Origin of the sequence: Microbulbifer celer (assembly GCF_020991125.1) — a bacterium.
GTDB classification, from domain to species: Bacteria; Pseudomonadota; Gammaproteobacteria; order Pseudomonadales; family Cellvibrionaceae; genus Microbulbifer; species Microbulbifer celer.
Genome location: NZ_CP087715.1, coordinates 4273034 through 4330704, shown reverse-complemented (window position 1 = coordinate 4330704; position 57671 = coordinate 4273034). Strand labels below are relative to the sequence as shown.

Here is a 57671-nt window from a genome sequence, read left to right as displayed (position 1 = left end):
GCCCAGTATAATGCCGTCTCCTAATCCTCTACCTCTGCTGCCCTGCCTCGCAGATCGCACCTTCGGTCTAATCCATGCGCATTATCCACGTCGACAATCACCAACAACGCAAATACGGCCACCTGCGGGTCAGTTGGGCGCTGAAGCTGTATACCGGCCTGGTGCGTGCCGGCCACAATGTGCTGGCCTTCAGCGATCGCGACGTGGCCGCGTTTGAAGCGCCGCTGGGAATCCGCGAGCTGGGGGGTAAAAAAACCAATCAGCGCCTGTTGCAAACCTGCGAAGCGTTCGACCCGGACATGCTGATCTTCGGCCACTGCGACCTGATCGAAAATGCAACCTTCGCCGAGATCCGCCGTCGCCATCCGCAGATCATCCTCGCCGCCTGCAACAACGATCCGCTGTTCGTCCCCCGCAACGCCGCCAATATCAAGAAGCGCTGCGAGATCGCCGACGCCATGTTTGTCTCCACCGGCGCAAACGATTTACAGGAATTTACCGGCAGCCGCGCACGGCTGTGGCATATGCCCAACCCGGTAGATCCGGCGGTCGAGACCGCCGATGTGAGCGCCCTGGCCGCGGATGATCCGCAGCTGGAAACCGACCTGCTGTTCTGCAGCAAATCCCAGCAGCACACCGAGCGCGGCCAGCTGGTAGAACAATTGCAGTCACAACTACCGGCAGACTTCCGCTTCCATACCCCCGGCATGCGGGACCAGCCCACCCTGTGGGGGCGCACCTACGAGCGCAAACTGGCCGCGAGCAAAATGGGCCTGAACCTCAACCGTCAGGAAGGCTATCAATGGTATTCGTCTGCGCGGATTGCGCAGATGGCGGGCAACGGCCTGCTGGTATTCACCCACGCCGCCGCGCGCTTTGACGATTTTATGCCCGCGGAAACCCTGGCCTATTTCGACAGCGACGACAGCCTCGCCCGCCAGATTCAGACCTTTCACCACGACGACGCCATGCGCCGTCACTGGGCGGGCAGATGCCGTGCGTTTTTCCACCGCGAGATCAACAATACCCTGTACGCCCAGTACATTGTGGAGGCGGCCAGCGGCCAGTCATTCAGCCACGACTATGTGTGGCATCGCTGAGGGCTGACGCTGATGGGTTCAATCTCTCGGACAAATCCATTGCCACATGCCCGTATCAATTGCGTACTATAGTGGTCCGAAAGTCAGTGGCCCGTAAATTTTTATCGCACCGGTTGAATCAAGAGCCGGGTGAAACACGAACTCCGTTAGAGACAGAGAAAAAGCATGAATGTCACCGTATTCGGCACCGGTTATGTAGGGCTGGTACAGGCCGCGGTACTGGCAGAGGCCGGCCACCGGGTAGCCTGTATTGATATCGACGAGCACAAGATCGAGCGCCTGAGACAGGGACATATCCCGATTTTCGAGCCGGGGCTGGAGCCACTGGTCAAGCGTAATAACGAGTCCGGCAACCTGACCTTCTCCACCAATGCCCCCGAAGGCATCGCCCACGGCGAGCTGATCTTTATCGCCGTCGGCACCCCACCGGACGAAGATGGCTCCGCGGACCTGCGCTACGTACTCACCGTGGCCCGCACCATCGCCGAGCACATGGATGACAAAAAGTACATCATCAACAAGTCGACAGTACCGGTAGGCACCGCGGATAAGGTACGCGAAGAAGTGACCCGTGCCCTCGCTGCGCGGGATGCCCTGCACCTGGAATTCGATGTGATTTCCAATCCGGAATTCCTCAAGGAAGGTTCCGCCGTGGCGGACTGCATGAAGCCCGATCGCATCATCATCGGTACTTCAGAAAATGCTTCCGAGCAGAAGATGCGCCAGCTGTACGCACCGTTTAATCGCAATCACGACAAGGTGATCGTGATGGATGTGCGCAGTGCGGAGCTGGCCAAGTACGCCGCCAACTGTATGCTCGCCACCAAGATCAGCTTTATGAACGAAATGTCGGTAATTGCCGATAAAGTGGGCGCGGATATCGAATCCGTGCGCCAGGGTATCGGCTCCGACCCGCGTATCGGCTACCACTTTATTTATCCCGGCATCGGCTACGGTGGCTCCTGTTTCCCGAAAGACGTGCAGGCCTTGAAAACCACAGCTGCGCAGTTGGGACTGGAACCGGAGATCCTGAACGCGGTGGAGAGCCGCAACCACAGCCAGAAACATTACCTGCTGGACAAAATTGTCCACCGCTACGGCCCGGACCTTTCCGGCAAGACGTTTGCCCTCTGGGGTTTGGCGTTCAAACCGAATACGGACGACATGCGCGAGGCACCGAGCCGGGTGCTGATGGAAAACCTGTGGCAGATGGGTGCCAAGGTACGCGCGTTTGATCCGGAAGCGATGCAGGAGTGCGAGCGCATTTACGGCAACCGTGACGACCTGCAACTCTGTGGTACCCGCGACAGTGCGCTGTCTGGTGCGGATGCACTGATCGTTGCGACCGAGTGGCAGCAGTTCAAGACCCTGGATTTCGAGATGGTGCGCAGTAACCTGAAAGACCCGCTGGTATTCGATGGCCGCAATCTCTACCACCCGCTGGATATGGCGGAAGCAGGATTTGAATACTACTGCGTGGGCCGCCCACAACAGGCACCAACCAAAGCTTCCTGATAGGCAAGCCCACTAAATTGCAAACCCATTAAAAAGGGCGACTGCCTTTCGGTAGTCGCCCTTTTTATTTGTGTGAAAACCGGAATCAGGCAGAAGCTGCCCGGACATCCTCGCAGTTTTCCCGCACGTCGCTCAGCCAACCCAAATGCGCCTGGCTCTTGCCCTGCACCACATCGAAGTACAGCTGCTGCAAACGCTTGGTGATGGGGCCGCGGCGGCCCGCGCCGATGGTGCGGCCGTCGAGCATGCGAATCGGCAATACTTCCGCGGCTGTGCCGGTGAAGAAGGCTTCGTCGGCAATATACACCTCGTCGCGGGTGATACGCTTCTCCACCACCTTGTAACCACACTCGTTAGCCAACTGAATCACCGAGGCGCGGGTGATACCGTCGAGACAGGAAGTGAGTTCCGGGGTGTAGATCACACCGTCGCTGACCAGGAAGAAGTTCTCGCCACTGCCCTCGGCCACATAGCCTTCCGGATCCAGCAGCAACGCTTCTTCACAACCGTTGCGGATGGCTTCCTGCAACGCCAGCATGGAGTTGATGTAGTTGCCGTTGGCCTTCGCCTTGCACATGGAGATGTTCACATGGTGGCGGGTGTAGGACGAGGTGTTGACCTTGATCCCCAGCTCTCGGGCTTCCGGGGACATGTAGCTGGGCCATTCCCAAGCGGCGACGATCACGTGGGCCTGCAGGGCGTCGGCGCGCAGGCCCATGCCTTCGGATCCGTAAAATACCATCGGCCGCAGGTAGGCTTCTTCCAGGCCATTCTCACGTACCACCAGGCGCTGCGCTTCATTGAGCTGCTCCTGATCAAATGGCATGGGCATGTTCATGATCTTGGCGGAACGGAACAGGCGACGGGTATGTTCGTTCAGGCGGAAGATGCTGGTGCCACCATCGGCTGTTTGATAAGCGCGTACGCCTTCGAATACGCCCATTCCGTAGTGCAGGGTGTGGGTAAGCACGTGGACCCGCGCATCGCGCCAGGGAACCAACTCACCATCAAACCAGATAACGCCGTCTCTATCGGCAAAAGACATGGGTAACTCCTACAAGAAATCTATTAACGCCTGTAGGAGCATGCCTGGGGAGGGAGGTCGAGCCCGAAGGAAAGCGCGAGGATCGATTCAGTTCGCCAGCAGGCTGGCTCCTACAGCACAGAGCCAGGTGAAAAACAGTTTAGCGGGCAGCGGAACGTCAATGGGGCAACCATCACCCGTGGTGGCGGTTCAGCCCAGAATCTGCTGCCAAGTTGTTTCAACGGTCTTTCTTTCCGCTTCGAATTGGTCACCGGATACAACCCCCGGCTGCTGTTGTAATGCCAGGCGATGACCTTCTGATCGGTAGGCTTTGTAGGCGTCGATCAAATGCGCGGCTTGGTGGGCCGGCATCAGGCCTGCCTCGGTGAGGCTTTCAAGAATGCGGATATTGTCGGTGTACCGCAGGATTGAAGGAGCGCGATGCGCCCAGGCCAATACAGCATATTGAACCATAAATTCGATATCGACAATACCGCCCGGGCCCTGCTTGAGATCGAATTGTCGATCATTGCTCTTATCGAGGTGCGCACGCATCTTATTGCGCATCGCAACCACATCTTCACGCAATTTCTGCTCGTCGCGCTCGGCCCCCAACAACTTGTTCCGCAAGGATTCGAACGCCGATCCGAGACGCTCACTGCCCGCGACGGGGCGGGTGCGCACCAGCGCCTGGTGTTCCCAGGTCCAGGCACTTTCGCGCTGGTACTTTTCAAAGGCGGTAAGAGACGTCACCAGCAGCCCGGAATTTCCCGAAGGGCGCAGGCGTGTATCCACTTCGTACAAAGGTCCGCTCAACGTGCGCGTCTGCAGAATATGAATCAGGCGCTGGGCTAGGCGGGTGTAAAAACTCAGGTTGTCGATGGCGCGCTCGCCGTCGGTGGTCTGCTGGGGTTCCGCATCGTGCACGAAAACAATATCCAGATCGGAACCGTGCCCCAACTCCAGCCCCCCCAGCTTGCCGTAGGCGACGATGGAGAAGCGCATGTCTTCCACACTCGCGCCTTTCGGTGTGCCGTGCTTCTGCGTGACCTGTTGCCAGGCCAGGGTTAGTGACTGTTGCAGAATGGCTTCCGCGAGCCAGGTAAGGGAGTCGCTCACCTTCATCAGCGGCAGGGCCCCGGTCACCTCCTGAGCGGCGGTGCGCAGGCTCTGCCCCTGCTTGAAATGTCGCAGGGCCTCCATCTGGGCTTCCAGATCTTCCGGGTCCACTCGCAGCATTTCCTCACGCAGTTCGTCGGCGATGTCCCGGGCGGTAGACGGCTGCAGCAGACGGCGCTGGTCGAGCATTTCGTCCAGCAGGATCGGATGGCGCGCCAGTTGTTCGGCGATCCAGGGCGACGCGCTGCACAGGCGCAGCAGTTGATTCAATACCGGTGGATTTTCATTGATCAGCACCAGGTAGGCACTGCGACGCAGGATGGCGCGCAGCAGCGGCATCACCCGCTCCAGCGCCAGTGAAGGCTCACTCACCTCGGAAGCGGCCGCCAGCAGCAGCGGCATGGTCTGATCCAGGCGCTGACGACCGGCCACCGGCAGCGCAGTGACAATGCGATCGCCGTGCAACTCGGTGAGCAATTCGAGCGCCTTGGCGGCGGGCTGGAAACCCGCATTGTGCAGATGCTCCAGCCAGTTATCGCGATCTTCCACCATCTCGCAACCGGCCCAGAGCATTTCCCAAGTGTCGCTGACGGTAATCTCACCACTCTCTTCCGGCGGCGCGATCACCTCGTCGAATTCCCGCTCGATAAAACCGCGGGCTTTTACCAGCGCATCCTCCAACTGATTCCAGCTTTCATAACCCAGAGCAAAGGCCAGTTGTTCCCGCCGCTCCGGTTCCGGCGGCAGGGTCTGGGTCTGCTGATCGCGCTCCGCCTGCAGGCCGTGCTCAACGCGGCGCAGCAGCAGGTAGGCGTCACCCAGCTGGTCGGTACTTCCCGCGGGCAGATGTCCGCCTTCCTCCAGCAGCGGCAATACTTTCAGAATATTGCGCACCCGCAGGTCCGGCTCGCGCCCGCCGCGGATCAACTGAAACGCCTGGGCGATAAACTCCACCTCGCGGATACCGCCGCGCCCCAGCTTGATATTGTCGATCAGCCCCCGCGCACGCACCTGGCGCTGGATCAGGGTTTTCATTTCCCGCAGCGATTCGATCACACTGAAATCGATATAGCGACGGTAGGTAAACGGGCGCAGCATCTCCATCAACTCTTCCGAAGCCGCGGCCGCCCCCTCGCCGGAGGCGGCCACCGGGCGCGCCTTGATCATCGCATAGCGCTCCCACTCGCGGCCCTGGGTCTGGTAGTAATCTTCCAGCGCCGCATAGTGGCTCACCAGCGGACCGCTGTCGCCGTAGGGGCGCAGACGCATATCCACGCGGAACACAAAACCGTCCGCGGTAACCGCGTCCAGAGACTTGATCAGCCGCTGCCCCAGGCGCTGGAAATACGCCTGGTTCTCCAGGGATTTTTTACCTTCATACTGGTCCCCATCGGATTGTCCCGGCTCGGGGTAGGCGAAAATCAGATCGATATCGGAAGACAGGTTCAGCTCCCGCGCGCCCAGCTTGCCCATCCCCAGCACCACCATCGGCTGGATATGCCCCTCGCTACTGCGCGGCTCCCCATGGCGCTCCACCATTTTCGCCCGGTGCCAGTCCAGCGCGGACTGAATACAGACTTCCGCCAGCTCGGTAAGCCGCGCACAGGCGGTAGGAATATCCCACTGGCCGGCAAAGTCCCGCCAGATCACCTCCGCATTCACGCGGTTGCGCAAAACCCGCAGCGCCTGCTCCAATTGCTCCTCGGTGGCAAAATTCCCGATATCCGGTACTGCCAGCCCGCAGTCATCATGCGCCAGTAACCCGGCCAGCAACGTCGGATAACGACTGCACTGGCGCACAAAAAACGCCGAGCCCACAAACGCCCGCGCCAGAATCCGGGCGCGCCGCTCATCATCCAGTTGCGACGCCACCGGAGCCACCACATCCACCCCCACCGCATCACACCAGTCATTCCAGCGCTGGGCGAGCAGAGGCTGGTGCTGTTCAGGGCAGTGTTCCATCCAGGACATTGGCGACTCCATAAGCAATTGTGCGACGAAAACAGTTTAAAGAACGCGGAAGCCAAGTGTACACCGGCAGTCGCGTGCATCCTCATCCCGAAATCCCCCACCCCTTGAACTTTCCCCCCACGGCCCTATCTAAGCGACGATAACCACCAGCGGATCTTTCGTCTGAAATTTGTTTTGATTGCGGCCCGGACCGCCTTACAAGCAATGATTATTTCGACTGATTACTCAACCCATTCTCAACACCCCCAGGCCGCGGCTTCCTGCCGTCGCTCCATTCGACGCGTTCCAATCTACCTGCCCATCTCGCGTCCACCGCCAACTCAATAGCGTTTCTTTAAGCGAGAGTACAAAGCGAAGGGACCGATGCCGGGTGCCGCCTTTTGAGACCTTCGAAAACAGGGATGTTTTCGCAGAGCCCCCATGGATGGGTTCACGGCGTGTCTCAAAAGGCGGCACCCGGTAGCGGACCCACCACCGGAACCAATCAAGAAGTCCAACCACCCCCTGAAAACCAAACCAAAAGGAGGACAAGGTGCTGGAAGTCACCCACCTCAGCCGTTGTTACGGCGACTTCAAAGCCGTCAACGGCGTCAGTTTTACCATCGGCAACGGCGAAATTGTTGGCCTGCTCGGCCACAACGGCGCCGGCAAAACCACCATCATGAAAATGCTTTCCGGCTACCTGGAACCGGACACCGGCAGCGTACAGATTGATGGACTCGACATGGCCAAACAGCCCAAAACCCTGCAGCGGCAACTGGGCTACCTGCCGGAAAACCTCCCCGTGTATGGCGAAATGCGCGTCGCCGACTACCTCGACTACGCCGCTTGCCTTAAAGGCCTGGACGGTCGCGAAAAGATCGACGAAATCCGCCGCGCCATTAAAGCCACCGAACTCGCCGACAAACTCCACGCCCGTATCCACACCCTATCCCGGGGCTACAAACAACGGGTTGGTGTCGCCCAGGCCATACTCGGACGACCCCGTCTGCTGATTCTGGACGAGCCCACCAACGGCCTCGATCCCACCCAGACCCGGCAGATGCGTGCACTGATCAAAGACATCGCCCGCGAAGCCACCGTCATCCTCTCCACCCACATCATGCAGGAAGTCGAAGCCCTGTGTGACCGGGTGCTGATCATCCACCGTGGACAGCTCGCGGTGGATGAAAAACTCGACAACCTCCGCCGGGCCAACAGCATCATGCTGGAAACCTCCGCCACCGATGCCCGCGAAGTACTGGGCCGCCTCGGCCAGGAAGAAGGTATCGAGCAGATAGAACCGCTCAAGCCCGCGGGCACATTCCGCATTGCACTGGGCGAGGGCACCAATCAGCGCAGCACCTGCGCAGTTATCGCCCGCACCCTGATCGAAGCCGGCGGTGAAATCTACCGTCTGCAACCGGAGCAGCGCGACCTGGAAAGCCTGTTCCGCCAGGTCAATGAAACCAACCCAACTGCACAACAAAAACAACAGGAGGCACTGGAAGATGCGGCCTGACATCAACGTTCAAATCAGCGGCAAACAGCGGATCCAGCGCGTGGCCGGCAAAGAACTCACCCTGTTTTTTGCCGCGCCGGTGGCCTACCTGTTCCTCGCCACCTTCGCGGCCATCAGTCTGTTTGTATTTTTCTGGGGCGAGGCATTTTTCGCCCGCAATATCGCCGACGTGCGCCCGCTGTTCGAGTGGATGCCGCTGCTGCTGGTTTTCCTGTGCAGCGCGCTCACCATGCGCCTGTGGAGCGACGAGCGCGCCAAGGGGACACTGGAACACATCCTCACCCAGCCCGTGCCCCTGTGGCAGTTTGTGGTGGGCAAGTTCCTCGCCTGTCTGGCACTGCTCGGCATTGCGCTCGCCATCACCCTGCCGCTGCCGATCACCGTTGCACTGATCGGCGACCTGGACTGGGGGCCGGTATGGGCGGGTTACCTCGCCACTTTTTTTCTGGGGGCGGCCTATATCAGTATCGGCCTGTTCGTATCCGCCCGCTCCGGCAACCAGATCGTCAGCCTGATTCTCGCCTCGGCGCTGTGCGGAGCGTTTTACCTGATCGGCAGCCCGCTGCTCACCGACTTCTTCGGCAACCACACCGGTGAATGGCTGCGCAGCCTCAGCACCGGCGCGCGCTTTGATGCCATCACCCGCGGCGTGCTCGACCTGCCGGATCTGTATTACTACCTGAGCCTGTGCGCAGTCTTCCTGTCACTGAACACGCTGGTGCTGGAGCGCGAACGCTGGGCCGCCGGCGGCGACCGCCAACACCGCCAGCGCTGGCAGACAGTGACCGCTCTGCTGGTGGTCAATGCACTGGGGGCAAACCTGTGGCTCGGACAACTGAAGAGCCTGCGCGCGGATGTGACCGAGGGCAATCTGTACTCCATTTCTCCCGCCACCGAACAGTACCTGAATCAACTCCGGGAACCGCTGCTGATCCGCGGTTATTTCAGTGGCAAAACCCACCCGCTGCTGGCCCCGCTGGTTCCGCAGATGCGCGACCTGTTGCAGGAATACGAAGTGGCGGGTAATGGCCGGGTGCGGGTGGAAATCATCGATCCCACACAGGAGCCGGAACTGGAGGAGGAAGCCAACCGCAAATACGGCATCGCCCCGGTGCCATTCCAGGTGGCGGACCGCTATCAGGCCTCCATCGTCAGCTCCTACTTTGATGTGCTGGTGCAGTACGGCGATGAATATGAGGTGCTGGGCTTTCGCGACCTGATCGAAATCAATGCAGAGCGCGAAACCGATGTCGATGTGCAGTTGCGCAACCCGGAATATGACCTCACTCGCGCAGTGAAAAAAGTGCTGCAGAGCTACCAGAGCGAGGGCAACCTGTTCGACACGGTACAGGGACAGCTGGCATTCACCGCCTATGTCTCCGCCGACGACCAGTTACCGGAACAACTGGCCGCGTTCAAACAGACGATCCGCGAATCGGTGGAAAACATGCAGGCAGACGCCGGTGAACGCCTGAGTGTGGACTTTGTCGACCCACAGGCAGACGGCGGCCAGGTGGCCCGGCAGATCGCCGAGGACTACGGTTTCCAGCCCATGGCCGCGAGCCTGATCGGTCGCCCGTTCTATTTTTACCTGACGCTGGCTCGGGATGACCAGATCGTGCAAATCCCCCTGGACGACCTCAGCGCGGACACCTTCGAGCGCAATCTGCAAGCGGGCATCAAGCGTTTTGCCAGCGGCTTCACCAAGACCGTGGCACTGGTAACCCCGGCGGACGACTTCAATCAGGGCATGGGCGGCGGCCCTCGCTTCAGCCAGCTGGAATCCTTATTGGGAGCCGAGCTGAACGTGGAGCGCGAAGACCTGAGTGACGGTCGCGTCTCCGGCAACGCAGATATCCTGATGCTGCTGGCACCGCGCGACCTCGGCGAGAAAGCCCTCTATGCCGTCGACCAGTTCCTCATGCAGGGGGGTACCGTGATCGCCGCCACCTCCCCCTACAGCGCCAACCTGTCCAACCGCAGCCTGAGCCTGAACCGGGTCAACAGCGGCCTGAAACAGTGGCTCGCTCACATGGGCCTCGAGATCGACGACCAGCTGGTGCTGGACCCGCAGAACAGCGCCTTCCCGGTACCGGTGACCCGCAATGTGGGCGGCTTCCAGCTACAGGAACTGCGCATGCTCGATTACCCGTACTTTATCGACGTGCGCGGCGAGGGCCTGAACGCCGACAACCCCATCACCGGCAACCTGCCCCAGGCCACCCTGAGCTGGGCCTCGCCGATCCGTGTGGATGAGGAAAAGTCCGCGCAGCGCACCGTCACCCCGCTGCTGCGCAGTTCTGGAGATTCCTGGCTGTCGGGCAACACCAGTGTGATGCCGCGCTACGTGGACGGACAGGTCAGCGCCTTTACCCCGGAGGGCGAGCGCAACTCGCAGCTGCTGGGTGTGATCAGCGCCGGGCGCTTCGACTCCTACTTCGCCGACAAACCCTCGCCGCTGGCCCAACAACCAGAAGCGCAGCCGCCAGAAGGCACAGAGCATAATGAGAAAGGCGCCAGTGAAGCTGACACACTGGACAACCTGCCCAGCCAGATCAGCCGCTCGCCGGAATCCGCGCGCATCATCCTGTTCGCCTCCAACGACTTCCTGCGCGATCAGGTGGTGCGTATGAGCGGTGCCGCCGCCGGCGGTGACTACCTCAACACCCTGCAACTGGCGGCCAATAGCGTGGACTGGTCCGTGGAGGACGCGGGCCTGCTCGGCATCCGTGCGCGCGGCCACTTCAACCGCACCCTGCCGCCCATGGAGCAAGACAGCCGCCTGTTCTGGGAATCCCTGAACTATATCGCCGCACTGCTGGCGCTGGGCATCGTCGCCCTGATCCAGCACCTGCGCAATCGCGCCCGTCAGCAACGCTACCAACAACTGCTGGCCGGCTGAGGAGGAATTCGAGCATGAAAAAACTGCAAATGACATTGAGCGGCGTGCTGGCGCTGCAGCTGGTACTGGCCGCGGGCCTGTTCTGGCAATCCACGTCCCGACAACAGGCGCAGGCACAACCGACCCAACTGGTGCAGACGCAAGCCGATGCGTTGCAGCGGCTGGAAATCGCCGGTGACGACAACCGCGTCACCCTGCAAAAAATCGACGGCCAGTGGCAGCTGCCGGAACTGCACCAACTCCCGGTCAACAGCGACAAGCTTGCGTCCCTGCTGGACAAACTGACCAACCTGCAAAGCAACTGGCCGGTGGCTACGAGCAACAGCGCCCGCGAGCGCTTCGAGGTGGCGGAGGATAAATTCCGCAAACACCTGAAGCTGTTTGCTGGCGAAGACAACGAACCGACACTGGAGCTTTACCTGGGCACCTCCCCGGGCTTTCGTAAGGTGCACGTACGCCGCGCGGATGACGACGCCATTTACGCGGTGGAGCTGAACAGCTTTGACCTGCCGAGCGAAGCGGACACCTGGCTGGATAAATCCCTGCTGGCGGCGGGCGATATCCAGCGTATTCAGGGGCCGGACTACCAGCTCGAAAAGGGGGATGACGGCTGGATCTTTACTGCAGATGACTCGGACGAATCCCCCGCGGTGGATCCCGGCAAAGCCCGTGAACTGGCCACCGCTCTGGAGAAACTACGCATCACCAAAGCGGTTGACGAAGCCCCGCAGGCAGAAGAAACCGAAATTGTGGTGCATACCGATACAGGTGAACGGCGCTACCACTTCGCCAACGCGGACGACAAATACTATGTACGCCGCGACGACCGCAATCAGTTCTTTGAGATCAGCCGATATGATTTCGACCGGGTGATGGATAAACGTTACCAGGATCTGGTGCTGGTTGAACGGGATGAGGAGGAGCAGACCGCGGAGGATGACTCCAGTATGACGCAGAAGGAAGACGCAAAAAGCTGAAGACTTCAGCCAAAAGAAAAACCGCGCAATGCGCGGTTTTTCTTTTGGCCATTCAAGGAAAAGTTTTATCCCTTAGGGAAAAACAATTTCCCCTCCTCCATCTTGATCACTTTCCCGATGGGCGGGAAGACATTTTTCGCCAGGTTCGGGGCGAGTGAAAGGCACGACCAGAGTGGGAGACTCCACTCTCACCACAAGCGGCTGGTATTTGCTGAAGGAAATATTCTTTTCCTCCGCCACCCTTGCATTCCTTTTTATTGTTTCCGTTTGCCACTACTTGCAACTACCAGTGGCCATTTATAATGACGGTGCGCCACCAGACAGATTTTGCAAGGGTACCCTGCTAATACCCTATAAAAGGGTACTCCACTAAAACGCAATATCCGGCGGCGGCGCCACCCGCAATACTTCCTGCACCGTGGTGATACCGGCAGCCACTTTTCTCGCCCCGGATAAACGCAGGCTGTTCATGCCCTCACGCATGCCCTGGCGGCGCACCTGTTGCAGGTCGCAGTCGTGAGTAACCAGCGACTGCACCCCTTCGCTAAACGGCAGTATCTCGTATATACCCTGGCGCCCGCGGTAACCGGTATTGCGGCAATCGAGACAGCCTTCCGGCTGATACACCACTTCCGGCTTGGGCGCTTTCCACGGTTTTACCAGCGCCTGCCAGTCTTCATCGCTGACCTCCGCCTTGCGCTTGCAGCTGGGGCAGAGGGTGCGCACCAGGCGCTGGGCCATCACGCCCAGCACCGTGGACTTCAATAGATAGTGCGGCAACCCGAGGTCCAGCAGACGGGTTACCGCCGTGGGCGCGTCGTTGGTGTGCAGGGTGGAGATAACGAGGTGACCGGTGAGCGCCGCCTGTACCGCCATCTGTGCGGTTTCCAGATCGCGGATCTCCCCCACCATGATGATGTCCGGGTCCTGACGCATCAGGGTGCGGATACCCGCGGCGAAATCCAGGCCGATACTGTGGTGCACCTGAGTCTGGTTGAAGCTGTCTTCCACCATCTCGATGGGATCTTCGACAGTGGATACATTCACTTCCGTGGTGGCGAGCTGCTTGAGGGCCGTGTAAAGGGTGGTGGTTTTACCGGAGCCGGTGGGGCCGGTCACCAACACGATGCCGTTGGGGCGAGACAGCATGGTCTGCCAGCGGTGGAGATCTTCACCGCCCAGGCCCAGGTCGTGATAGGAGCGCGCCAGCACTTCCGGGTCGAAGATCCGCATCACCAGCTTTTCCCCGAACGCCGTGGGCAGTGTGGATAAGCGCAGCTCCACCTCACTGCCATCCGGGCGCTTGGTCTTGATACGCCCATCCTGGGGCTTGCGCTTTTCCGCCACGTTCATCCGCCCGAGGATCTTCAGGCGACTGGTGATGGCGGCGTTGACCTGGTCCGGCAGTTCGTGAATCGGGTGCAGTACACCGTCGATGCGGAAGCGGATACGGCCGATACCGCGGCGCGGCTCGATGTGGATATCACTGGCGCGCTGGTCAAACGCATGCTGCAGCAGCCAGTCGACAATATTGACGATATGCTGGTCGTTGGCCTCGGGATCCTTGAGGCTGCCGAGCTCCAGTAGCTGCTCGAAGTTACCGGCACCGGAGCTGCCCTTGAGGCCGCTGGCGCCGGAAATGGAGTTGGCGAGGGAGTAGAATTCGGTAACATAACGGCGGATGTCGGCTGGATCCGCCACTACCCGCTGCACGGTACGGCCACTGGTGTGCTCCAGTTGCTCCTCCCACCCGCTGGTGTAAGGCTGAGCGGTGGCTACCAGCAGCGTTTCCCGATTCGCCTCCACGCACAGGATCTGGTGGCGCTTCGCGAACTGGAAGCTCATCACCTCCGTCACCTCCGCCACATTAATCTTCAGCGGATCGATGTGGTAAATCCCGTGTGCAGAGGTATCCGCCAGCCACTGGGTCAGCGTGGCGGCGTCCAGCAGTTTGCCGGGCTGGTGCTGGTTTTCCAGTTCGCAGCTGGCAATATAGCTGAGAGGGTGCATCTGCGCCTGTTCGGCGGTGCGCGGGGTGCCAATCAGACGATTGGCGTCCGGACGGCTGATATACCCCCGGCTCACCAGGTCTTCCAGCAGCCCCGGCAAATCCAGGATCCTGTCCGCCGCTCCTGTCACAGCCATACAATTGCACCCGTCTACGCTTAGTGTGAAGGCGCATTGTAGCTCTTATAACGACGGCCTACAGTGCGCGGGGTAGACAGAATGACATGGAAACCAAACCGTCACTGTGACCTGCGCACAGGTTGGGGTACCATGCCGCCCAATTTGGCCGCCCGGGCGGCGTTTCACTTAATTTCAGTCAGGATCGGAAAAGGAACAGACCATGCCCCTGTCCAATATCGCCAACCTGTTCGGCCGTTCACCAATCAAGCCGATCAAGGAGCACATGGCGACCGCCCACGAGGCGTCCGCGGATCTGGTGCCCTTCTTTGAGGCCCTTATGAAGGGCGACTTCGACGCCGCGGGCGAGATTCAACTGCGCATTTCCGCCAGCGAGAACCGCGCCGATGACATCAAGAAAGACCTGCGCCTGCATCTGCCGGACAGCCTGTTCATGCCGGTCTCCCGCACCGACCTGCTGGAACTGCTGCACGTCCAGGACAAGGTAGCCAACAAGGCTCAGGATATCGCCGGTCTCGCCACCGGCCGGAAGATGCAGATCCCCGAATCCATGCACGGCATGATGGCCACCTTTGTGGAAAGCGCCGTGGCGGCCTCCGCCCAGGCACTGAAGGCCATCAACGAGCTGGACGAACTGCTGGAGTCCGGCTTTGCCGGGCGCGAGGTGGACATCACCCGCCGCATGACCGAAGAGCTGGACGACCTCGAGCGTAAATCCGACAAACTCGAAGTCGAAGTACGCGCCGCACTGTTCAAACTAGAAAAAGACCTGCCGCCGGTAGACGTGATTTTTCTCTACCGGATTATCGAGTGGGTCGGCGACCTGGCAGATGAGGCCCACGGCGTGGGCAACCGATTGCAGCTGCTGCTGGCGCGTTAACGGGGGAGAGAAAACGTGGATATCATTGCTCAGTACGGCCATATCTTTTTGATCCTGGCCTGTGTATTCGGCTTTTTTATGGCCTGGGGCGTCGGTGCCAACGACGTTGCCAACGCCATGGGGACCTCCGTCGGCTCCCGCGCACTTACCATCAAACAGGCGATCATCATCGCCATGATTTTCGAGTTTGCCGGTGCCTACCTCGCTGGCGGTGAGGTCACCGCCACCATCCGCAAGGGCATCATTTCCTCGGATATTTTCAACGACCAGCCCGAGTTGCTGGTCTACGGTATGCTCTCGGCACTGTTGGCGGCCGGCACCTGGCTGCTGATCGCCAGCATCCTGGGCTGGCCGGTATCCACCACCCATTCCATCGTCGGCGCCATCGTCGGTTTTTCTGCGGTCGGCATCTCACCGGACGCCGTGGCCTGGGGCAAAGTGGGCAGCATCGTTGCCAGCTGGGTGGTCTCGCCGGTACTGGCGGGCACCATCTCCTTTATGCTGTTCCGCAGTGTGCAACGCCTGATCCTCAACACTGAAGATCCTTTCGGCAATGCCAAGCGCTACATTCCTTTCTACATGTTTGCCGTAGGCTGGATGATCGCCATGGTTACCCTCACCAAGGGGCTGAAGCATGTATTGAAGGATGCGGATATCTCCCTGTCTTTCTGGCAGGACGCCCTCATCGCGGGTGTCGCCGGGCTGATCGTGATGGGCATCGGTGTGATGATGCTGAAACGTATCAAGCGGGATCCGGAACGCGAGCGCGACAACCGCTTTGCCAACGTAGAGCGGGTGTTCGCCATCCTGATGGTATTTACCGCCTGTGCCATGGCCTTCGCTCACGGCTCCAACGACGTGGCCAATGCCGTCGGCCCGCTCGCAGCGGTAGTCAATACCGTGCAGATGGGCGCAGTGACCGCCAAGGCCTCCATGCCGCCGTGGATTCTGTTGCTCGGGGGTGCCGGTATCGTAGTCGGTCTCGCCACCTACGGCTTCAAGGTAATGGCCACCATTGGCAGAAAGATCACCGAACTGACCCCGAGCCGTGGCTTCGCCGCCGAGCTGGGTGCCGCCGCCACCGTGGTACTCGCGTCCGGTACCGGCCTGCCCATCTCCACCACCCACACCCTGGTGGGGGCGGTGCTGGGTGTGGGCCTGGCCCGCGGCATCGGCGCCCTGAACCTGCGCATGATCACCACCATCGCCGCCTCCTGGGTCGTTACCCTGCCCGCCGGCGCCGGCATCGCGATCATCTTTTTCTTCTTCTTCAAGGGCGTCTTCGGTTGGTAGAAAAAGGGCTGGTAACCTGGCCATAGTAAAAACCGGCCACAACTGATAAAAAGGGGAGCTTCCGAGCTCCCCTTTTTTTTTTGGCAATGGAGAAGGACATTCCCATGCAACTGCCTATCTATCAAGCCGACGCCTTTACCTCCGAACTGTTCCAAGGTAACCCCGCCGCTTACGTCCCCCTGACCCATTGGCTGGACGACCAGCTGATGCAACAGATCGCCGCCGAGAACAACCTCGCCGAGACCGCCTTCACCGTCCCCGTCGGCAACGGCTTCGAGCTGCGCTGGTTCACTCCGGGCGAAGAAGTCCCCCTGTGCGGCCATGCGACCCTGGTCACCGCACACCTGCTGTGGACCGAGTTGGGGTTCACCGACCCGGAAATCCACTTCTTCACTCGCAGCGGCGAACTGATCGTGCGTCAGGAAGGTGATCTGCTGTCTCTGGACTTTCCCGCAAAGCAGACCCGCGAAATCCCGCTCGATGACAGCTATACCGCCGCCCTCGGCGCCAGGCCACTCAAGCTGCTGGAAGTGGCCGGTTCCAACGACCAGTTACTGGTGGAATTCGCCACTGCCGAAGACATCGCCAGCCTCACCCCGGATATGCGCGCTGTGGCCGCGCTGCCCTACAAAGGCCTGATCTGCACCGCCCCCGGTAACGACTGCGATTTCGTCAGCCGCTTTTTCGCCCCCGCCATCGGTATCGACGAAGACCCTGTCACCGGCTCCGCGCATACATTGCTGGTGCCGTTCTGGGCAGAGAAACTGGACCGGACTGCGTTGCAGGCGAAGCAGATTTCGTCCCGCGGTGGCGAGCTGGACTGCGAGCTGAATGGTGAGCGGGTGATTATGCGTGGGCGGGCGGTGACTTATTTACGTGGACAGATAAGCCTTTGACCCAACGGTTAAATCAACGTGCGTCAATCTCCGAGAAGGTGGCGATGCCGGGTGCGAACTTGTGAGACCTTCTAAAACAGGGATGTTTTAGAAGAGCCCCCATGGGCCGAAGGCGCCGCGATGGAGCGGCCGGACTGGGTTCACGGCGTGTCTCACAAGTTCGCACCCGGTAGCGTCACCGCCACCATAGCCGCGACAGGGCTTCTTTGAGAGCTACCAATAGTGATAGTGCAACCGTTCATTCTTCCGCGGCCCGTGGATCTGCCAGATCAGCTCCAGTTGATCCTTGTGTAACAGCAACTCCGCGGTGTAAATATCGTCGCCACAGTGATGCGCGGCCACCTCGCGAAAACCGTGTTCGGTCACCGGCGCCAGGGCAAACAACAGCACCGGCTCTTCACGGCGCAGGTGTTCCAGGCGAATGGCATTGTCATCCCGGCTCCAGCGATAGCGGTTCTGCAACTGGATTTTGTGGCCGTCACCATCGGTATATTCCGCCTGCTCGGAAAATATCAGGTTACCCTCATCCGAAGTCACCGCCACCTCACCACGGCCGTGACCGCGCCAGTTGGTTCTTGAACCGGGCCCGTTGCTGGCACTGAAACTGAACGCCGTGATTTTTCCGAGCCTCGCCCACAGCTGCGCAAGCGCCGTCTGAAAAGCCTTATCATTATCTAAATCAGCCGACATTCATCCAGACTCCAAACCTTATGACACTGTTGATACTGGTCACCCTCCTGTGGGCCTTCTCTTTCAGCCTGATCGGCGTTTACCTGGCCGGACAGGTGGACAGTTATTTTTCCGTTCTCACCCGCGTACTGCTCGCCGCCGCGGTATTCCTGCCCCTGATCAACTGGCGCACCCCACCGCGCACAGCACTGTCGTTGATGGTCATCGGCGCCGTACAACTGGGGGCCATGTACCTGTTTTACTACCAGTCATTCCTGCTATTGAGCGTACCGGAAGTACTGCTGTTCACCATCTTCACACCGGTGTATATCACCCTGATCGACGACCTGCTAAAGCGACATTTTTCCTGGTGGAATCTCCTGGTCGCCGCCATTGCGGTATTCGGTGCCGCAGTTATTCGCTGGGATGAACTGAGTGGCGGCTACTGGCGCGGTTTTCTGGTCGTCCAGGGCGCCAACCTCTGTTTCGCCAGCGGACAGGTGGCCTACAGGCAGTTTATGCAATCTGCCGGTTATCGCGAGCACCCATTGCCCCAGCGACAGGTATTTGGCTGGTTCTTTGTTGGCGCCAGTCTCGTCGTCTCAATCGCCTGGCTGGCATTGGGCCAGGCAGACTATCCGAAAACACCCATCCAATGGGGTATTCTGCTGTGGTTGGGTGCGGTGGCCTCCGGTCTCGGCTATTTTCTCTGGAACAAGGGCGCCACCCAGGTTTCCGCCGGCACTCTTGCGGCAATGAACAATGCCCTGATTCCTGCGGGCCTGCTGGTGAATCTGTTAATCTGGAATCGCGACGCCCACCTGCCGCGGCTGCTCGCCGGTGGCCTGCTTATCGTCGCCGCGGTTGCCCTCAGCGAATGGCACACTCGACAACGACAGCAGCAACACAGACGGAATTGAAACCAGCGACATAAGGACAGCGCCATGAATGCCCGCACCCTGCCCGACCTGCAAAGCCAGCTGAAACAGCTGGTGGCCAGCCCCAGCGTCAGCGCCACCAACCCCGCGCTGGATATGGGCAACCGCGGCGTGATCGATCTGCTCGCAGCCTGGCTGGAAACCCTCGGCTTCAGTATCGAGATCATGCCTATCGAGGGGCAGCCCAATAAAGCCAACCTGATCGCCACGCTCTCCGGTAGCGGCAGCGGCGCCGGTGGTCTGGTTCTGGCCGGGCACACCGACACGGTGCCCTACGACGATAACCGCTGGCAATCGGATCCATTCAAGCTCGACGAACGGGACAACCGTCTGTACGGGCTCGGCAGTACCGATATGAAAGGCTTTTTCCCGCTGGCGATCGAGGCGGCAAAGAGTTTTGCAGAGAAACCACTGCAGCAACCGCTGATCATTCTCGCCACCGCCGACGAGGAAACCTCCATGTCCGGCGCCCGCGCACTGGTCAAAGCGGGTCTGCCGAAAGCCCGCTACGCGATTATCGGTGAGCCCACCGGTCTCAAGCCCATCCGTATGCATAAGGGGATGATGATGGAGCGCCTGCGCATTACCGGCCAGGCGGGGCACTCGTCGAATCCCGCTTACGGTGCCAGCGCCCTGGAAGCGATGCACACCGCGATGGGCGAAATCCTCAAGCTGCGCGGCGAGTGGCAGAGCCGCTTTCGCAATCCGGGCTTTGCGGTGGAAGTGCCCACGCTCAATTTTGGCTGTATTCACGGCGGCGATAATCCCAACCGTATCTGCGGCCACACTGAATTACAGTTCGACCTGCGCCCGCTACCGGGTATGGCCATGGACGAGCTGCGCGGTGAGTTGCACCAGCGACTTAACAGTGTGGTTGGTGGAGACAAGATCAAGCTGGAGATGGATTCGCTGATCGGTGGCGTGGAGGCATTTGAAGAACCGGCGCAATCGGAGCTGGTGCAGGCGGCGGAAAAATTGACCGGGCACAGTGCGGAAAGCGTGGCCTTTGCCACCGAGGCACCGTTTCTGCAGAAGCTCGGGATGCAGACCATTGTCCTCGGCCCCGGCGATATCGATCAGGCCCACCAGCCGGATGAATATCTCGGGCTGGAGCGGATTGACCCGATGGTGGAAACCCTGCGGGGGATGATTGGGCGGTTCTGCCTGTAGCGGTACCTGTTTTAAGCTTCGGTGGCGGCACCGCTACCGGGTACGCTTTCGCGAGACACGCCGTAAACCCATCCATGGGGGCTCGGCTGCGGCCGTCCTGGCCGCAGACGGTCTCGCGAAAGCGTACCCGGTATCGATGCCTGCGCCCGAAGTTTTGCAGATCTATCAGAACTCCTAATCAGTAGTCCAAATAAATCCCGCAGAAAATGCGTTATATTGTACCCTCAACCAATTTAATTGCCGAACTGAAAACATCGTGAACACAGAAAACACCACCCTAAACTGGTTCCGTAACGCCGCGCCCTATATCAATGATCTGCGCGGGCGAACCCTGGTGGTTGCGATTCCGGGCGAAGGCTTAGGGCACGAGAACTTTCGCAATCTGGTGCACGATCTGACGCTGCTGATCAGCCTGGGAGTTAGGCTGGTGCTGGTGCACGGCGCCCGCGCGCAGGTAAATTGCACCCTGGAGAAAAACGGTGTCCACAGCCGCTTCCAGGGCAATACCCGGGTAACCGATCGCGAAACCCTCGAGGTCATCAAAGAGACAGTGGGCAAACTGCGTTTCGAGATCGAGGCGGCATTTTCCCAGGGACTCCCGGATTCCCCCATGGCCCGCGCGGCGCTCAAGGTAGTTTCCGGCAATTTCGTTACCGCACGCCCGGTAGGCGTGATTGACGGTACCGATATGGGCTGGACCGGCAAGGTACGGCGTATGGAGGTCGCCGCCATAAGCCGCGCGCTGGATGAAGGGTCACTGGTACTGATCTCTCCGCTGGGCACTTCCCTCACCGGTGAGCTGTTCAACCTGAACTACCTCGACCTGGCAGCGGAAGCGGCACAGAGCCTGAAGGCAGAGAAGCTGATTGTGTTCCGCGATACACCACAGCTCATTGTGGATGGCGCCCCGGTTTACGATCTCAGTATCCATCAGGCGGAAGATGCGCAGGAGTCCGTGGATAGTGAAACCCTCGCCTGTGCGATCAATGCCTGTAACGCCGGTATTCAGCGCGTACACCTGCTGAGTTACGCCGATAACGGGGCCCTGCTGCAGGAGCTGCTGAGCCGCGAGGGCGCCGGCACCATGATCTACCGCGACAGCTACGAGGTGGTGAGGCGCGCGCGGATCACCGATGTGGGCGGAATACTGGGGCTGATAAGACCGCTGGAGAAGCAGGGGATTCTGGTGCGCCGCTCACGGGAAAAGCTCGAGGCGGAAATCGACCATTTCACCCTGGTGGAAGTGGACGGCACGCCAGTAGCCTGTGCTGCGCTGTATCCGATTCTCGACAATCAGGGCGATACCGTCGCCGCAGAAATCGCCTGTGTGGCGATCCATCCGGAGTTCCGCGGTGGTGGCCGCGGCGCCAAGCTGTTGCAGCACCTGGAGCGGCAGGCGCGGGCGCTGGAGCTGCCGGAAATCTATGTGCTCACGACCCAGACCGAGCACTGGTTTATCGAGCGCGGCTTTACCCAGGTAGATGCCAGCGATCTGCCTGCTGCGCGCAAGTCGCTGTACAACATCCAGCGCAACTCCCGGGTGCTGCGCAAACCCCTGTAAACGCCCCTGCCCGTATTGTTCAATTTGTTGTTTCGCGCAATATAATTGCTTTTAAATCCGGAACAGGACGGATAACCCTTTCGCTGGAAACAGCCAGACTCCACAGCCGCGCAAACTTTCTTGCACTTTGTTAATCTGTCAGGCTTCCGGGGTACTACCCCGGCCTGTGTTCATCAATCTGTGATATTCGTAAAGAGCCACTATGCCTCAGTACCGTTCCCGCACCTCCACCGCCGGCCGCAATATGGCCGGCGCCCGCGCCCTGTGGCGCGCCACCGGCATGAAGGATGACGATTTCCACAAGCCCATCATTGCCGTAGCCAACTCCTTCACCCAGTTCGTACCCGGGCATGTGCACCTGAAAGATATGGGACAGCTGGTGGCACGGGAGATCGAAAAGGCCGGTGGCGTCGCCAAGGAATTCAACACCATTGCGGTGGACGACGGTATCGCCATGGGCCACGATGGCATGCTCTACAGCCTGCCCAGCCGCGAGATCATCGCCGACTCCGTCGAGTACATGGTTAATGCCCACTGCGCCGACGCCCTGGTGTGTATTTCCAACTGCGACAAGATCACCCCCGGAATGCTGATGGCGGCCCTGCGCCTGAACATCCCGGTCATCTTCGTATCCGGTGGGCCCATGGAGGCCGGGAAAACCAAGCTCGCCGATCACAAGCTGGACCTGGTGGACGCGATGGTCATCGCCGCCACCGACGACGCTTCCGATGAAAAGGTGGCCGAGTACGAACGCTCAGCCTGCCCCACCTGTGGCTCCTGTTCCGGTATGTTCACCGCCAACTCCATGAACTGCCTGACCGAAGCGCTGGGACTGTCCCTGCCGGGCAATGGCACCATGCTCGCCACCCATGCCGATCGCGAAGAGCTGTTCCTGCGCGCCGGCCGCGAGATTGTCACTCTGGCCAAACGCTATTACGAAGACGACGACGAAGCCGCATTGCCGCGCAATATCGCCAATCGCGCCGCCTTCAGCAATGCCATGGCGCTGGATATCGCCATGGGCGGTTCCACCAACACCATCCTGCACCTGCTCGCTGCGGCCCAGGAAGGGGAGGTGGATTTCAACCTGGCGGATATCGACCGCCTGTCGAGAAAGATTCCACAACTGTGCAAGGTGGCACCCAACACCCAGAAATACCACATCGAGGATGTCCACCGCGCCGGCGGTGTGATGGCAATTCTGGGGGAACTGGAAGCTGCCGGCCTGCTGGACGCCAGCCTGCCCACAGTGCACAGCAGCTCCTTCAAGGAAGCCCTGGAGCAATGGGATATCCGCCGCACCGATGATCCGGCGGTACACAAGTTTTTCCGCGCCGGCCCCGCGGGTATCCCCACCCAGACCGCCTTCAGCCAGGACTGCCGCTGGAACAATCTCGACGGCGACCGCGAGAACGGCTGCATCCGCTCGGTGGAGCATGCGTTCTCCGCCGAAGGCGGACTCGCGGTGTTGTTCGGCAACCTGGCACCGGATGGCTGTGTGGTGAAAACCTCCGGCGTTGAGGAGGAGTTGTGGAAGTTCGAGGGCCCGGCGCACATTGTCGAAAGCCAGGAAGATGCGGTCGCCAATATCCTCGAAGGTCGGGTCAAGGAAGGCGAGGCAGTGATCGTTCGTTATGAAGGCCCCAAGGGCGGGCCGGGAATGCAGGAAATGCTGTACCCCACCAGCTACCTGAAGTCCAAGGGGCTGGGTAAGTCCTGCGCGCTGATCACCGATGGCCGCTTCTCCGGTGGTACCTCCGGGCTCTCCATCGGCCACGTTTCGCCAGAGGCCGCCAGCGGCGGCAATATCGGGCTGGTTCAGGACGGCGACCTGGTGCGTATCGATATTCCCAACCGCCTGATCGAAGTGGATATTCCGGAAGCGGAACTGCATCGCCGCCGCGAGGCCATGAACAATAAAGGCGACGCAGGCTGGAAACCGGCCAAAGCCCGCCCGCGCAAAGTAAGCCGCGCGCTCAAGGCCTATGCATTACTGGCCACCAGCGCGGATAAAGGTGCGATACGGGAAATCGATTGAATTCGACGCTAAAAGTTGATTGAGAACAGAAAAGAGCGGGCAAATGCCCGCTCTTTTCGTTGTTGCCCCCGGTAATTTATTCCGCCATTTTGAACACTATCCGGTTGCGCACCCCGCGCTTTTCCACCGGCCGTCCTTCGGACAGTGGTGGACGGTATTTGAAGCGCTCTACCGCTCTCAGGGCCTCGCGATCGAATACCGTGGTGGGCTCCCCATCATTCTTGTAACCACCTACCACGTTGGCATCGCGCACCCCGCCACTGGGGGTAATGGTGAACTCCACCACCACATAACCCTCGATACCACGGGACAGCGCACGACGCGGATAACGCGGTGCAGGTTTATAGATCGGCAGCGGATCGGCACTGATGATGCTCGGATCCAGACCGGTGTCATCTACTACGGGCGGTGTGATGCCAGTGGGAATCTCTCCCGGAGTCACCCGGGACTCGACTCTGACCGGCTGCAAAGCGGGAGGAATTTCCTGAGGTTTAACCGGTGGTAGCGACTCCTGCACCGTCGGCGTCAGATCCGGGAGATGGATTGGCGCCACTTTTGGCGGTAGCTCTTCAGGTGGCGCCCGGTAGTCGGTGGCAATCAGTTGCGTCATGCCGAGTAGCAGAAGCCCGGTAATGCCAAACGCAAAGGCACCACTGCGGGCCAGCGCCAGCGGGCGAGACGAGATAAAGATAGGGGGGGTGGAGTTCAGCGGATAAGCCTGTTCCATAACACCTCTCCTTTTTATTTTCAGGTGTTTATCGAGCACACGGCGAACCGTGCGGTTGGAAAAGCTGATCAGCTACTTTCAATAATTAGTTGATTTTGGCGTATTTGCAAATAAGTCTTATTTATTTTCAGAATTAGCCGATGCGTATCGGCGGCTCGACCACGCGGAACAGCGCCAAAAAAAAGGCCGCACAGTGTGCGGCCTTTCGAATCCGGAGAAATGCTGAATCACATTGCCAGCTGTTCTGCGCGGTTCTTCTCGTTTTCCACAAAGGAGATCCACTGACGGGCAAACTTCTCGGAACGTTTGTCTTTCAGGGCTTTCTTCAGGTAATCCAACGAGGTGTCGTACTTTTTCAGGTTGGCGTTGGCCATCCCCAGCACGATGTAGAGCTGATCCGGACGTTTGATATCGCCCTTCTGCAGCGCCTTAGAGCCCATGCTGACGGCTTTCTCGTTCTTGTCCAGATCCAGGTAGATACCGGCCAGACGAGAGTAGAGATCACCTTTGTCAGACATACTGGCAGCGGCTTCCAACTCGGGAATAGATTTCTGCAGCTCTTGAGCCATCTGGTACGCCTGAGCCAGGCTTTCCAGATTCTTAGAGGTGCGTTCAATCTTCTTCTCTTTGATGCCCTTGTCGATCACCTTGGCGCCCTTGTAAGGCATCTCAGCACCCATAAAGAGATAGGCCATGTTCAACAGCTCTTTCTCTTTCTGCAGAGCACCGGCAACGTACGCAGCTTCCATCATGTGAAGCATATCGTCTTCGCGCTTCAGCTCACCGTACATACCTGCCAGCTGCTTGTAGTATTCCCCTTTCGGATAATACTTCACCAGCTTCTCGAGTACCTTGGCTACATTTTTGTAGTCGTTATCCTCGTAGTAGAAGTAGCGTTGCAGCTGGAACCAGTTTTCCTTCGGCGTCTTGCCTTCCTGCTCGTACATGTTGATGGCCTTGGTAATATCGGCCATCGCCTTTCCGGACTCTCCTACCTGGTGGTAGGCCTGAGCCCGCAGGGCGTACTTGTCGGCAGTAACGTCGTCAGACAGTGCGAACCACTTGTTCAGGTACACCAGCGCCTGCTTGTAGTCTTCCTGAACGAAGTACAGCTGAGCAATGGTCAACAGGGTACCGACTTCCAGTGCTACCGGCAGGTTTTCCTGCCCTTGCGCCAGCACCTGTTTGTAGTAATTGATCGCCTGCGGGTACCGCTCCATGCTGTAATTCACGAAGCCATAGAAGTAGTACATCTGCGCGGTTTCATACGCGTTCAGCTTGTCTTTACCCGCTTCCATTTCCCGCAGTGCGGCCAACGCTTCCTGCCAGTTACCGGCATCGGCCGCTTCCTGTGCTTTACCCAGGTGCTTGAATGCACTTTCGCGCATGGAAGGTGCTTTGCGGGTTTTCTCTTCGCTCTGTGCATTGGCTTGGGCAAATGACGCGGATACGCCAACTGCCTCAAGCACACTCACACTTACCGCCGGGGCCAGCACCAGGGGCAGCGCCACGGACGTGCGCAGGACGAACTTGGATAAACCTTTCGTCACGGTCGTCATGTTCATATGCGTCCCCTATATTAGTTGGCCATATTGAAGCTGATCTTGGTTTTTACACCAGGCACTTCAATCGGCTCGCCATCAACAACCCGCGGCTTGTACTTGTACTTCAGGGCCGACTTCACCGCAGCGCGGTTGAAGATGGAAGTGGGGTTGCCATCTTTGGTGAAGGCTTCCACAACCTGCGGGTCCCGTACAGAACCGTTCTTGGTCACCGTGTATTCCACGATTACCCAGCCCTCGATACCACGCTGCAGTGCGCGACGGGGATACTGAGGCTGCACTTTTACGATCGGTAGATAGTCACCTTCGGAGGCAAAGCCACCGATACCACCGACGTTCAGGTCAGCGTTCGCTCGCGGCGCAGCCATATTGATTTCGCCATCTACATCAGGCTCATCAAATTCCGGCTCCGGCATATCGGGCGGCGGCTGCTCGGGTTCCTCGGGTTTGTCCGGCTTCCTGGTATCGTATTGCGTTTCGATCTCCTGCTCAGGCATGACCACGTCAGCAACCTTGAGAGGCTCCTCTTCTTCGGGAGCACCCAGGTTCGCTTCGATCAGCGCATGCATGGTGAAGATCAGGGCAAAAGTCGTGGCTACCGCCAGCGCACCCGCCCCTAATAGTCTTACCGGGTTCATAGCAGTTAACTCTTCTCTGTAGCGACGGACACTTTCTCGATACCGACTCTCCTGGCCGCATCTGCGATCAGGGCAACCTTCTCGATACTCGCCTCTTTATCCGGCTGAATTACCAACCACCCTTTCGGGTTTTCGGCACGAAGACGTTCCAGGGTATTTCTCACCTGACGGTCTTCCACTTTCTCTTTGGCAATCCAGATCTCGTCGTTGTTGTTGACCGCTACCAGAATAGAGGTGGTCTTGAGTTCAGACTGTGTCGCTTCCGGCTTCAGTACATCGACACCCGGCTCCTTGATAAAGGTCGCGGTGACGATGAAGAAGATCAGCATGATGAACACCACGTCCAGCATGGGCGTGAGGTCAATCGCTTGCCCTTCTTCTTCCGCCGTAGTCTTTTTCTTGCTCATAGCAACTCTCTCTAGCGAAATGCTCTTAGCGAGATTTGGCCTTGTGAAGCCCCGCTACTCTCAGTGAGCAACCTCGGATAACGGGAACTTCTTCAATTGGCTAAACCTTCTCGGCAAACAGCAAGCTGATTGCCTTTTCTGTGGTGCCGTCAGTGATCCATCGTCAGATGGTCTTCCAGCAGCTGGGTTTCACGCTCGGCAGTACGGGTGACATAGGTGTTGGCAAATACGCCCGAAAGCGCAGTCACCATACCCGCCATAGTCGGGATGGTTGCCATGGATACACCACTGGCCATCTGTTTGGCATCACCACCGCCGGTGATTGCGAGCACTTCAAACACGTTGATCATGCCCCATACGGTACCCAGCAGGCCGAACAACGGCGCGAGGGCAACGCAGGTCTGGATCATGTCCATATTGCTCTGAACCTTCTCGGATACCCGGGAAATCATCGCATAACGGATCTGGTGTGCATTCCAGGATTTGCGCTCCGGGCGCGCCTCCCAGGCGTCCACGGCGCCCTGAACATCACGCTTCAGGCCGCCCTTGAAGTAAAACACCCGCTCGAAAATCAGCGTCCACATGAAGAAGGTCAGGCCGGCGATCAGAAGTAGTACTGGCCCGCCCGACGCCATAAAGGCGTTGACGGCGGCCCATGCGTCATTTAATGCGTGCATGTTGCCGCCTCCTCTTATTTACGCTCAGCGTTTTCTGCAACGATACCGGCACTCTGTTCGTCCAGGATGTGCAGGATGCGCTTGGCGCGGCCATTAACCACGGTGTGCAGCAGAACAGTCGGAATCGCAACACACAGACCCAGAACGGTGGTCACCAGTGCAGAGGAGATACCGCCGGCCATAGCCTTGGGATCGCCCGCGCCGAAGATGGTGATGGCCTGGAAGGTGATGATCATACCGGTCACGGTACCCAGCAGACCCAGCAGCGGTGCCACCATGGCGATGATCTTCAGCAGGTTCAGACCGGACTCGATGGCCGGACGCTCTTTCAGCACCGCTTCTTCCATCTTCAGTTCCAGAGTCTCTCCGTCAACACCTTTGTTCTCTTCCGCTACGGACAGAACACGACCCAGCGGGTTGTTGGTGTTCGGGGTAGAAGAACGCAGCTGGGAGTTGACCTTGGCATTCACACCAGACAGCACGATCAGGCGCCAGATAGCCAGCAGTACCGCGAACACACCCACCGCAGTGATGATGTAGCCCACGATTTTGCCCTGATGCCAGCGCTCTACGATGCTCGGGCTCGCGATCATGGCTTTCAGGTAAGAACCACCGGTAGGACCAGTCGGGTCAACACCGAATGCGGTGAAGCCACTGGTAGCCGCCTGCAGGTCGGCCGCCATGCTCTGGTACTTACCATCCGGCTGACGGATCAGCTCGGCCATTTTGTGGTTGTCGTTCATTTCCAGGTACTTACCGTTGGAAACGATGTTGAAGTTACCTACACGAACCACTTCCTGCTCGGCCTGTTCGCCGTCGGGCAGGATGACGGTGCTGTTGAACTTCACAACTTTACCGGCTTCAACGGTCTCACGCTGCAGCTCGTACCACAGACGCTCGATTTCCTGGATGGTCGGCAGTTTGGTCTGGGAGTTCATTTTATCGATCAGCTGATCGAGGAACTCAGCGCGACCCGGGTACTGAGCGGAAACCAGAGAAGTGTCCAGGTTCGCACGCAGGTCACCAGCGGTAGAGGTCATGTGGCCGAACAGTTCGTTCAGGGAGCCCATGCGCTCATCCAACTGCTGACGCTTCTGTTGAACCAGCAGCTCCTGCTCTTCGTACTTTTTCTCCAGTGCCGCGGAACGGGCTTCTTCAGAAGCACGGGTGTTCTCGGCCTGGCTCAGCAGGGAGGCCTGATTGGATTTCTGACGACGGAATTCTGCTTCGCGCTTTTTGTGCTCGGCAGATTCAGCGATCTTGGACTGCTGAACCATTTTCAGCAGCTGATCCAGAGAGGTAGCTTTCTCGTCCTGGGCGACAGCGGAAACGCTGATCAGGCCAGCAGCTGCTACGGCTAATACGCGTTTGGCGATGGTTTTCATTGCGCTGCCTCCGGAGCCGGGATCGGCATAGTCATGATGTCGGTGGTGGCCTGTTTCTTGGCGATTTTCAGGCCCTGCATGATGGCGCGACGGTATTCACCGCCATCGACTTCAACCCAGGCTTTCTGGTCTTTGTCGTAAGCCAGGGAGATCTTGGAGTCGGTGGTCTGTGCGACCAGGGCGATACGGCCGATCTGCAGTACGTTGACTTCGCGGTCCTGACCGTTCACGTTCAGGGTGTCGGAGTAACTGTCAATCTTGCGCGCGTATTCCGCTTCGAAGTTGTACAGTTCCAGAACCTGACGGAATTTCTCCGCAACGGTTACGTCGGAACGGTCCATGGTGCTCTTAACACCTTCGAGGTTTTCTTTGCGCTCGGCCAGTTTGAACGGCATATCCAGTTCGATGAACTGCTCCAGGCCATCCAGCATGCGCAGGATCAGCGGTTGAATCTGACGCTCGATCACGGTTACGCCATCAATAGACTCATCGAGGTCCTTGATCACAGCCAGCTGGTTAGCCAGCTGCTTTTCGAGCTGACGGTTGTAGACGCGCAGGCCGTCGATTTCCTTATTGACCACTTTGAACTGCTGGAGCAGATCGGTGGTCTCTTGGGCAATCTTGTCGATGCGCTTTTGAGATGCAGTTGCAGCAGTCGTTTTCTGCTCGCCAACCTTGAGAACGGTATCCAGTGTATCCGCAGTGGCTACGCTACCGTACAGTGCGCCGGCAGACAGCGCAGTGGTCAGCGCCACAGCCATGAATCGCTTGGTTTTCATTAGACCCCCCAGTGGGTTCAATATTTCACAACATGGTCGCGATGGTTTAGCTGCCACAACGCGGTAGTTTTTGGTTTGAAGACAGCTAAGAGCCGCACATTGTAAACAGCCGAATTGATTATTCAAATGCGGAATGTCCGCGCCGGACACCCTGAGTAGCACGGTAACACCGAGGTAACACCTTCGGGTTGCATGCACACATTTGCGGCGTCCAACGCTGTGCAACTAATGATCAAATCTACCTGAAAGAGTAAATTTTGGTCAATTTGTTTTTAAAAAAACCTGTCGTACTGAACTAAGCAGTAGTTGTATTCATCCTTTTCCGAGGCCGGGTAACAGTCCCGACTCACCTCTTTCCAGCTTTCATCCAGCGCCGGGAAGTGGGCATCCCCGTCGACCTCAGCCTCAACTTCGGTCACATACAAGCGCCGTGCCAGGGGCATGGCCTGGCGGTAGATCTGCGCCCCACCGATCACCATAATTTCATCAGCCCCCTCCTTTTTGGCCACTTCGGCCGCAAGTTCCAGGGCCTGATCCAGGGAGGTCACGGCATCCACTCCGTCGGCCTGCCACGCAGGGTTGCGGGTTATCACGATATTGCGCCGCCCCGGCAGGGGGCGCCCGATGGACTCAAAGGTCTTACGCCCCATGACGATGGGCTTGCCCAGGGTGGTGCGCTTGAAGAACTGCAGATCGCCAGAGATCTTCCATGGCAGGGTATTCTCGCGCCCGATGGCGCCATTGCGGGCGGCGGCGACGATCATCGCCACCGGAATCTGTTCCGCCACCATCAGACCGCCACCGGTGCCGGGATATGCGGATGCGCTTCGTAACCCTGCAGATCGAAGTCTTCAAAGCGGAACTCGAACAGGTCCGTCACCTCGGGATTGAGGCGCATCTGCGGCAGCGGGTGGGGCTCGCGGGACAGTTGCAGCTCTACCTGCTCAGAGTGGTTGGAATACAGGTGGGCATCGCCGAAGGTATGCACGAAATCGCCGGGCTCCAGACCGCACACCTGGGCAATCATCAGGGTCAACAGGCTGTAAGAAGCGATATTGAACGGCACCCCGAGAAAGATATCCGCACTGCGCTGGTACAACTGGCAGGACAGCTTGCCGTCTGCCACATAGAACTGGAACAAGGCGTGACAGGGCGCCAGGGCCATTTTACCGGCGCGGGCGTTGTCCGATGGGGAGCCCCCCTCATCCGGCAGGTCCGCCGGGTTCCAGGCACTGACGATCAGGCGCCGGGAATCCGGGCGGGTTTTGATCTGCTGAACCAACTCGCTGATCTGATCAATATGGCGGCCGTCCGGCGTTGGCCACGAGCGCCACTGATAACCGTACACCGGCCCCAGATCACCGTCCTCGCTGGCCCACTCGTCCCAGATCCGCACACCGTGCTCCTTGAGGTAGGCAATGTTGGTATCGCCCTTCAGGAACCACAGCAGCTCGTGAATGATGGAGCGCAAATGACACTTCTTGGTGGTTACCAGCGGAAACCCCTGCGCCAGATCAAAGCGCATCTGGTAGCCGAACACGCTGCGGGTGCCGGTACCGGTGCGGTCGCTTTTGAGGGTGCCGTTGTCGCGCACATGGCGCATTAGATCGAGATACTGCTTCATTATTTACTGGCGCCCTTCGCCGATTTCAGGTCTTCAACTTGTTCACTGCGCCCTTCCGGCAGCGGTTGCGTGCGATAGCTCCAGATCAGGAGAGCCAGGCCGGCGGCAATCATCGGCAGGCTCAGCAGCTGGCCACGGGTCATCCAGCCGAAGAGATCGAAGCCGATGTGGCCGTCTGGCTCGCGCACAAATTCCACCAGGAAGCGGAAAATGCCATACAGCATCACAAACAGGCCGCCGACCGCCAGACGCGGGCGCGGTTTGCTGGAAAAGAGCCACAGCACCACAAACAGTACCAGCCCCTCCAGAAACGCCTGGTACAGCTGCGATGGATGCCGCACCAGCAGTTCCGGATCCTTGGGGAACACCATGCCCCAGGGCACATCGGTCTGACGGCCCCACAGCTCTTGCCCGATAAAGTTGCCAATTCGACCCAGGCCGAGACCAATAGGCACCAGCGGAGCGACAAAATCGATCAGGGCCGGGAAGGTGGTGCCAATACGACGCGCATAGATGGCCGCTGCCAGCATCACGCCAATCAGGCCACCATGGAAACTCATACCGCCTTCCCACACCTTGAACAGACTGAGGGGGTGGGCAACCAGCTCGGGGAAGTTATAAAAGAACATGTATCCGAGGCGTCCGCCCACGACCACACCAATGGCGCAGAACAGAATCAGATCCTCAACCTCGGACTTGATCACCGGTGACCAGGGCCTGGCGGCCCGACGCATGGCGAGCCACCAGGCGGCGACGAAGCCCGCCAGATACATAAGCCCATACCAGTGGATCTTGAGCGGCCCGATGGCCAGCGCAACAGGGTCGATTTCAGGGTAAGTCAGCATGCTGGAACCGCGGTTATAAAAAGTGCGGTTATTATGGTGGCAAATCTCCCACCTTTTAACCCCCGCTGCTCACCAAATTTGAACAGCGGGAACAGACACCAAGACGAGATTGCCATGTGCCTGCTGCTGTTTGCCTACCGCCAGCACCCTCGCTACCCGCTGATACTGCTGGCCAACCGCGATGAGTTTTACCAGCGCCCCACCGCGCCGGCAGACCTCTGGCACACACCGCCCATCGTAGCCGGACGCGACCTCGAGGCCGGCGGCACCTGGCTTGGTGCAACGGACGGCGGGCGCCTGGCGGCGGTGACCAATGTGCGCGAACCCGGCGTGCCCACGCCACCGGCGGCGGCATCCCGCGGCGATATCCCCACGAAGTTTCTCGCAGCAGACAACGCCCCCCTGCGCTTTGCAGAGACCCTCGCCGGGGAGCGCTACCGCGGTTTTAACGCCATGCTGTACGATCCAGCGGCCCCCGAATCGCTGATCTGCGCGGGCAATCGCCACCGGCCGTTTGCCATGACCTCCGGCGTACACGGTATTTCCAATGGTGCCGCCGATGCACCCTGGCCCAAGGTCACCCGCGGTCGCGAAAGCCTGGCGCAACTGGTTCAGTCACTCCCCCACAATGCGCCACCAGAGTGGCTACTGGCCCCTTCCCTCGCACTGCTTCAGGACACCGCCGTCGCCGAAGACAGCGCGCTGCCCGATACCGGCGTTGGCCTGGAAATGGAACGCGCCCTGGCGCCCATTTTCGTGCGAATCCCCGCGGGTAATCTCCGCGAAGGTTCCAGCGGTTACGGTACCCGTGCCAGTACCCTGGTCCTGAGTGATCGGGAAGGCCGTGTGTATTTCTGGGAACAGAGCTACCGGGAAGGTCAGCCCCTCGGCAGCCCCAGACACTTCACTATTCCCTCCACTACAGCCTCCGTCACGCCCCGCGCGCCGTCGTAACCGGAACCAGTCAGATCCCGGGCTCCCCCGCTCTCCGGATATAGAGCAGACGCCGTAAGGTGAAATGAAACTGACGCCAAGCAAATTCCGGATTTGTTGCCATACTTAATTTCACAGGCAGGCGCATGTTGAGTTTCGCGCTAATCGGACACTCACATCCGCCTCAAATAAAGGAAGGTCGCGCGGGATGCTCGACTCAGGTGCGCCGTCGACGGGTTACCCGTCGGTCACAGCAGGATAGGGGCACCTAAAGTTGGGAAGGTATGAACGATCGGGCCCCGGCTTCCGCACTGTAAACCGGCGCCCTGCTGTATCGCTGAGGTACCATGTCTTATTTCATTCCAGAGCGTCACAAACGCAAGTCGCCATTGCCCATGCTGATACTGGGCAGTCTCTGTCTGTTTGCCCTGTATTACGCTTTCATGGCTAACCAGAAGACCGTTCCGGTGCTTCCGGAAAATGCCGTTCGCCCCCATCTGGTCAACTGGCTGGAGGAGAACCCGGACGCCTGGCCGGCACAGGACCCGATCTTCAATCCGGCGGCCGTGCGTCGGATCTACCGCCGCACCGACTACCGCCTGTTGTGGTTTGACAACTACAGTCTCAGCGACACCGCCAACGACCTGCTCAAGCAGCTCACTGCATCCAGCTCGGGCAATCCCAGCAGCCTGGTGGATTATCGCTATCACCTGGGCTATTTCGACCGCACCCTGCGCGATACACCGCAACGGCTGCAAATGGCCGCTGTTCTGGACGTGCTGCTTACCGATGCATTTATTTCCTACGCCCAGGACACCCAGCTGGACAAGCTGAACCCGGACAGCCGCAAGTACCATCCCCGCCCCCGCCGCAAGGACATCACCCCGGTAAATACCACCGAGGGCGGTTTCCAGATGGCCAGCACCCGATTCTATGCGCGCGCGGAGGACAGCGGCCGCAAATACTTCCGCGGTTACAATCGTGGTAGCGAAAAACGCGACGGCCGTTCCGTAGACCGCTCCACTTACTACACCCAGCGCGGGCAGTCCCAGCGCCGCTCGCGTCCAACTACCTATTCCGGTAGCACCCGATACGGTACCAGCCACTCTGCTCGCTACTCGACGCGCAGCTATCCGCGCACATACGGCTCCTCGATGCCGCGCTATCGCAATTTGTCCGACGGGCCGACCGCAATGCCGCCCGCCAGTGGCGAGGGCATTTGGCTCGAGGAAAACACACCCTTTGGCGGCGACGCCCAAGCCCTGCGCCAGCAGCTGGCCCGCTACCGCGATATGGCCGCTACCGGTCGCTGGCGCCCGCTACCGGCGGGACCGGCCATGACCATCGGTGCCAAGCACCCCCACGTGGCCATCCTGCGCAATATGCTCGCGGTATACGGTGACTACTACAGCTACGGCAATGATCCCAACAGCAACAAGTTCGACCAGCGGTTACACGATGCCGTGGTCCGGTTCCAGGTGCGTCACGGCCTCAAACCGGATGGCATTGTCGGCCGCCAGACCCGCCAGCGCCTGAACCTGTCGCCCACCGCCCGCGCCCATATTATCGAGACCAATATCCGTCGCCGGGAGAAGCTGCCCGCCAACCTGGGGGACAACTTCATCCAGGTAAACGTGCCCGGGTACAAACTCAATTATGTGCGCAATAACCGCATCAAGCTGTCCATGAACGTGGTGGTGGGCAAGAAGATCCACCAGACACCGGAGATGACCACGCGGGTGTCCCGTGTGGTCTTCAACCCCACGTGGACCGTACCCCGCAGCATTCTGGTGAACGAGATCCTGCCCAAGGCGCGCTCCAATCCGCACGGCATGGAAAATATGGGCTACCGGGTGGTGAATGGCAGCGGCGAATATCTGCCCCTGACCCCGAGTAACCTGCGCACCGCGGCCAGTGGCGGCTTCCTGATGCGCCAGAAAGGCGGTGAGAAGAATATTCTCGGCCGCATCAAGTTCGAGATCCCCAACAAGGATGATATTTATCTCCACGACACCCGCGCCAAGAGTCTGTTCTCGCTTACTGACCGCGACTACAGCCACGGCTGTGTACGCCTGGCCAAGCCCCGCCAGCTGGCAGAAGCCCTGCTGCGGGACGAGCCTGGCGACTGGAGCCGATTCCGCATCGACCAGCTGACCACCGGCGACGACACCACAGAAGTGCGCATGAAAAATCAGAACGTCAAGGTCTACATCACCTACTGGACCGCCTGGGTCGACGGCGAAGGGCGCATGCACTTCCGCCCGGATATCTATGGCAAAGACGGACTGGCGGTCAATCAGTTCGACTGAACGTCACCAACGGACTTTCCCCCTTTGTAACGGGACGTCTCACTGCCCCGACCTTGCCGGGCGGCCCCGCCGCCCGGCTTTATTCCCAAAGCCCTCACCCCACCCCTGCGCATACGCCAAAACTAATTTGGGGCCATCCCGGTCACGAATTACCAATTAGGGACAATGCGGTCGCAGCTGCGGCCCCTCTCAGGCATCCAAACAGACCTGGCTGCCGGCAAGTTGGTAATAGTTCAGGGGTACTGACATGGGCTCAACGGGGACCTCTCCACATTTTGGCCGCGCTGCACTGGCGGCGCTGATCCTGTCCATTTCCGCCCAGACTGGCGCGGAGGAAAGCAGGCAGGAGACCGTAAATGACCAGCAAAACGCCAGCAAAGAACTGCTGAAGCCCTACAGCCCCTACACCCCTTACGGCCGGCAATACGCGTTGATGCGCGAGGCGCTCGCCCGCTATCAGGCTCTTGCTGAAAGCGACGCCTGGGAGCCCCTGCCAGACGGTCAGGCGCTGAGTTCAGGAATGCGCGACGAGCGGGTCAAAACACTGCGCTCACTACTGATGCAGTACGGCGACCTGCCAGTGACCGGCGATATGCCGGCAGCGACAGCCGGTGCCGGTACTGCCGAAGAGAATCCCCAAGAAGCCGATCCAACCCGTTTTGACAGCAAACTGCGTCAGGCGGTAGAGCGATTTCAGCGCCGTCACGGCCTGCGTGCCGATGGCATCGTCGACCGCCATACCCGCGAACACCTGAACACACCGCCACAGCGGCGGCTTGCCACCCTGCGCGCAAACCTGCAGCGCTGGCAGACCCTGCCCAAGGATCTCGGGCCCCGCTATATCCACGTCAATATCCCCGAATACACCCTGCGTCTGGTACAGGGTGAGAAAGAGCAGTACCGAATGCGGGTGGTGGTCGGCAAAAGCAAACACGCCACGCCCCAGCTCAGCACGCGCCTTACCCGGGTGGTGTTCAATCCCACCTGGACGGTGCCACGCAATATCGCGGTGCGCGAGCTGCTACCAAAAGGCAGTGCCAATCTGACCGCCGGCGGATACCGCCTGGTCAACAACAGCGGCAAATCGGTGCCCTTCAGTGGCCGCAACCTTCGCGCGCTGAGACTCGGCAGTGTGGCCCTGCAACAGCGCGGAGGTGAAGGCAACGCGCTGGGACGATTCAAGTTTGTGATTCCCAATCGACAGGCAATATTCCTCCATGACACTAACCGCAAAAAGCTCTTCAGCCGCAGCACTCGGGCTTACAGCCATGGCTGTATTCGACTGGAAAAGCCCGGAGAACTGGCAGAGATCGTACTCGCCAGCCAGGGCAACTGGACTGCGGACAAACTGGCGCAAATGACCACCGGCAGCCGTACCCGCTCGGTCGCTCTGGAGCAGCCGATTCCCGTACACATCACCTACTGGACCGCCTGGGTGGATGAGAAAGGCCAACTGAATTTCCGCCCCGATATCTACGGGCGCGATCCTGTAGATGGCGACAAAGTCGCACAGACCGATGCAACCCCGGAAGAAAACCATGAGCAGCGAGACTGAGCAGAAAAATACAGTCACGCGGCTTGTCGACAGCGAAGGCTGTGACCGGATTGCAAGCCCAGAGTTTGCGATATGTTGAGGGGAGAGCAATGAATCAACCAACACCCCGACAATACCCGTGGCGACAGATGGCACTGTGCACAGTGCTCTCCGGGCTGACTGCCCTCGGCGCCATGAGCGCCGGCGCCGAACCGAAAACACCTGTAGACGCCGTGAAATTCTCAACCGCCGGCGAGCAATTGCGACTGCAGGCCGAGCGCTACCGCGCACTGGCAGATAAGTGGGAACCGGTCACCGCCGGCGCCGCCCTGCGGCCTGGCGACCGGGGGCCGCGGGTGACCCAATTGCGCGCACTGTTGAAGCTGTATGGGGATTACCGGGGGCAACCGGGGCCCGTGCCCGTGGGCAGCCAGAACCCGGCACTTTTTGGCGTCGGTCTGCAGCTGGCATTGGAAGCCTATCAGCGCCGTCACGGCCTGCCGGTCACAGGCATACTCGACAGAGCAACTGCCACAGAACTCGCGCGCCCGCCCCAGGAGTTGGCAGAGCTACTGGATAAAAATGCCGAGCGCTGGGATCGTCTGCCAGACAACCCCGGGGCGCGCTATGTCCTGATCAACGTTCCCGATTATCAGCTACAGCTGGTAGAAAACGGCAGGGTCACCCTGAATATGAAAACCGTGGTGGGCAAAAGCAGCAAACGCACACCGGATATGAACAGCAAAGTGGTATCGGTGGTGTTCAATCCCACCTGGACCGTGCCCCGCAGTATCCTGCTCACCGACCTGCTGCCCAAGGCGCGCAACAATCCCGAGGCCATGCACAAACGCGGTTACCGGGTGGTGAAATACGGTACCAACACCACCATACCGATCTCTGACGAGAGTATTGCCAGTGCCGCCAAGGGTAAGGCCACCCTGCGCCAGATATCGGGGCCGGATAATACGCTGGGCCAGGTCAAATTCGTGATCCCCAATAAACAGGCAATCTTTCTCCACGACACCCAGGCCCAGAGCCTGTTCAAACACCGGGAACGGGCATTCAGTCATGGCTGTATCCGACTCGAGCAGCCGGAAGAGCTGGCATATGCCCTGCTGGCACGCCAGGGCTGGGACAGAACCCGGGTCGCCCAGGCGACCATCGGCGATGAGTCTGTCACCATCAAGGTGGATAATCCCCCAGTCCTGTTTATCACCTATCTCACCGCCTGGGTCGATCCCCGCGGTCAGGTACATTTCCGCCCGGATGTGTACCACAGGGATCCCTGACATCCGCTGCCGCGTGCGCCGCCCTACATCCCCTACAGTCTCCGCCGGTCACCTCCCCGGGCAGCGGCTGGAATCGGCGAGCCGCACTCACCAGACAAGGGTTTCACCGGGTCGCCCCAAAAAAGGACGCCGTTGCCTCCACTGTCCCGAGTACTGACTCCCAGCGACAAGCTGTCATCGGAAATTTCCCCCATACAGCCGTTCCGGGCCCCCACATTCCCCGGTTTAGCGACTATTCGGGGGCTAATTCCCCAAACCCGCTATTAAACCTGAAACAGAACCAGGCAGTCGCAAAAAAATTAATTTCCACGAGTGACAACGCTGTCAACAAGTTTCGATATTCACTTGTGAATAAATCGGTAAAAAAGTCTCCTGGTCGTAGCCTGCTAGAACAAAATTACAATGGTTTTTTATGATCAATTCGTCATGAGCACTGTTCTGTTTGTAACCCCTGACTATTTTTCGTACAGTGCCAATCAAGTCGAGTGGCAGTGGAGGCGACTCAAGCGAAAGCAAGATTCACTACAACTCAGAGGCGGTGACAGGGTATGAAAGAAGTATCAAGACGCAGGTTTTTAGCAGTTTCTGCAGCTACCGCGGCCGCGGTTTCAGCCGGCCCGGCACTGGCGAAGGTGGGTAAATCACGCACCCTCAAGATGCGTAACCTCCACACCGGTGAACGCCTGACTGCATCTTACTGGGCAGATGGTGATTACGTCGGCAGCGGACTGAAACAGTTCAACCGTCTGCTGCGTGACCACCGCGCCAACGAAGTGACACGTATGGACCCGAAAGTGCTGGACATCGTGTACAAAATCAAAGAAAAGCTGAACTTTAACGGTGAAGTGGAGATTATCTCCGGCTACCGCTCAGCCAAGACCAACGCCAAACTGCGTGCCGCTGGCCGCGGCGTTGCCCGCCGCAGCTACCACACTCGCGGTATGGCCATCGACATCCGGATGCCCGGCATCCCCCTGTCGAAGGTCCGTAGAGCGGCACTGGATCTCAAGGCTGGTGGTGTAGGCTACTACCCGAAGAGTAACTTCGTGCACGTTGACACAGGCCCGGTACGTCGCTGGTAATCCACCGGCATCCGGCCCCGACACAAAAAAACCAGGCATTGCCTGGTTTTTTTGTTTTCAGGTTGATCAACTCATCCTCTCACCCTTCAGATTCCGTATGGCTGACTGGCGTCATATCCTCCTGCCGCGGCGGTACCTGGGTATTGCCGGACATCAGTCCGATCAACGCTTCGACCTGCTGGCGGCTGCGATGCAGCGCTGTCGGCGCAGCCAGCTCGATCGGATCCTCCATTTTCAATAGCCGCTGCTCCAGCTCGGCAAAGTTGAGCGCCAGCGCCTCCCGCTGACGAGGATCCAGCAGCAGATCTGCCATGCCGCCGCCTCCCCCCGGCAACCAATTGGCCTGGATAGTCCGCAACATGGCGAGCACCGCCTGCTTGGAATCCGCCGCGCGACCGCTTTCCACATCGCTCTCGGAACTCTCCGGTATCCGCGGCAGCACATCGTTGCGCAAAAATGCTATATGCGTATCGCGTACCGCGCGTATGCGGCCGCTCGGCGACTGGGCAAGGAACGGTTGCGAGAGATCATTGGCCGCGAGCGGCCAACGCGCCGCCAGACGACGACTGTCTTCACCAATCCCCTGGGCAATCAGACGCGTCAGCTCACGCCGGCGGTTGGCGGCCTTCGCCTGGGGCTTTTCGCCACCACTGGCCTGGGCAAACTCGCTGGCATTGCGCTCGCTGGTCGGCCCCCACAGCATTACTTCCAGCGCGTGATAGCCGGTACTGGCTTCTTCATGGGCAGTGAGCCGATGCTGTTTGCGCAGGTTGGCCAGGGTCAGATCAATGGCAGTATCGTTGACGATGCCACTGGAAGAATATCCCGGTACAGTATCCAGGTAACCGGCCTGGGTCGGCCAGCTATCCAGAGCCAGTATTATCTCACGGCCCTGCTCCTGCAGTTCTGCCGGCGCAAAAGCAACACGAATATAGGGCAGTGCCGCCGCCAGCTCCCGGTGCGCGTCCAGCCACGCGAGCTTGGCCGCCTCGAGATGGTCTTCAGTGGGGGATTCCAACAGCCGCGTGACGGCCCGGGTGAGCGCTTCGGCGGCGGCCTCGGCATCAATAACCTGGGCCTGACCTGCCTGCCAAAAGGCGGTGGACAGGGTATCCGCCGCCGCTTCGTCAATGGCCGGCGCGCTGACAGCGGGCTTTTCGACCTCCACCGCAGCCTGGGACTCCTCGCCCTTGCGTTCACAACCGGTGGCAAATAACAGCCCTGCAGTCAGTGCCAGCAAACCGGTGCCGCGAATCAGGTCACACAGCGGTTTCCCGGCAGGAACCTGTGTCATTTGGGATGCCGGACGGTCCACTTGGTGGGAGGGCCGGCCTGTGGGCGAATTGAAGCGTATCACTTGTTTCCTCTTTCGCTCCGCCCCGACTCGGACGGTGTGAATGATTGGGCAGTCAGTGTGAATAGTAGAACCGCGAACGGCTGAAACGCAGTGCTCAAAAATTCAGTGCCGCGCTGAAGGATGCTTCATCAGCGCGCAAGCTGATTATCTGCCAGCCCCGCGCCTCGGCCTCGCTGCGCAGGCGCTCGTCTGGATCCACTGCCACCGGGTGCTCCACCTCCTGCAACAGCGGAAGGTCATTGATGGAGTCGCTGTAAAACCACTTTTCACCGCGCTCGTAATCGGCATTACGCGCCAGCCAGTCACGCAGTCGCAGCACCTTACCGCCCTGAAAACAGGGCTCACCCGCAACCCGGCCAGTAAAGTTGCCGTCCACTTCTTCCGGCTCTGTGGCCAGCAGCGTATCCACCCCCAATCGGGCAGCGATCGGCTCCACCACAAAGCGGTTGGTGGCGGTGATGATCATGATGTGATGGCCGGCATCGCGGTGGCGCTGGATCAGGGTTTCCGCGTGCGGCAACCACAGATCGCCGATCACCTCCTGCATGAATTCCCGATGCAGATTGTCCAGCTGTCCCCGCGTCATCTGCACCAGGGGCTCCAGCGCAAATTCCAGATAGGCGAAGATGTCCAGCTCCCCACTCTGATAGTCCCGGTAAAAACGGTCGTTCTCATTGCGGTAACGCTCGCCGTCCACATATTCCCGGGAGACCAGAAACTCTCCCCAGGCGTGATCGCTATCACCGCCAATCAGAGTGTTATCCAGGTCAAAAATCGCCAGCTGCACAAAAATCTCCTTGTATTGAATATAGGGCAAGGCTGTCGCGGAGGTGATCTGTTTGGCCCATTTTTCGCCGTCCTCACCCCGGCCATCCCATGAGAATGCCCCCGGCGGGAGATTTTACCCCGACGACGCGCCGCTGGCATCGACCAGTGTCACTGAATTGCCGTAAACCGGTGGCTGTGGAACAATGCTGGACAACCGGTGCAACAATGCACCAGATAGAATTTGAGGACGGCATTTTGGGCGACGGCAAGCAATCACCCGCCGGGCGTAAAAACCGCCGCAGACCTGCCAAACACTCCGCGCGTCAGGAAAAATCTGCAGAGAGCAGGAACTCCCACCCGCGGGGTGCGGACAAAGCTGGCAACAATCATTCGGGTAACAGCAGCAATATCGACAGTGAGGGCTTTCGCCCCAATGTGGGTATCATTGTACTGAATGCGCGCGGCCAGGCGCTCTGGGCGCGCAGGGTAGGCGGTAAGGACGCGTGGCAATTTCCCCAGGGTGGAATTAATCCCGGCGAATCCCCGGAACAGGCATTGTACCGCGAGCTCTACGAAGAGGTCGGGCTCACTCGCAGCCAGGTCAAGCTCCTCGCAAGCACCCGCGGCTGGCTCCGTTACCGGTTGCCCCGCAGACTGGTTCGCAAGCGCTCGGAACCCCTGTGTATCGGACAGAAGCAAAAGTGGTTTCTGTTGCAGCTCGAAGCCGATGAAAGCAACATCGGCTTCGATAACGGCTACAAACCGGAATTTGATCACTGGCGCTGGGTAAGTTACTGGCACCCGCTGACCAAAGTGGTGACCTTCAAGCGAGAGGTCTACCGGCGTGCGCTCACCGAGCTGGCGCCGACACAAATACAATTGGAAAGACGCTGGCACAAGCGCGACAGCTGACCGCCACCCGTGCGGCTCCGGCTGCGAGCACAGGGGCCGTTCCTGAATAGCCAGCAGCACCATAGCCGCGGCTCACTTGTTCTTGTCTGCACCAGCAGGCGCGAACAAGCGCAACAGAGCCGCGATAGAAAATATTCGGCGAGGAAGCCAGATTGCTCGGATCACTGCGCAGTATCGTTCAGGAAGTCAACGCCGCCAGGGACCTGCCCTCGGTGCTGGATATCATCGTCCGCCGGGTACAGGCGGTGATGAACACCAAAGTATGCTCGGTGTATCTGCTCGACAAACAATCGGGTAACTATGTGCTCATGGCCACCCAGGGCCTGAACCAGGACGCGGTAGGTCAGGTGCACATGGCCCCGGGCGAAGGCCTGGTGGGTAATGTGGTCACCCGCGAAGAGCCCATCAACCTGGAGCAGGCGGAGGCACACCCCGCGTTCCAGTACTTCCCCACCACTGGCGAAGAGCAGTTTTCCGCCTTTCTCGGCACCCCCATTATCCATCACCGCAATGTGCTCGGCGTACTCGTGGTACAGCAGACCGAGCGCCGCCGTTTCGATGAAGGGGAAGAGGCATTCCTGGTCACCCTTGCCGCCCAGCTGGCAGGCGTCATCGCTCACGCCGAAGCCACCGGTGCCCTGGTCAATATCGGCCAGCAGCGCAACGAAGCCAAATTCATCGGCCTTGCCGCCTCCCCCGGCGTCGCCATCGGCCGCGCGCATATCGTTGCGCCTCCGGCCAATCTCGCTACTGTCCCCTTTGCCTGCAGCATGGATGTGGATGCGGAACTGGCGCTGTTCCAGCATGCGCTGGCCGCCGCGCGCGAAGAAATCCGCGATGTGGGAGAGCGCCTCAAAGACAACCTGAACAAGGAAGAGCGCGCACTGTTCGATGCCTACATCAGCATGCTCGACGACAACTCCATCGCCGTCGAAGTGTGCGAGCGCATCCGCCAGCAACTCACTGCCGCCCGCGCCTGGGCCGAAGTCATGCTGGAGCATGTGCGGCGTTTCGAGGCCATGTCCGACTCCTACTTCCGCGACCGCGCCGCCGACGTACGCGACCTGGGCGCCCGGGTCCTGATGCACCTGCGCCAGCAGGAACAGAGTCAGCGCGACTACCCCGATAACACCATCCTCGTGGGCGAAGAGCTCACCGCCGCAGTACTGGCAGAAGTGCCCCGAGAAAGACTCGCCGGCATCATCTCCATCAAAGGTTCCGCCAACAGCCACGTTGCCATCATCGCCCGCGCCATGGGTGTGCCCGCAGTAATGGGTGCCCAGGAACTGCCCTGGGAGCAGATCGACGGTGTCGATCTGGTACTGGACGGCTACCGCGGCGAGCTGCACATCCATCCCAGCGCCGAGCTCAAACGTCGCTTTGAAGACATCGCCGAAGAAGAGCGCGAACTGGCGCGCAACCTCGACCACCTGGCGAAGCTCCCCTGTGAAACCGCCGATGGCCACCGGGTAAGATTGTGGGTCAATACCGGGTTGATGGCAGACGTCGTGCGTTCCCTCGAGCGCGGCGCCGAAGGTGTCGGCCTCTACCGCACCGAAGTCCCCTTCCTGCTGCGGGACCGCTTCCCCTCGGAAGAAGAACAGCGGGAAATCTACCGCGAGCAACTCCAGGCCTTTGCCCCCCGCCCGGTCACCATGCGCACCCTGGATATCGGCGGCGATAAAGCCCTGAGCTACTTCCCCATTGAGGAAACCAACCCCTTCCTCGGCTGGCGCGGCATCCGCGTCACCCTCGACCACCCGGAAATCTTCCTCGGCCAGGTGCGCGCGATGATGAAAGCCAGCCTCGGCCTCGACAACCTGCGCATCATGCTGCCCATGATCAGCGGCGTCGGCGAACTGGAAGCCGCCCGCCGCCTGGTGGACCGCGCCTACGACGAACTGGTGGACGAAGGCTACAAAATCCAGCGCCCGCCGCTCGGCATCATGATCGAGGTACCCTCCGCCGTGTACCAGGCCCGCGAACTCGCCGCACGGGTAGACTTCATGTCCGTCGGCAGCAACGACCTCACCCAGTACCTGCTGGCGGTGGATCGCAACAACAGCCGCGTGGCCGGCATCTACCACGGCTTCCACCCGGCGGTGTTACAGGCACTGTTACAGGTGGTTACCGCCGGCCATGAAACCAGCACCAAGGTGGGGATTTGCGGGGAACTGGCGGGCGACCCTGCCGGGGCGCTGCTCTTGGTCGCAATGGGTTACGACGTCCTGTCCATGAACGCCACCAACCTGCCACGGGTAAAGGCCGCGTTGCGAGCAGTGAACAAGTCGGATCTGGATCGATTGTTACAGCAGGTGCTGAAAATGGAGAGTCCGGAGCAGATTGAAGAGAAGCTGCACGGGTATCTGCAGGATCTGGGGATCAGTGGGCTGGTGCAGCCCCAGCCGGCGGAGACGAGTTTGGGGGGGTAGGTTTCCAGCTTACTAATAATATAACCCTTACTGAATTGAACCACTGCGGCCCAACGCGAAGGTGCCGCTACCGGGAACAGCCTTGCCAGACCTTCTAAAACAGGGACGTTTTAGAAGAGCCCCCATGGATGGGTTCACGGCGTGTCTGGCAAGGCTGTTCCCGGTAGCGGTACCGCCTCTAAGCGAGCTTAAACCGCTATGCCTGTGCGAGCTCAGAACGCATGGCGCTGATCACTTCCGCGTAATCATCTGCATTGAAAATCGCTGAGCCGGCAACAAAGCTGTCGGCGCCGGCTTTGGCGATTTCCTGGATATTATCCCGGGTTACGCCGCCGTCGATTTCCAGGCGGATATCCCGCCCACTATCGTCGATCAGTTTGCGCGCTTGTTTGAGTTTATCCAGGGTGGCGGGAATGAATTTCTGCCCGCCGAAGCCGGGGTTGACCGACATCAGCAGGATCATGTCGAGCTTGTCGAGTACATACTTGGCGGTGTCCAGTCCGGTGGCGGGGTTGAACACAAGGCCTGCCTTGCATCCCAGGGATTGGATCAGTTGCAGGGAGCGGTCGACGTGTTTGCTGGCTTCCGGGTGGAAGGTGATGTAGCTGGCACCGGCGTCGGCAAACATGCGGATCATGTCGTCGACAGGCTCGACCATCAGGTGCACGTCGATGGGCGCTTCGACGCCGTGTTTGCGCAGGGCTTTGCACACCATGGGGCCAATGGTGAGGTTGGGGACGTAGTGATTGTCCATCACATCGAAGTGCACCCAGTCGGCGCCCGCGGCGAGGACATTGTCCACCTCTTCCCCCAGGCGGGCGAAGTTGGCGGAAAGAATGGAAGGTGCAATTTTGTAGTCTGGCATGTTCTCGTCTCAATCTCTTCTGTTTAGAGTTAGGTCGCCCCAAGGGTTCTCGTTTTTAATGGCCCTCAGTGGCGGCCGGGCACTGGGTGGCGCTTTTCAGGAGCGCTGTGAACCCATCCCTGGGCGCTTCGGCGCAAACATCCTGTTTGCGACGATCCTGAAAAGCGCCACCCAGCACCCAGCCTTCAATTTGTAGTTCTTTACTTCGTCAGCTGACAGGTTTTAGCTGGTTACACATCACTGCGCAGGCGTTCCTCCAACTTGCTCAACCGCTCCGGCGTTCCCACGTCACACCAATCGCCGCGATAAACCTCCGCCTGCATAAGATCCTCATTGTGGGTAAAAACCTCGCCCAGGCCGTAGCAGTCCCGCGCATGTGGATAAGTGGTGAGGATTTCCGGTCTCAGCCAGCTGATACCGGCATAGGTAAAGCGCGGTTTGGCGGTGCCGGACAAGAGGCCACGTTCGGTATCGTCCTCTCTTCCCCCATCTATACCAAAATCTCCCTCGGGATTGTGCGGCGGATTGGGGACCATCAACAGGCGCCCCGGACAAGCTTCCGGTAACGGGTTTTCGAGCCAGTGCTTGAAGTCGAAATCGCACCAGACGTCGCCGTTCACGACCAAGAAAGGCCCGTCGCCCAACAGCGGCAGTGCTCTGGTGATGCCGCCGGCGGTTTCCAGGGGCTCGTTTTCTTCCGAGTACTGGATCTGTATGCCCCAGCGGTTACCGTTGCCGAGGTGGTCGCGGATCTGGTCGCCGCGGTAGGCGAGGTTGATGACGACGCGCTGGATACCAGCGGCGGCGAGGCGTTCGAGGGTGTATTCGATCAGCGGTTTGCCCAGTACCGGGATCAACGGTTTGGGGAGGCGGTCGGTGAGGGGCCGCATACGCTTGCCGAAACCGGCGGCGAGCAACATGGCGGCGGGGGCCTGTCGGTTTTCTGAGGTCATGGTGAGGTCGCTGTCTGAGGAGGCGGTTTATTCGGTGGTGACGGCTTGTCGCTCGCCGGCGGTGCGGTAGTCGCGGTACCAGTCCTGCTGTTCGAGCAATGGCAGGATCTCACCGCGAAACCAGTCGGCGAAAGGGCTGAGTTCAGGATAGCGCTCGCACACTTCGACGGTGTAGCGGATTACCAGTGGCAGGTCGGGCAGATAGCCATGTTTGCCGTCGCGCAGGTAGAGTCGCGGGAACAGGCCCAACACCTTGAAGTGGCGCTGTAGCCCCATCCAGTCGAACCAGCGCAGGAAGGTCTCTGCCGACACTTCCGGAATCACGCCGGCGTCGGTGGCGATGGCGCGGTAGGTCAGGGCCCAGTTTTCCACCTGCTCTCGCGGCCAGCGGATATAACAGTCACGCAACAGGGAGGCGAGGTCGTAAGTGACGGGGCCCCAGACCGCGTCCTGGAAGTCCACCACACCGGGGCTCTCGCCGTCGCGCAGCATCAGGTTGCGGCTGTGGTAATCCCGGTGCACCAGCACCTGGGGCTGGGCGCTGGCGCTGTCGAGCAGGTGCGCGAAGGTGCGCTCCAGCATCTGGTCTTCTGCGTCGCTGATGTCGCGTTGTAGCAGTTTGCCCACAAGCCATTCCGGCAACAGCCGCATTTCCATGTGCAACAGTGCGCGATCGTAGGGAGGAAACAGCCCCTCTGCACGCTTGATCTGCTGCAGGCACAGCAATTCGTTCATGACTTCGGCATACAAGCCGGCAACGCTGTCCTCATCCAGTTCCCGCAGCAGCTGGGTGTCACCGAGATCTTCCAGCAGCATATATCCCCGCTCCACATCCGCGGCAATCACCAGCGGTGTGTGGATGCCATTGCGACGCAGGTAGTCCGCGAGGGCAACAAAGCGGCTGGGATTGGTGCGCTGAGGTGGTGAATCCACCGCGATCAGACTGGGGCTGGTATCGGTGCGGAAATAGCGGCGGAAGCCCGCGTCGCCAGATAGCGGACGCAGGTGCAGGGTTTCCTGCAGCGGCGGCACTGACAACTGGTCGTGCCCCGAGACCAGCGCACGGGCAGCCCAGTCACGCAATTCATCACGGCGCTGGTCCAGCCCCTCGGTTACACATTCACTCATCCGTCACCTGCTGCGTCTCTTGACCATGACTATTTATTGACCACGAACTGTTGGCCACGAACAGGCACCGGGCGACCCGGACCTGCGCCATTGGTTACGTCGCCCTTCGGCATCGCTTAAAAACTGCGCATTGTAACCGTGACCGCGTCGGGGATCACCTGTTGCACATCCGGTTAGTGTTTCCATGCCTTATCCCATTCAAGTAGAATCGTCCGCTGATTTTGTGCACTCGCTCAGCCCTCCACGCCAAACGTTGCCATCCTCAGTTTTGAGATTGTGATACGGACAACACAGGAAGGAAAAAGTGTGCGCCCAGGCGGCTGACTAGTCAGCTCTAGTCAGTCTGAGCCAGCCGCCTCCCTCGCCAACGGAACAGACTCTAAAGATAGCCGGAACCGATCACCCGATGCTGGAAGCTTCCCGCTGGCGCCGCCTTGCGCTAGCCATAGGACATTTATCTCGACCCCGCTCTCTCGCCCTCGGCCTGCTGGCTGCGCAGCCCCTGTGGGTAGTGGCGGAAGCAGGAACAGAAAACACAGACGGACCCCGGGCCGCAACCATTGCCGACGCGCAAGACAACCCCTACCTGTATCTGGACTGGTTTCCCAGGAGCCAGCTGACGCCTGCCGAGCACGCGCTGGTGCCACCGGTATGTGGTGGCGTGTATATCGAACCGCCCAGGCTGTACCCGGACGCCGACCTGTTGCCGGAAGAAGCGCCCATGCGGGCTACCGCCGATTCCGCAAGGTGGCTGGAAGACGGCACCGCACAATTGCGCGGCAATGTGCATGCCACCCAGGGCTACCGACAGCTGTTTGCGGATCAGGTGGATATCAACCGCAACGACAACACCGCCCACCTGACCGGCGCAATCGAGATGCGCGAACCCAACTTGCTGGTGCGGGGCAAATCCGCCGAGGTGCACACAGTCAGCAAGGCCGCCTCCATTGAGGACGCCACTTACGTTGTACACGAACAGTCGGTACACGGTTCTGCCCGGCACGCCTCCCGCCAGGCCAGTGGGGAACTGATTCTGACCGAAGGCACCTACACCCGCTGCGAGCCGGATAACGAGTTCTGGCGCATGAGCGGCGGCGAAATCAGCATCGACAATGTGGAGCGCCAGGGCACCGCGCGCAATGTGCGCCTGGAAATCGCCGATGTACCGGTATTCTACTTCCCGTACCTGCGTTTTCCCGTCGGCAGTGATCGCATGTCCGGGTTCCTGTTCCCGAGTATCAGCCGCGACGACGACAACGGCTTCGACGTGGCTATTCCTTATTACCTGAATATCGCCCCGCAGATGGATGCCACCATCGCCCCGCGCTATATCCAGTACCGCGGCACCGGGCTGGAGCTCGAAGGCCGCCATCTAAGCCCCTGGTTCAGTACCGAAGCACGCCTGGCGGGGCTGCCCAACGACAAGGGCGGCGACGACGAGGACGCGCGCAGGCTGATCAATGAAGGGTTTCCGGAAGACCTGGTACTGCCCGCCAAGGGCAAAGACCGCTGGTTGGTGAACCTGAACCAGCTGGGTGGCAATGGCGGTATCTGGCGGACCAGAATTGATTACACCAAGGTGAGCGATGCGGACTATTTCCGCGATCTCGATACCGCCAACGTGCAGGTACCGATGAACGTCAGTTCGCGCGCACTCACCAGCCTGCAGCAGACCGTCGAGGGCAGCCTGACCAGTGAGCACTGGCGCGCCAGTATCCGCGCCCAGGAGTACCAGCAGCTGGTCAAAGACCGCTTCGATACCTTCAGCCAGCTACCGCGGCTCAATGTCGATGGCAACTACAAATGGGGCGACTGGCAACTGCTGATGGAGCACGAGCTCACCAGCTTCGATCACTCGGACACCCAGACCATCCGCTTTATCGACGATGTAGACGACCCGGATAGCGTTACTGAACGTACGCGAGACTTTATCAACGCCCATCGCACCCGGATCGACTACGGTTTCGGCTGGGACAAGCAATGGCTGTGGGGCTTCTTCAATCCGCAGCTGACCGGTATCTACCTCGGCTACGATGTGGACAAAGCCTTCCTTGCGGACCCCAGTCAGAACACCCCGGAGGCTTCCGCTGCACAGCTTTCCATCGACAGCGGCCTGTACTTCGAGCGCGATGGCCGTCTGTTTGATTACGACTACGTGCAGACTCTGGAACCACGCCTGTTCCTGCTCGCCAGTACCGACGCCGACCAGGCCGACCTGCTCGACGTCAGCGATATCCGCCAGATTGATCGCAAGAGCAACAATCTGCTGTATGACACCTCGCTGTTCACCTTCAGCTACGACCAGCTGTTCCGCAGCAGCCGCTTCAACGGCAATGACCGTATTGATGACGCCGACCGCGCCGCTTTCGGTCTAACCACCCGCTTTGTTGATCCCACCAGCGGGCGCGACCTGTTGTCCGCCAGCGCCGGACAGATCTTCTATTCCGAAAACAGCCGCATCGAACTGCAGGGCTTTATCGAGGAAGTCCCCCGCTCGGAGTTCGCCGCGCGCCTGGAGAGCCGCCCTAGCGACAGCCTTCGTATCAGCAGTGAAGTGATCTATGACGATACCGACCACACCATCGACCGCGGTAACGTCACCCTGCGCTACCTGGACCCCGACTTCCGTCTGCTCAACGTCAGCTACCGCTATCTGCGCGATGACGAAGAGTTTGATAACGACGGCAACCTGACCCGGGGCCCCGTCAAGCAGGCGGATATCTCTACGGCCTGGCCACTGAGCAGCCGCTTGTCCATACTCGCCCGGGCCAACTACGATTTAACCTTTGACCGGGAACTGGAGTACCTCGCGGGACTCGAATATGACAGTTGCTGCTATCGTGCGCGCGTCGTGTGGCGGCGCGAACTCGATAACGACCTCGCAGACGTGGTCAAACCGGAAGACCTGGAGTACGACGAAGGCATCTATCTGGAACTGCAGCTGAAAGGCCTCGCCGGCCTCGGCGGCTCGGTCAACCGTATGCTCTCCCAGGGCATCGCCAACTTTGAACAGAGAGAAGTACTGAAACAGTGATGACAATAATGCCGATGTTCAGATTTCCCCACCGCACCCTGCTTGCACTGGGTGTCGTAATGAGTGCGACCCTATGCGCCTTTGCCAGCTCTGCCCTGGCACAGGTACAGAAGCTCGACCGGGTCGTGGCCGTGGTGGACGACGATGTAGTGATGGCCAGCGAACTGCAACAGCGCCTAAACACCATCACCCAGCAGATTGCCGCCCAGGATGTCCAGGCGCCTCCCATCGACGTCCTGCGCCGCCAGGTACTGGAACAGCTGATTATCGAGCGCCTGCAACTGCAGATGGGCGCCCGCGCCGGCGTCACCATCGCCGAGGAAGAGCTCGACCAGGCCATCGCCCGGGTACAGCAGAACATGGGCGTTTCCCCGGAGCAGTTCCAGCAGAAGCTGGAAGCAGACGGCATGTCCAACAACGCCTTCCGCCAGCAGATCCGACAGGAGATGATCATTCGCCAGGTGGAACAGGGCAGCGTCAATCGCCGCATCCAGATTACTGATCAGGACATCAACAACTTCCTGCGCTCCAAAGAAGGCGAGTTCTGGAAGTCTCCCCAGTACTCCCTGGGCCATATCCTGATCCCGGTGGGTTCCAGCGCACCGTCGGAAGAAGTCGCGGAGGCCCGTGCCAAGGCCGAATCCGTGTATGAGAAGGCCACCGGTGGAGAGGACTTCCGCGCCCTGGCGATCTCCAGCTCCGCCGGACAGAACGCCCTGCAGGGCGGCGACCTGGGCTGGCGCAAAACCGTGGAACTGCCCACCCTGTTTGCTGATGCCCTGGAAGGCGTCGAAGTCGGCGGAACCACCAAACCTTTCCGCAGCGATGCCGGCTTTCACCTGCTGAAAATTCACGAACAGCGCGGTGGCGCTGCCGAACAGGTGGTCGAGCAGACCAAGGTCCGCCATATTCTGGTGAAAACCTCCGCCATCCGCGATGACGATGCCGCGTACAAGCTGCTGATGGACCTGCGTGGCCAGATCGAATCCGGCGACCTCAAGTTTGAAGATGCCGCCCGCGAGCACTCCGAGGATATCGGCACCATGCTGCAGGGCGGTGACCTGGGCTGGTCCAACCCCGGCCAGTTTGTACCCGAGTTTACCCAGGCCATGGAAAACACCCCCGCCGGCGAAATGAGCATGCCGTTCCGCAGCCAGTTCGGCTGGCACTTGCTGGAAGTAGAAGGCCGCCGCCAGCAGGATATGACGGACCAGTACATCCGCAATCAGGCTGCCAACCTGCTGCGCAACCGCCGCTATGAAGAAGAGCTTCAGAACTGGCGTCAGGAAATCCGCGACCAGGCTTACGTGGAGATCAAACTCCCCGACCTGAAAGAACCTACAGAAGCCGCCGGCGGCGAGAGCGAAAGCCAGTAATCGGATGATTCCTCGTATTGCCTTCACACCCGGCGAACCCGCCGGGGTCGGCCCGGAGCTCGCAGTCAAGCTGGCCTGCTCCGGGCGGTCCCCTGACGCCACACGCGCCCAGATCATTGCCATCGCCGACCCGGACCTACTGCAGCAGGAGGCCGCGCGCCAGGGCCGCGCGCTGCAACTGATTCCCTTCGATCCCGAACAACCTTCCAGCCCCACTCCCGCCGACAGCCTGCACATCCTGCCGGTTGCGCTCGCCCACGAGGCCCACCCCGGCCAACTCGACATCGCCAACGGCGCCTACGTGCTGGAAACCCTGCAGCGCGCCGCCGATGGCTGCAAGGCGCGCACCTTTGATGCGGTGGTTACAGGCCCGGTACACAAGGGCGTGATCAATGACGCCGGTGTCGCCTTCAGCGGCCATACCGAGTTTTTCGCCGAGCAGGCAGGGGTGGAAAAAGTGGTGATGATGCTGGCCGCGGACGACCTGCGGGTAGCACTGGCCACCACCCACCTACCTTTGAAGGATGTGAGCGGCGCCATCAGCGCAGACTCCCTGCAGCAGGTGCTCACCATCCTGCACCGCAGCCTGCAGAACCAGTTCCGTATCGAGCAGCCCCGTATCGGTGTGTGTGGCCTCAACCCCCACGCCGGTGAAGGCGGACACCTGGGGCGTGAAGAGATCGAGGTTATCGAACCCGCCCTGGATACCCTGCGTGCCCTCGGCATGCACCTGATCGGCCCCCTGCCCGCAGATACCCTGTTTACCCCGCCACAACTGGCGCGCTGTGACGCGGTACTGGCCATGTACCACGATCAGGGGCTACCGGTGTTAAAATTCAAGGGATTCGGCCGCGCCATCAATATCACCCTGGGCCTCCCGTTTATCCGCACCTCAGTGGATCACGGTACCGCGCTCAACATTGCCGGCACAGGCATCGCCGATCTCGGCAGCCTCAATGCCGCCCTGAGCCAGGCCATTGAGCTGGTCCAATTGCGCAACCTCTAATCACTCCTGTAGGAGCCCGCTTGCGGGCAAATAACCAATCCATGGACAACTTTTTCCAACACAAGGCGCGCAAGCGTTTTGGCCAGAACTTTCTCGTCGACGAGAACATCATCGAGCGCATCGTGCGCGCCATCGGCCCCAAAGAAACCGACAAACTGGTGGAAATCGGCCCCGGCCAGGGCGCCATCACCGAGTTGCTGCTGGGCCGTTGCCCATCGCTCACGGCCGTGGAACTGGACCGGGACCTGATCCCGATGCTGGAATTCAAATTCCGCGAATACCCGGAATTTACCATCATCGAAAAAGACGCGCTGAAATTCGATTTCGGCACGCTGGTGGACGAGGGACAGCAGCTGCGTATCGTCGGCAACCTGCCGTACAACATCTCCACACCACTGCTGTTCCATCTGCTCAGCTTCCGCGGCAAGGTACAGGACATGCACTTTATGCTGCAGAAGGAAGTAGTGGACCGCTTGAGCGCGGTGCCGGGGGAGAAGGCCTTCGGACGCCTCAGTGTGATGGTGCAGTACTTCTGCCGCGTACAGGGCCTGTTTCCGGTGCCGCCGCAGTCTTTCCGCCCCGCGCCCAAGGTGGAATCCGCCATTGTGCGCCTGGTCCCGCACCAGGAGCTTCCTCACCCGGCCAAAGACGAAAAACTGCTGGAACGCATCGTTGCTGTCGCCTTCCAACAACGCCGCAAAACCCTGCGCAATGCCCTCAAACCCCTGTTCCCGGACCTGGATCCCGCACAACTGCCGGTGGACGCCAGCCAGCGCCCGGAGGCGCTCGGTGTCAAAGACTACGTGGCGCTGGCAGACTACTGCTCAACCCTGAATGCACCCTCCCCGTAGGGTGGATAAGTGAAACGCATCCACCAATAAGCACGGAAAAAATTTTGGCGACTTACGCAATCGGCGATATCCAGGGCTGCCTGGAACCACTACAGAGACTGCTGAAAAAAGTCCGCTTCAATGCAGACAAAGACAGATTGTGGCTGGCGGGCGATATGGTCCACCGCGGCCCGGACAGCCTCGGTACCCTGCGCTTTCTGTACGAGCACCGCCACCAGGTCACCGCGGTACTCGGCAACCACGACCTGCACCTGCTGGCGCTCGCCCACGGCGCCAAACGTCTGACCGACAAGGAACACGACCTGGCCGAAGTGTTACGGGCCAAAGATGCCGACAAGCTGCTCGGCTGGCTGCAGAACCAGCCGCTGATGGTGCACAAGAAAGTCGCCGGCAAATACTTTTCCATGGTCCACGCCGGCATCCCGCCCATCTGGAGCATGAGCAAAGCACTGGAACTGTCGGGCGAAGTACACCACGCCCTGCAGGACCCGGCCATGGCCAAGGCTTTCTTCTATGGCATGTACGGCAATGAGCCGCACCTGTGGAATGACCACCTGATCGGCGTCGAGCGCCTGCGCTCCATCACCAACTACTTCACCCGCATGCGTTTTTGCAAGGCCGACGGCACCCTGGATCTGATCACCAAACAGGGCCCGCTCGCCGCCCACCACGACTACCAGCCTTGGTTCAGCTTCGAACACCGCAAAACCATCAATGACCGGATCATTTTCGGCCACTGGGCGGCGCTGGAGGGAGAAGCCAATACCGAGAACATCTACGCCCTCGATACCGGCTGCGTGTGGGGGGGTTACCTGACCGCGATGCGACTGGAAGATGAGGAATTTTTCTGTGCGGATTGTGCATTTACGTAAATTTCAAATAATAATTTACCCAAAATACGCCAGCACCCCAATTCCCGCCATAACAAGTAATGGAGAAACCAACACCTGAAGCACAGAAATAAGAAATAACAGGTTAATCACATTGCAAAGTATCCCAAATAGGGCATACGGAAGCATAGTCTGGTCATTAAAAAGCAGAGACATCAAATACACAACTGGAAGCGAAAAAAGGAATCGACCCCAGATTTCAGAAACAAACAAATAACTCCGGCTACGGCACTTTGCATACGGTGTTTGTCAAAGAAGATGTCGCGATCAGCGGTTAAGCGGCTTGTTTTTCTTGTGGTGGGTTAAGCCAGACGCCTCTAATAGGATTCCAGTTCCTGGTGTGGCGTGGCCACCGTCTCGGGTTCTTCCGTTTCGCCTCTTCGTACACGGTTTTACGGCGCTTTAGTAGTTCAATCTCTTCGCCACTATGACGCTGGCTCGGCGTCACAAAGCGGATCGCGCTGTGGCGATGTGCATTGTTGTACCACTGCACGAAGCTATGAACCCATTGCCTTGCTGCGGAGATACTCTCAAACGGTTTGCTCGGATAGCTCGGTCCGTATTTCAAGGTTCTGAACAAGCTCTCCGAGTACGGGTTGTCATTGCTCACTGAGGGCCGACTGAACGATGCCACCACCCCGAGCTTTTGCAATGTGGCCAGCATGGTGGCGCCCTTCATCGGCCCACCATTGTCTGAGTGCAGAACCAATCCATTCTTGACGGCGCCCTCCGCAAGCTGCGCTTTGCGAATCAGGGTGCTGGCATGTTCTGACGACTCTTCAGTATGCACTTCCCAGCCCACTATTTTGCGGCTGAAGACATCGAGTATCAGATACAGCCGGTAGAAGGCTCCTCTTACACTGGACGCTAGGAAGGTAATATCCCAGCTCCACACCTGGTTCGGGCGATCTGCCAGGTACGCATTCGGTTTCGCGACGTTACGTGGCGCCTCCGCCTTACCTCGGCGGTGCAGCTGATTCGCTTCGTGCAATACGCGGTAGAAGCTGGATTCAGAGCCGATATAGATTCCTTGATCGGCCAGCATCGGGACAATCTGTGATGGCGGAAGGCTGCGGTATTCCGGCTGGTTGCAGACTGCCAGTATCTTTTGTCGCTCTTCGATAGTGAGCTTGTTACCCGGGGTACGTGCCTGAGCCGCGCGCTTGCGCTGATCGACCAAGCTTCGCTCCTGCAATGCTTTCTCCCAGCGTTGCAGGGTACGCACAGTGAGGTTCAATACCGCGCACGCTTTGTACCGGGCAGCGCCTGCCGTCACCGCTTCTTCGATAAGCTCTATCGCCACCTGACGGTCTTCCGAGGCGATCATTCGTCCTCGCTTTCCCCCCAGATGGCTTGGGCCTTTTTTTGCAGCACCAGTAACGCAGCCGCCTCCGCCAGCGCCTTCTCTTTGCGCTTGAGCTCTTTCTCTAGCTTGCGGCTTTTCTTGCGCTCTTTCTGCAGGTCGCGCCGCTCCTCCATGGACATCTGGTCGCGACTACCGGCCCCACTAATCGCAGCTTCACGCCAGCGCTGTATCTGCTCGGCGTAGAGCCCTTTCTTGCGGCAATACTCCGCCAGCTCGGCTTCATTCAGCGCTGCGGTCTCAAGGACTACGGCGAATTTACTCTCCCCGCTCCAATTTTCGGGGTTCTTTGGATCAGCTGGCACGGCTACACCCTGTTCACGAAATTGATTTCGCCAATTGTACAGGGTTGGCTCTGAAACGCCGGTTTCCCGGCTAACCTCCGCTATCGACTTCGCGTTCGGCGGCATCATCATCTGAACAGTGCGTTCTTTAAAGCCATCGTTATATCGTGGCATCCTTCACTCTGTTACCACCCCCTGATACATTGCTGGTTAGAAAGTGAGCGCGACATCTATCCTGACACAGGGGGCATACATCCAGAAAAAAGTTACAGACTCTTCTTTCAATACAAACCTGACTCCCTGAGAAATCAAGAAAGCCCCACCCCCAATACAAAAAGCTCGCACAATAAAGGGCAGACTCGAATCAAAGAACGCATAACCTACTCCCATGTAACCGATAAAGGTTATACACCTGGCTAATAAATCCCAGGAAGACCAAAACTTTACACTGAAAAAACCAGGAAGAAGCAAATCACGATACTTTAAACAGGTAAAAGCTACAGTGAATAAAGTGCAAACGATCGAAAACAATGAAAAATAGAGAAGATAGTGTAAAAAACTAAAACTTTTCCCAGACCACAGCAAAATTACGAGAGGAACCAACCATAGAGCCCAAAACACATAATTAAACGTAAATTGAACCCTGCAAAGCTCAAAAATCAATTTACGCCAACCGCAGTTGGTCAAAAACCAAACCAACTCCTCCAGCTTCGGAAAAAGTAACACAACAACGACTGAAAATAGAATGTGTATCGCTAAAAGAAACGTTATCGCACCACTCTTCTGTCCTTCATCACCAATCAAAAGCAGACTTACAGGCAAGTGTATAGTTAGAAGAATTGGCGTAAACAAAACTCCTAACAGGAGGTATAACCACCTATGTGTTTGCTCAAACAACTGAAACTTATAATTTACACCAAGCTTCAAAATAAAGCCCAATTCCGACTTCACAGAGAAAGCAC

The 57671-nt window shown here is 59.3% G+C and carries 46 protein-coding genes (1 of these 46 cut by a window edge); 24 read left to right on the top strand and 22 right to left on the bottom strand.

Annotation, left to right across the window (positions count from 1 at the left end; all coding sequences use genetic code 11):
* The first annotated feature begins 74 nt into the window (after positions 1-74).
* A complete protein-coding gene (locus LPW13_RS18055; RefSeq protein ID WP_230437386.1) occupies positions 75-1100 on the top strand; it encodes a glycosyltransferase family protein in 1026 nt (341 codons plus the stop codon).
* 165 nt (positions 1101-1265) lie between these two features.
* Positions 1266-2615, top strand: a complete 1350-nt coding sequence (locus LPW13_RS18050; protein WP_230437385.1) for a UDP-glucose dehydrogenase family protein — start codon at positions 1266-1268, stop codon at positions 2613-2615.
* 85 nt (positions 2616-2700) lie between these two features.
* On the opposite strand, the gene LPW13_RS18045 is transcribed toward LPW13_RS18050, so the two are convergent.
* Positions 2701-3660, bottom strand: a complete 960-nt coding sequence (locus LPW13_RS18045; protein ID WP_230437384.1) for a branched-chain amino acid transaminase — start codon at positions 3658-3660, stop codon at positions 2701-2703.
* 189 nt (positions 3661-3849) lie between these two features.
* A complete protein-coding gene (glnE, locus tag LPW13_RS18040; RefSeq protein WP_230437383.1) occupies positions 3850-6729 on the bottom strand; it encodes a bifunctional [glutamate--ammonia ligase]-adenylyl-L-tyrosine phosphorylase/[glutamate--ammonia-ligase] adenylyltransferase in 2880 nt (959 codons plus the stop codon).
* Positions 6730-7261: 532 nt separating this feature from the next.
* On the opposite strand from glnE, the gene LPW13_RS18035 reads away from it, so the two are divergent.
* Genes LPW13_RS18035 through LPW13_RS18025 form a run of 3 tightly spaced genes read left to right on the top strand, consistent with a single transcriptional unit; the run spans position 7262 to position 12109 of the window.
* Positions 7262-8230 carry an ABC transporter ATP-binding protein gene (locus LPW13_RS18035; RefSeq protein WP_230437382.1) on the top strand — a complete coding sequence of 323 codons (969 nt, stop codon included), beginning with the start codon at positions 7262-7264 and terminating at the stop codon, positions 8228-8230.
* The gene (locus LPW13_RS18030; protein ID WP_230437381.1) at positions 8220-11132 is read left to right on the top strand and encodes a Gldg family protein; all 2913 of its coding nucleotides are present in this window, start codon (positions 8220-8222) and stop codon (positions 11130-11132) included. Before LPW13_RS18035 ends, LPW13_RS18030 begins: the two co-directional genes overlap by 11 nt.
* A gap of 14 nt (positions 11133-11146) precedes the next feature.
* Complete coding sequence (locus LPW13_RS18025) at positions 11147-12109, top strand: DUF4340 domain-containing protein (RefSeq protein WP_230437380.1); 963 nt, start codon at positions 11147-11149, stop codon at positions 12107-12109.
* A gap of 369 nt (positions 12110-12478) precedes the next feature.
* On the opposite strand, the gene LPW13_RS18020 is transcribed toward LPW13_RS18025, so the two are convergent.
* Entirely contained in the window at positions 12479-14254 is a 1776-nt protein-coding gene (locus LPW13_RS18020) for a GspE/PulE family protein (RefSeq protein ID WP_230437379.1), read from the bottom strand.
* A 202-nt stretch (positions 14255-14456) separates the two neighbouring features.
* Here LPW13_RS18020 and LPW13_RS18015 point away from each other — a divergent pair, with 202 nt between their 5' ends.
* The 3 genes from LPW13_RS18015 to LPW13_RS18005 all read left to right on the top strand — a co-directional run bounded on the left by LPW13_RS18015 (position 14457) and on the right by LPW13_RS18005 (position 17323).
* The gene (locus tag LPW13_RS18015; protein WP_230437378.1) at positions 14457-15134 is read left to right on the top strand and encodes a TIGR00153 family protein; all 678 of its coding nucleotides are present in this window, start codon (positions 14457-14459) and stop codon (positions 15132-15134) included.
* Positions 15135-15149: 15 nt separating this feature from the next.
* Positions 15150-16427, top strand: a complete 1278-nt coding sequence (locus LPW13_RS18010; RefSeq protein WP_230437377.1) for an inorganic phosphate transporter — start codon at positions 15150-15152, stop codon at positions 16425-16427.
* Between the two features lie 104 nt (positions 16428-16531).
* Positions 16532-17323 (top strand): PhzF family phenazine biosynthesis protein, encoded by a 792-nt coding sequence (locus LPW13_RS18005; protein ID WP_230437376.1) that lies wholly within the window; start codon positions 16532-16534, stop codon positions 17321-17323.
* A gap of 213 nt (positions 17324-17536) precedes the next feature.
* Here the strand turns inward: LPW13_RS18005 and LPW13_RS18000 are convergent, their stop codons facing one another.
* Entirely contained in the window at positions 17537-18013 is a 477-nt protein-coding gene (locus LPW13_RS18000) for a DUF6314 family protein (protein ID WP_230437375.1), read from the bottom strand.
* A gap of 20 nt (positions 18014-18033) precedes the next feature.
* On the opposite strand from LPW13_RS18000, the gene LPW13_RS17995 reads away from it, so the two are divergent.
* From LPW13_RS17995 to ilvD, 4 genes are all read left to right on the top strand, one after another.
* On the top strand, positions 18034-18912 hold the full coding sequence (locus LPW13_RS17995) for a carboxylate/amino acid/amine transporter (protein ID WP_230437374.1): 879 nt from the start codon (positions 18034-18036) through the stop codon (positions 18910-18912).
* A 24-nt stretch (positions 18913-18936) separates the two neighbouring features.
* A complete protein-coding gene (gene argE / locus LPW13_RS17990) occupies positions 18937-20100 on the top strand; it encodes an acetylornithine deacetylase (protein WP_230437373.1) in 1164 nt (387 codons plus the stop codon).
* Positions 20101-20356: 256 nt separating this feature from the next.
* Positions 20357-21661: an amino-acid N-acetyltransferase gene (gene argA, locus LPW13_RS17985; RefSeq protein ID WP_230437372.1), complete on the top strand. Its 1305-nt coding sequence runs from the start codon at positions 20357-20359 to the stop codon at positions 21659-21661.
* A 202-nt stretch (positions 21662-21863) separates the two neighbouring features.
* Positions 21864-23699 (top strand): dihydroxy-acid dehydratase, encoded by a 1836-nt coding sequence (gene ilvD, locus LPW13_RS17980; protein ID WP_230437371.1) that lies wholly within the window; start codon positions 21864-21866, stop codon positions 23697-23699.
* 76 nt (positions 23700-23775) lie between these two features.
* Here ilvD and LPW13_RS17975 read toward each other — a convergent pair whose 3' ends face one another.
* From LPW13_RS17975 to lgt, 10 genes are all read right to left on the bottom strand, one after another.
* Positions 23776-24426, bottom strand: a complete 651-nt coding sequence (locus LPW13_RS17975) for an energy transducer TonB (RefSeq protein ID WP_230437370.1) — start codon at positions 24424-24426, stop codon at positions 23776-23778.
* Between the two features lie 227 nt (positions 24427-24653).
* Positions 24654-25991: a tetratricopeptide repeat protein gene (locus LPW13_RS17970; protein WP_230437369.1), complete on the bottom strand. Its 1338-nt coding sequence runs from the start codon at positions 25989-25991 to the stop codon at positions 24654-24656.
* Between the two features lie 14 nt (positions 25992-26005).
* Positions 26006-26626, bottom strand: a complete 621-nt coding sequence (locus LPW13_RS17965) for an energy transducer TonB (RefSeq protein ID WP_230437368.1) — start codon at positions 26624-26626, stop codon at positions 26006-26008.
* Between the two features lie 5 nt (positions 26627-26631).
* On the bottom strand, positions 26632-27033 hold the full coding sequence (locus tag LPW13_RS17960; protein ID WP_230437367.1) for an ExbD/TolR family protein: 402 nt from the start codon (positions 27031-27033) through the stop codon (positions 26632-26634).
* A 149-nt stretch (positions 27034-27182) separates the two neighbouring features.
* Positions 27183-27710: a MotA/TolQ/ExbB proton channel family protein gene (locus LPW13_RS17955; RefSeq protein ID WP_230437366.1), complete on the bottom strand. Its 528-nt coding sequence runs from the start codon at positions 27708-27710 to the stop codon at positions 27183-27185.
* Positions 27711-27724: 14 nt separating this feature from the next.
* The gene (locus LPW13_RS17950) at positions 27725-29095 is read right to left on the bottom strand and encodes a MotA/TolQ/ExbB proton channel family protein (protein ID WP_230437365.1); all 1371 of its coding nucleotides are present in this window, start codon (positions 29093-29095) and stop codon (positions 27725-27727) included.
* Positions 29092-29874: a DUF3450 domain-containing protein gene (locus LPW13_RS17945; protein ID WP_230437364.1), complete on the bottom strand. Its 783-nt coding sequence runs from the start codon at positions 29872-29874 to the stop codon at positions 29092-29094. The genes LPW13_RS17950 and LPW13_RS17945 overlap by 4 nt, the downstream gene beginning before the upstream one ends.
* A gap of 272 nt (positions 29875-30146) precedes the next feature.
* Positions 30147-30665, bottom strand: a complete 519-nt coding sequence (locus LPW13_RS17940; RefSeq protein WP_230437363.1) for a dihydrofolate reductase — start codon at positions 30663-30665, stop codon at positions 30147-30149.
* The gene (locus LPW13_RS17935) at positions 30665-31498 is read right to left on the bottom strand and encodes a thymidylate synthase (RefSeq protein ID WP_230437362.1); all 834 of its coding nucleotides are present in this window, start codon (positions 31496-31498) and stop codon (positions 30665-30667) included. Before LPW13_RS17935 ends, LPW13_RS17940 begins: the two co-directional genes overlap by 1 nt.
* The gene (gene lgt / locus LPW13_RS17930) at positions 31498-32343 is read right to left on the bottom strand and encodes a prolipoprotein diacylglyceryl transferase (protein ID WP_230437361.1); all 846 of its coding nucleotides are present in this window, start codon (positions 32341-32343) and stop codon (positions 31498-31500) included. The genes LPW13_RS17935 and lgt overlap by 1 nt, the downstream gene beginning before the upstream one ends.
* Before the next feature lie 114 nt (positions 32344-32457).
* Between lgt and LPW13_RS17925 the strand changes: the two genes are divergently transcribed.
* The 5 genes from LPW13_RS17925 to LPW13_RS17905 all read left to right on the top strand — a co-directional run bounded on the left by LPW13_RS17925 (position 32458) and on the right by LPW13_RS17905 (position 39490).
* Entirely contained in the window at positions 32458-33297 is an 840-nt protein-coding gene (locus LPW13_RS17925) for an NRDE family protein (protein WP_230437360.1), read from the top strand.
* A gap of 326 nt (positions 33298-33623) precedes the next feature.
* Positions 33624-35585, top strand: coding sequence for a L,D-transpeptidase family protein (locus tag LPW13_RS17920; RefSeq protein ID WP_230437359.1), 1962 nt, complete (start codon positions 33624-33626; stop codon positions 35583-35585).
* A 247-nt stretch (positions 35586-35832) separates the two neighbouring features.
* Complete coding sequence (locus LPW13_RS17915; protein ID WP_230437358.1) at positions 35833-37140, top strand: L,D-transpeptidase family protein; 1308 nt, start codon at positions 35833-35835, stop codon at positions 37138-37140.
* An 89-nt stretch (positions 37141-37229) separates the two neighbouring features.
* Complete coding sequence (locus LPW13_RS17910) at positions 37230-38408, top strand: L,D-transpeptidase family protein (protein WP_230437357.1); 1179 nt, start codon at positions 37230-37232, stop codon at positions 38406-38408.
* Positions 38409-38956: 548 nt separating this feature from the next.
* Positions 38957-39490, top strand: coding sequence for a DUF882 domain-containing protein (locus LPW13_RS17905; RefSeq protein WP_230437356.1), 534 nt, complete (start codon positions 38957-38959; stop codon positions 39488-39490).
* A 79-nt stretch (positions 39491-39569) separates the two neighbouring features.
* Here LPW13_RS17905 and LPW13_RS17900 read toward each other — a convergent pair whose 3' ends face one another.
* Both LPW13_RS17900 and LPW13_RS17895 read right to left on the bottom strand, forming a co-directional pair.
* On the bottom strand, positions 39570-40784 hold the full coding sequence (locus tag LPW13_RS17900; RefSeq protein WP_230437355.1) for an imelysin family protein: 1215 nt from the start codon (positions 40782-40784) through the stop codon (positions 39570-39572).
* Between the two features lie 157 nt (positions 40785-40941).
* The gene (locus LPW13_RS17895; protein ID WP_230437354.1) at positions 40942-41634 is read right to left on the bottom strand and encodes a histidinol-phosphatase; all 693 of its coding nucleotides are present in this window, start codon (positions 41632-41634) and stop codon (positions 40942-40944) included.
* A gap of 389 nt (positions 41635-42023) precedes the next feature.
* On the opposite strand from LPW13_RS17895, the gene rppH reads away from it, so the two are divergent.
* Positions 42024-42527, top strand: a complete 504-nt coding sequence (gene rppH / locus LPW13_RS17890) for an RNA pyrophosphohydrolase (protein WP_230439223.1) — start codon at positions 42024-42026, stop codon at positions 42525-42527.
* Positions 42528-42679: 152 nt separating this feature from the next.
* Positions 42680-44959: a phosphoenolpyruvate--protein phosphotransferase gene (gene ptsP / locus LPW13_RS17885; RefSeq protein WP_230437353.1), complete on the top strand. Its 2280-nt coding sequence runs from the start codon at positions 42680-42682 to the stop codon at positions 44957-44959.
* Between the two features lie 196 nt (positions 44960-45155).
* Here the strand turns inward: ptsP and rpe are convergent, their stop codons facing one another.
* The 3 genes from rpe to LPW13_RS17870 form a co-directional block, all read right to left on the bottom strand.
* Positions 45156-45824: a ribulose-phosphate 3-epimerase gene (gene rpe / locus LPW13_RS17880; RefSeq protein WP_230437352.1), complete on the bottom strand. Its 669-nt coding sequence runs from the start codon at positions 45822-45824 to the stop codon at positions 45156-45158.
* A gap of 230 nt (positions 45825-46054) precedes the next feature.
* Positions 46055-46777, bottom strand: a complete 723-nt coding sequence (locus LPW13_RS17875) for a nucleotidyltransferase family protein (RefSeq protein ID WP_230437351.1) — start codon at positions 46775-46777, stop codon at positions 46055-46057.
* A 27-nt stretch (positions 46778-46804) separates the two neighbouring features.
* The gene (locus LPW13_RS17870) at positions 46805-47905 is read right to left on the bottom strand and encodes an aminoglycoside phosphotransferase family protein (RefSeq protein WP_230437350.1); all 1101 of its coding nucleotides are present in this window, start codon (positions 47903-47905) and stop codon (positions 46805-46807) included.
* Between the two features lie 406 nt (positions 47906-48311).
* Between LPW13_RS17870 and lptD the strand changes: the two genes are divergently transcribed.
* From lptD to LPW13_RS17845, 5 genes are read left to right on the top strand one after another with little or no spacing between them, the layout of a single operon-like run.
* Positions 48312-50939 (top strand): LPS-assembly protein LptD, encoded by a 2628-nt coding sequence (gene lptD / locus LPW13_RS17865; protein ID WP_230437349.1) that lies wholly within the window; start codon positions 48312-48314, stop codon positions 50937-50939.
* A gap of 14 nt (positions 50940-50953) precedes the next feature.
* Positions 50954-52315, top strand: a complete 1362-nt coding sequence (locus LPW13_RS17860; RefSeq protein ID WP_230437348.1) for a peptidylprolyl isomerase — start codon at positions 50954-50956, stop codon at positions 52313-52315.
* Positions 52316-52319: 4 nt separating this feature from the next.
* Entirely contained in the window at positions 52320-53321 is a 1002-nt protein-coding gene (gene pdxA / locus LPW13_RS17855; protein WP_230437347.1) for a 4-hydroxythreonine-4-phosphate dehydrogenase PdxA, read from the top strand.
* A gap of 41 nt (positions 53322-53362) precedes the next feature.
* Positions 53363-54172: a 16S rRNA (adenine(1518)-N(6)/adenine(1519)-N(6))-dimethyltransferase RsmA gene (rsmA, locus tag LPW13_RS17850; protein WP_230437346.1), complete on the top strand. Its 810-nt coding sequence runs from the start codon at positions 53363-53365 to the stop codon at positions 54170-54172.
* A gap of 44 nt (positions 54173-54216) precedes the next feature.
* Positions 54217-55044, top strand: coding sequence for a symmetrical bis(5'-nucleosyl)-tetraphosphatase (locus tag LPW13_RS17845; protein WP_230437345.1), 828 nt, complete (start codon positions 54217-54219; stop codon positions 55042-55044).
* Positions 55045-55336: 292 nt separating this feature from the next.
* Here the strand turns inward: LPW13_RS17845 and LPW13_RS17840 are convergent.
* The 3 genes from LPW13_RS17840 to LPW13_RS17830 form a co-directional block, all read right to left on the bottom strand.
* Positions 55337-56883, bottom strand: a protein-coding gene (locus LPW13_RS17840) for an IS3 family transposase (RefSeq protein ID WP_407941944.1) whose coding sequence is annotated in 2 segments (ribosomal slippage) — positions 55337-56412 and positions 56412-56883 — 1548 coding nt in all. Because the reading frame shifts where the segments join, the coding sequence is not laid out codon by codon here.
* Positions 56884-56919: 36 nt separating this feature from the next.
* Positions 56920-57660: a hypothetical protein gene (locus LPW13_RS17835; RefSeq protein ID WP_230437344.1), complete on the bottom strand. Its 741-nt coding sequence runs from the start codon at positions 57658-57660 to the stop codon at positions 56920-56922.
* A protein-coding gene (locus LPW13_RS17830; protein ID WP_230437343.1) for an ABC transporter ATP-binding protein crosses the window boundary here: on the bottom strand, positions 57657-57671 show its 3' end. It continues 558 nt past the right edge of the window; only the last 15 of its 573 coding nucleotides appear in the window; the start codon falls outside the window, past its right edge; it ends in the stop codon at positions 57657-57659. Before LPW13_RS17830 ends, LPW13_RS17835 begins: the two co-directional genes overlap by 4 nt.

Bases quoted from the DNA above. Each gene is read 5' to 3' on its own strand.
- LPW13_RS18055 (WP_230437386.1), top strand. From the start codon at position 75: ATGCGCATTATCCACGTCGACAATCACCAACAACGCAAATACGGCCAC.
- LPW13_RS18050 (WP_230437385.1), top strand. From the start codon at position 1,266: ATGAATGTCACCGTATTCGGCACCGGTTATGTAGGGCTGGTACAGGCC.
- LPW13_RS18045 (WP_230437384.1), bottom strand. From the start codon at position 3,660: ATGTCTTTTGCCGATAGAGACGGCGTTATCTGGTTTGATGGTGAGTTG.
- glnE (WP_230437383.1), bottom strand. From the start codon at position 6,729: ATGTCCTGGATGGAACACTGCCCTGAACAGCACCAGCCTCTGCTCGCC.
- LPW13_RS18030 (WP_230437381.1), top strand. From the start codon at position 8,220: ATGCGGCCTGACATCAACGTTCAAATCAGCGGCAAACAGCGGATCCAG.
- LPW13_RS18025 (WP_230437380.1), top strand. From the start codon at position 11,147: ATGAAAAAACTGCAAATGACATTGAGCGGCGTGCTGGCGCTGCAGCTG.
- LPW13_RS18020 (WP_230437379.1), bottom strand. From the start codon at position 14,254: ATGGCTGTGACAGGAGCGGCGGACAGGATCCTGGATTTGCCGGGGCTG.
- LPW13_RS18015 (WP_230437378.1), top strand. From the start codon at position 14,457: ATGCCCCTGTCCAATATCGCCAACCTGTTCGGCCGTTCACCAATCAAG.
- LPW13_RS18005 (WP_230437376.1), top strand. From the start codon at position 16,532: ATGCAACTGCCTATCTATCAAGCCGACGCCTTTACCTCCGAACTGTTC.
- LPW13_RS18000 (WP_230437375.1), bottom strand. From the start codon at position 18,013: ATGTCGGCTGATTTAGATAATGATAAGGCTTTTCAGACGGCGCTTGCG.
- LPW13_RS17995 (WP_230437374.1), top strand. From the start codon at position 18,034: ATGACACTGTTGATACTGGTCACCCTCCTGTGGGCCTTCTCTTTCAGC.
- argE (WP_230437373.1), top strand. From the start codon at position 18,937: ATGAATGCCCGCACCCTGCCCGACCTGCAAAGCCAGCTGAAACAGCTG.
- ilvD (WP_230437371.1), top strand. From the start codon at position 21,864: ATGCCTCAGTACCGTTCCCGCACCTCCACCGCCGGCCGCAATATGGCC.
- LPW13_RS17975 (WP_230437370.1), bottom strand. From the start codon at position 24,426: ATGGAACAGGCTTATCCGCTGAACTCCACCCCCCCTATCTTTATCTCG.
- LPW13_RS17970 (WP_230437369.1), bottom strand. From the start codon at position 25,991: ATGAACATGACGACCGTGACGAAAGGTTTATCCAAGTTCGTCCTGCGC.
- LPW13_RS17965 (WP_230437368.1), bottom strand. From the start codon at position 26,626: ATGAACCCGGTAAGACTATTAGGGGCGGGTGCGCTGGCGGTAGCCACG.
- LPW13_RS17960 (WP_230437367.1), bottom strand. From the start codon at position 27,033: ATGAGCAAGAAAAAGACTACGGCGGAAGAAGAAGGGCAAGCGATTGAC.
- LPW13_RS17955 (WP_230437366.1), bottom strand. From the start codon at position 27,710: ATGCACGCATTAAATGACGCATGGGCCGCCGTCAACGCCTTTATGGCG.
- LPW13_RS17950 (WP_230437365.1), bottom strand. From the start codon at position 29,095: ATGAAAACCATCGCCAAACGCGTATTAGCCGTAGCAGCTGCTGGCCTG.
- LPW13_RS17945 (WP_230437364.1), bottom strand. From the start codon at position 29,874: ATGAAAACCAAGCGATTCATGGCTGTGGCGCTGACCACTGCGCTGTCT.
- LPW13_RS17940 (WP_230437363.1), bottom strand. From the start codon at position 30,665: ATGGTGGCGGAACAGATTCCGGTGGCGATGATCGTCGCCGCCGCCCGC.
- LPW13_RS17935 (WP_230437362.1), bottom strand. From the start codon at position 31,498: ATGAAGCAGTATCTCGATCTAATGCGCCATGTGCGCGACAACGGCACC.
- lgt (WP_230437361.1), bottom strand. From the start codon at position 32,343: ATGCTGACTTACCCTGAAATCGACCCTGTTGCGCTGGCCATCGGGCCG.
- LPW13_RS17925 (WP_230437360.1), top strand. From the start codon at position 32,458: ATGTGCCTGCTGCTGTTTGCCTACCGCCAGCACCCTCGCTACCCGCTG.
- LPW13_RS17920 (WP_230437359.1), top strand. From the start codon at position 33,624: ATGTCTTATTTCATTCCAGAGCGTCACAAACGCAAGTCGCCATTGCCC.
- LPW13_RS17915 (WP_230437358.1), top strand. From the start codon at position 35,833: ATGGGCTCAACGGGGACCTCTCCACATTTTGGCCGCGCTGCACTGGCG.
- LPW13_RS17910 (WP_230437357.1), top strand. From the start codon at position 37,230: ATGAATCAACCAACACCCCGACAATACCCGTGGCGACAGATGGCACTG.
- LPW13_RS17905 (WP_230437356.1), top strand. From the start codon at position 38,957: ATGAAAGAAGTATCAAGACGCAGGTTTTTAGCAGTTTCTGCAGCTACC.
- LPW13_RS17900 (WP_230437355.1), bottom strand. From the start codon at position 40,784: ATGACACAGGTTCCTGCCGGGAAACCGCTGTGTGACCTGATTCGCGGC.
- rpe (WP_230437352.1), bottom strand. From the start codon at position 45,824: ATGCCAGACTACAAAATTGCACCTTCCATTCTTTCCGCCAACTTCGCC.
- LPW13_RS17875 (WP_230437351.1), bottom strand. From the start codon at position 46,777: ATGACCTCAGAAAACCGACAGGCCCCCGCCGCCATGTTGCTCGCCGCC.
- LPW13_RS17870 (WP_230437350.1), bottom strand. From the start codon at position 47,905: ATGAGTGAATGTGTAACCGAGGGGCTGGACCAGCGCCGTGATGAATTG.
- lptD (WP_230437349.1), top strand. From the start codon at position 48,312: ATGCTGGAAGCTTCCCGCTGGCGCCGCCTTGCGCTAGCCATAGGACAT.
- LPW13_RS17860 (WP_230437348.1), top strand. From the start codon at position 50,954: ATGTTCAGATTTCCCCACCGCACCCTGCTTGCACTGGGTGTCGTAATG.
- pdxA (WP_230437347.1), top strand. From the start codon at position 52,320: ATGATTCCTCGTATTGCCTTCACACCCGGCGAACCCGCCGGGGTCGGC.
- rsmA (WP_230437346.1), top strand. From the start codon at position 53,363: ATGGACAACTTTTTCCAACACAAGGCGCGCAAGCGTTTTGGCCAGAAC.